This is a genomic window from bacterium, from assembly GCA_030018315.1.
Taxonomy (GTDB): Bacteria; Hydrothermota; UBA3073; order JACQXS01; family JAGMCI01; genus JASEGA01.
Genome location: JASEGA010000012.1, coordinates 1 through 57671 on the forward strand (window position 1 = coordinate 1; position 57671 = coordinate 57671).

The following is a 57671-nucleotide window of genomic DNA, read 5'->3' on the forward strand; positions in this document are numbered from 1 at the left end:
TTCTTGGCTTTATTACCCCATTTATTCCTTTATTTGCTAATATTAAGTGATTAGTCTTACTATCGTATCCTGCATCAAGCAATGCACGTTTTATCTTGCCGTAATTTTCTCCATCCTCGATTATCTTGGGTAGTTCCTTGCCATCACTTATTTCTTCAGGTGTAACAGAACATGCCACTATTTGATGGGTCATAATATTCACCCCTATATGTAGCTTTACAAATTTTCTCCTCTTACCTTTGTATTTGCTTATTCTATATTCTCCCCTATTACTTGTTTTTAGCCCAGATGCATCCAGAGCAATACTCTGCTCTTCTTCCCATCCTTGATAGACATCAAATCTATATTCTGATTGTTTAAAACGTACTTCTGAAGTCGTGTAATCAGGTGCTTGGGTAGCTTGAGGAATAAATACTATTAGTTTTCGCGCTATTCCTTCAAGTGTTCTGTAATCGGTTTTAAAAGCAGTTAAGTTTGCCATTTATTATTCCCTCCTCCTATAAAAGCATAATGCAAATAGGAGAGGTTTTCAATATTTTTGGACTGATAATTTGTGGATATAAAAATATTTATTCAACAAAGCAAAAAAACTTGACAAAGTTTTAACAAAGTAATATCATGTTAGCCTCTTTTTGTAACAAATTATATTATACAATAGAGAGGAGATCAAATGAAAACAGGAGGTGATAGCATTTTTATTGGTGCTTATAGATTCTTGGTAGGTAAGTATCTATAGAATGCTAAACAGCCTCGAACAGGTGAGGAGGTGCAAAATTATAATATAAGAGATTAGCCACAGGCTGTAGCAGAAAGGAGGTGAGAAAGATAAAAGGGCTTATTGGGTGTGTAGCGATTGGGTTGATGATGGTATGGATTGTTGATAGTGAAGGAGCAAGACCTTTTGCGACAGATGATGCCGGAACTGTTGAAAATACTGGTTATGAATTAGAGTTTGGGTGTAACTTTTGGAAAAAAGTTGATGTAGTTGATATTAGTTTTAAACATGGGGCTACAGAAAAGATGGATATTGGGGTAGGATTTGGATATACTTTTGAGTCTAAAGATTTCACAGGAGCAAAGCTTTGCTTAAAATATGCGATTATACCTGATTTATTTTCAGTCTCTATCAATAATGAATTTGGTAATCCAGATTATTCTCTTAATGGTATTTTTGCTCGTTCTTTGGGACCTATTGAGGTAGATGCCAATTTTGGTTATTCCACTGAAGAGGCTTCGGTCACTTATGGTGTAGCATTGATATCTTGTAAGGAAAAGTTTGATTTAGGAAGTGAGATACTGAGCGACAAAAAATGGCTTATTGGGATAAGATGTAGATTGCTTGAAAAAGTTGCCATTGATTTAGGGCTTTCAGGTAATTTTGAGATGAAAGAAAATATTAGCACAGTCGGTTTACATTATGAATTTTAAATGAAAATCAAGACGGTGTTGGCATTGGGGAAGAAGGGGGTAAACTATGTATCATTCTATAATCCTATTGCCTAAAGGAGCAGCATTATTTTTATTTTATGGCGTTGGTTTAATAGGGATATGCTATACTATACCACTTTTTACATCTATAGTTAGCTCTTTAATTTGGCGTAAAAAGAAAACTGTTAAAACTTGGCGACTTAATCTACTACTTTATGGAGGAGCCACATTTGGAGTAATAGACCACCTTTGGAACAGAGAACTATTTCTCATGTCTGAAAACCCATGGAAGGACTTAGCATTAGGAGTTGTAATCACTGTTGCTGTATTTATTCTTTGGGGAATAATTTCTGCTATCAGTAAAAAAATAGCCGTTCTTCAAGAAGAGAAAGTGTAGTAATATTTAAAAGTCTCTCAATGCCAACACGTATTTTATCTGTTGTAAGATTGCTTCGCTAACGCTCGCAATGACTTCCTTACTTAAAAACTTGATTTTATTGACAGATGTATTTTACCTTCCATAAATGGAGCTCCTTTTGCAAGCCCGTAAGCAACCGTTATCAGCCCCAAAGGTGAGTCTATAGGAATCCCTACTCCATAACTATGCTTTATATTTCCGTCTATATATCCAATATCATAAAATAGGAAGACAAAAGACTTTCTGTCAACAAATTTACGGAGTTCAAAATTTATCCACCCTACTTTATTGCCACTAAATTCCTCTTCCCAATAGCCACGAAGTGTACGTGCACCACCAAGTTTAAACTTATCGTAAATTGGGACCTCTTTTTTAAATATTTTTCCATAATTAGCTGATAAAAATAAAAGGATTGATGGATGTATTGATAAGTAATTGTCAAAATTAAACTTAAGTTTTTCTAAACTATTAAAATTATACTCAGTCTTTATCCGATAATGGACACCCGACCTCGTCTGAGTATCAAAATCCATTCCTAATATTCCTCGGTATTCCTCATAGTGGTCAACCCAATTACCACTTATACCGCTGTTGATCGTAAGAGATGAAGTTATTGGGCTCTCAAGCAAAAGTTCAACCCAATCCTTTATATAAGTAGTATCCTCTTTACAATGTGAACCACTTGCATTTAGATTAACTCTGTAGCCAAATAGCCAAGGCTCTTTATACCCAAACTCAATTAATGTTGAAAACTTATGAGGCTGTTCAAATCTTACAAAAATAGCTCTCCCAGTCCCAAGCAAGTTGAGGATTTCAAGGTCAATAACCCCAATAAGTCTTTTTTCTCTGTAACCGACAATTCCATCTACATGGTTTACAGGTCTCTCTTTCACTATGACTTCAAGTTCATCCTTACCAACAAGATTTATCCCTTCTAATTCAATAAATTTAAGTCTTTGAGGTCGCGTCTCAGCTTTATGGATAGCGTCTCCACAAAAAATATCACCCTGCTTAATGTTTAACTCCCTTAAAATTACATAATCCCTTGTCACTTTATTTCCTTTGACTATAATATTATTTATCCTCACAAGCGGCCCCTCATCAATACACAGTTCAAAATTTACAGAGTCAACAATAAGTTCAAAGTTGTATGATTTTATCTTACAGAATGGATAACCTATATCTTCGTACTTTTTAATAATTGTTTCCATATCCTCTGTAAAATTGGATTCACTGAAAATCTCTCCGGGCCTGGTTTTGATTAGTTGCAAAATTTCATAATCTTTAAATACTTTATTTCCACTAAGTTTAATTCGACCTGTTTTAAATTTTGGTCCCTCTTCAATTAAAATTGTATCGCCTTCTATCTTCACAGTTGCCTGAATGAACCCATATGTCTTGTATAGATTAAGTAAGTTTTCAGGTGATTCTTTTAAAGCTTTTAAAATGAGTTTTGAAGAAATGTGTGTATTTCCAATTATGACAGGATTACTTAATATAAAGGTAAAAAATATCCACATTAAAATTTGATTTCTGTATCTTGGATTTCTTTGTTACTCTAAAAACAGATACTGCTTCCACCTACTATCTGGGATTGTAATAAGGTTATGCACAATAAAAAAGAAATGCGGTCTTTTTGGAGATCGTATTAGTTTCATTCTTACCTCTTCTATGGTCATATCTCTTTTTTTATTGTTACATTTAATACAAGCACAGACAAGGTTTTCCCATGAATCTTCACCACCAAGTCTTTTTGGTATAACATGGTCAGTTGTCATAGGTACACCTTTAGCCCCACAATATTGACAAGTATAATTATCACGCTTCAAAATATTACGTTTTGTTAATGGCAAATTAGGTCTTTTTACATGTACGAAATAAAGTAGCCTTAAGACACTTGGGGCAATAAATGAAGTACTTACCGTATGGACCTCAAATGGATATGGCTCAACTATCTCAGCCTTTCCAAGGTAAATAAGACAGACAGCCCTTTTGATGTGTGTTATTGATAATGGTTCGTAATTCTGATTTAAGACAAGGCATATTTTATTTAATGACGCCACCATTTTTCTTCCTTTGCACGTTTTATTTTAGAATTAGCACTTTCAATAGCTTTTTTCGCATCCCCTACTAAACTTTGGTCTTCTCCTTTAGTCGCAAGTTTGTATTCAGCAATTGCCTGACTATAGTTTGATATAGAAGCATCGTATTCTTTACTTTCAAATAATTTATCTCCTTTCTTAACCCAAATAGTACCAGCAAGATAGTGAAGTAGCTGGTATTCAGGATTTATTCGCTTTGCAGTTCCTAATAGTTCGTTTGCTTTATCTAAATTTCCCAATTCTATATAAAGGTTTATTAAATAGCAATATGAAACAATATTCATTGTATCTATTGAAATAGCTTCCTTATACACTTTGATTGCACTTGAATAGTCTTTTAATCCCTCATACGTTAGCCCTAGTTTTAGTCTGTTCGTAATATCTGATGGTGCGCGTTTTGTAATATATTCAAATTCTCCTCTTGCCTCATTGTACATATTCATAGCAAGATATGCACACCCAAGTTGTGTCCTTACATCCAAATCGTCCGGGTGGGCAGCAAGTAAGGCTTTAAGCTCTAATATCGCCTTTTCGCACTCTCCACTCTCTACATATGCTTTTGCAAGGTTATACCTTATACTCTCATTTTTAGGGTCAAACTTTAATGCCTGCTTATAGTTCTCAATTGAGGTTGGGATATTACCCATTTTTTCATAAACATACCCTATCCCATACCAAGCATCTGCATACGATGAATCAATTTTTAACGCTTCCCTATACTCTGATAAGGCATCTTCATATTTTCCATACTCAGTATAACATTTCCCTAATGCGTAGCGACCCTGAAGTGGTGCAATTTCTATCAATTTTTTACAAACACGTTCCACCTCACCATAATCATTTTTACCCTTGTAAGCTAAACTAAGACCCACATAAGCATCAACATAAGAAGTACTTTCCTCAATTGCAAGCTCAAAATTCTTGATTGCATCATCGTACATTTTATTTTTGAGATACTCATATCCAAAACTGTAATGTTTTTTGGGCTCCGAAACCTCCGGTCTCTTAACTCCCGGCTTTTGCTCAATTTCTGGATGTGGAGTACAACTTATTATTAAAAGCCATAAGCTACACACTATACCATTTTTGAACTTTGAACTTTGAACTTTGAACTTTTCCATTATACTCCCTTCTTTGCAATAGGGGGCCGATCTGTAAGCCATGTCTGGCCTGTATCTTTTGCTCTTACTTTTATAAAATAATTACTCGTAGAATCAGAAGTAGTATAAATTGGTTGATAAGAGAATACCTCTGTAATTTTATCCCACTGATTTTGGACAGTTACTTCACACTTTATAGAAGTACGAGCTTTATTATTAACTTTTGCCTCAAGTACAAACTCTTTCTCAGGGTCTCTTGTTTTATACATAATACTATTAGCACCACCTGAGAACCATTCTAATACAGCTGGCCAACGGTCTATACGCTCACCACTCATTGTTGTTTCTATAAAATAAGGGTGAATAAGTGAGTCAATTTGTACACCTTGATTTGGAAATCTTCCATTCTCTTTTCTATAGTCCCTCAATGCATTTGCCATCCGATGCAAAGTTGATTGTGCCTGAACAATCGTAGCTGCTTCACTTATACTCTTCCTTTTCTCCTCAAATAATGAAATAAGAGCCAATACTTTTTCGATATCCTTCTGTACAGTCAAGAGGAAATCACTGTAATTACTTGCAGATTCAAGCTCACGATAAGAATTAACCAATTTTTGTAGGTTAAGTACTAAGGAAGTGTCCTCGCTGGTTTCTTTAAGAGCTGTAATTTCGCCTTCAGGAGAATAAAGTTCTACTACCTTTTTTGGTTTCTTTCCAATAAGCTCTACTTTATACCATTCAAATGTATTTCTTATATTTTGTAAATGTTCTTTCTCATTTTCTTTCACTTTGGGCAGTATTGAGTCTATAGTCCCTATGATTTGGGTTCCTAATAAAAGTAAAGAATCCTGTTTTAGCGATTTTAATTCTTGTAGTCTCAAATCATTAATTAAAGTGTACATTTTTTGTATATCTGGTAATATTGAGGTAGCTTGTTGTGGTTTACCCTTAAGCTCTTTTTCATAAAGGTTGATTACCTCTTGAACATGAGCAAATACTGTTTCAATCTTCTCTTCTTTAATTCTTGCACATCCTGACAATGCACTCCTTATTTGAGCTAAATTGTTTTCAGCACCCATGAGAATGGCAGTTTGCTTTGCTACTTCTCTGCCTTCAGAATAAGACAATTTAGAGAGGTACGGAGCGAGTTTGACTTTCAAATCGCTTCCATTGCAAGGATATGAGTTACGGTCTAATTTATATTCCTCAATTGCATTCCTAATCCTTCTGAGTTCACGAGCTGCCTGTTTGACTTTAGCAATATCTGAAAACCCTCCACCTCCTTGGCATCCAAGTCCAATTAAAACCGGGATTAAAAATTTCAATCTTTGCATTTTACCTCCAATGGAGGTGACGGGATTTGAACCCGTGACCTTCTGGCTGCCAGCCAGACGCTCTCCCAACTGAGCTACACCCCCAAATTAATAGTGGAAACCATACTGTTAAATTTTAAAAGCATAAGTTAGACTTGTCAAGTTTTTTCTTGACAACCCTTAACATGTAGATTAATCTAATAAGAGGAGGAATTATGGAATTGAAAATTGAAAGAGATGTTTTAACCAATCTTTTAAGTAAAGTACACCCAATTATTCCTGGTAAAAGCACAATGCCTGCTTTATCAAATGTTCTTGTAGAAGCAAGAGAGGAAAGGGTTTATATAACTGCTACAGACCTTGAAACTTCTGTCACTGCAATAGGGGGGGCTATCATTTCAAGAGAAGGAGAAATTTCTCTTAATGGTAAAAATTTATATAATCTTGTAAAAGAACTACCATCTGTTACCCTTGAGTTCAGAGTAGATAATCTTATAAGTACCATTCAATATGAAAAAGGCAGGTTTACAATGACTGGTATTCCAAAAGATGAATTCCCCAAATTACTTACTGTTGGTGGTGAGAGAAAAATTCACATCCCTTATGAAGTTCTTCAGAGAGCAATTGATAAAACTTTATTTGCAGCTTCTACAGGTGATATCGGTGGAGTACTTAGTGGTGGATTAATTGATTTATCTCAAGAAGAGGCTAGAGTTGTAGCCACTGATGGGCATAGATTAGGCTTGTTTAAAATTGCAACGAAACTCGGTAAAATTGCACACCTCCTTATTCCGAGCAATGTATTAAAAGAGTTAGCATGGTTTTCATCAGGGATAGATATTGTTTTTGATGAAAACAGGGTTGGCTTTTATTCAGAAGATATGATAGTTGTATCTAGATTAATGGAGGGAGAATATCCACCTTATGAGACAGCTATTCCAAAAGATAACGATAAATTGCTCGTTGTTTCAAAAGACGAATTTATATCTGCTTTAAGAAGAGTTGTTGTTTTTGCTCCTGAGATAAGTCGACTCGTAAAACTTAAGCCTAACCCATCCAGTCTATCTATAGAAACTGCGAGTGAAATTGGTGAAGCAAAAGAAGAAATTCCATGTAAGTATGAAGGGGGTGAACTCGAGATAGGTTATAATGGGAATTATCTCTCCTCCATACTTAGTAAAATAGATGCAGTTGATGTGCACTTCCTTCTCAAAGATCCTATCTCAGCAGCACTTATAACACCAGCGGTCCAAAAAGAGGGTGAAGAAATCGTCTATCTCCTAATGCCTATAAGATTGGAATAACTACCCTATTGAGATTTAAGTTCGTTACCTTGGTATTTCTTATAGACCAAGTCACAAAGTTAGTCTCAATGCTTTTATCTACAAAGTTCCAATTTGATGGATTTGGCTTCTCTTACTGTAAGAGTGAAGGCTATCTTTTTGGCATTTTTATGCTTATCCCGTATCGTAGATGGCTACTTATCTTGCTTATGCTTAGTGCCCTATTTATAATACAACTTTTCTTTAGATTTTACTGGCTCAGATTCAGGAGCAACTCTTTAACTTATCTTTCATTCTCATTTATTGTTGGTGGGTTCATTGGCAATTTTTTTGATTGTATCCTATTTAAATATGTAAGGGACTTCATCATTATTCCATTATTTAAGTCAACAAATTTAGCTGACTGTTTTATCGCTACAGGACTTGTCCTTATTTTAATTGAATTATTGATAAACAAAAAATTTAAGGAACTCTTGTTTAAATTAAAACCGTTAAAATATGAGATTGAGCTACTGTCGCCAATTTTTCGTATTCCTATACAAGATTTCAAAAAACTACTTAGTAAGTTAAGGCACAAATTTAGCTGATTTACACAAGGTATCAAATCCTTTCTTGCCGCAAGTAAACAGTAAGTCAACAACAGACAGGTTTGAGATAAATTCACCCCAAAGCTGAGGATATGGGGGAGGGTTGAAATTGTAATACTTCAAATTAATACCAGCCTTTTTAAACTTCTCGTAGTCTAAATACTTCTTGCCTACTGAGCCAGAAAGGTAAGTATCTGCGGATAGAGTTTTACATATCTCAATTAAAAGTTCTGTCCCTTTTGCAGCGACTCCAAGCTCTGAACTACAAATAACTTTTGTCCCAATCTCAAGCCAATTAGTGAGCTTCTTTATCATTTCTAAATTTAAATCCAACAGGTTTACCCAATTTTTTTCATAAATATGCTTAAAAAAGTCTATATAATTATCAAAATATGGGGCATTAGAATAAAAGTGAATCATACTCAAAATATGCGACCTTTTCCAGTTATGCGTATTATCAATCTTTACATCTCGTATTTTCTGTAATCCAAGTCCTTTCTTTTTAACAGGCACTGTAAGCCATAGTTGGCCACTCGGGCTCTTAATTCTATTTCTATTCACCCATGATGTACCCCTTGGAAATTGGACTGAGTCAAGAAATACAAAGATATCTGAGACTCTCATTTTATAAAAGTATCCATACCATGGTATATAATTTGGCTGATGGCAAGCTACTATCATATAACCCAGATTATGCGTTAATCTGGAAAATTTCAAATTACAAAATCCAAAATCCAAAATAAATCCCAATCTCCAAATCCAAAAAATCTGAAGCTTTGCACCTAAAAAGTGAAAAATTGGTATTTATTGGGATTTGGAATTTTTCTTCACGCATTATTTGGGTATAATATAGGAACGCATATAAAAGATGCAAATTTAGAATTATCTTTCAGGCAATAGTAATACAGGTACCGACAGTTTTACTCCCATACTTTTAATCAAAGAACTACCAAAATCTGCCCCAGTCACAATGAAGGACGGTTTTATCCTTTGTATCCGCTCAATTACACCTTCAGGAATTGTCACATCATCAACTATAAGTCTGGTATAGATTGATTGTGATTTAAATACATCTTCTAAAGAATATAGACTCATCCAAGCCTTACTTGTAATTTCTTCACGCACTTCTCTTCTCTTTCTTCCCTCATTTTGCGAAATTGAGCTCACTAAATTTGGGTCAATAGGTGCAAAAAGGATAACACGTGCATTCCAATTCTTACTAAAATTGACTAAAAATTCTAATGCACTGGTTGGATATTCTTTATCGGAAAGTATAAAAAGAATCCTGTTTATCATTTTTCCCGATTTTATCGGAATATCATGGAAATAGGTTTATCTGGACGATAAGCATAACCATAATGAAAAGTATTGATACTACTATCACAGGTAGCCCGTACTTGAACCATTGAATAAATCTAATATATCTACCTTCCCTCTCTTCGTATATTGATAGGGCAACCATATTAGCACTTGAGCCAATCATTGTAAGATTACCACCAAAACAGCCACCAAATAGGAGTGCCCACCACAATATCCCTGAGTGTAGTAGTCCAATTGCACTCAAATCTTTAACAATTGGCACCATTGCCGCAATTATAGGGAGGTTGTCAACAAACCCTGATGCAATTGCTGAAAACCATAAAAGAAGAGTGAAAGCAACAGCTGTATGTGCAACATCTGGACTTAAGAAAGGAATTTGTATCCGCTGCGATACTCCTGAAAGTAGGAAAGCAAGTTTTTGTGTCACCCCTGTATATTCAAGGCACGCTGCCTTAGCAAATAGAAACATAAAGAAAATAATCGTCCACCAGTCAACTCCTTCAATTAAGAATGTTTTACCCTTTTCTTTCTCCATAAAAATAATAACACCAACAAAAAATAAAGGAACAGCAACAATTAAGGTTGTCTCTCTGAGGCCTAAAATTCTCTCTGATTGTCCATGAAAAGCGATGAATATAATGATGAGTATAAAAATTATAATAGAGAGACGAAATTTTTGTCTATCCATCACTCCTTCCCATTCATTAAGCTTAGTAATCTTTGCTTCTGTTTTGGCTGGAATCTGCTTTCTAAAAATTAAAAGAGTAAAGCAGGCTATAATTAGTGCAGAAATAATAGAAAGTGGAGTAGCCCACCTTAAAAAGTCACCAAATGTAAGTCTACCAGCAAAAGCAATATAGATACCAATTGGATTACCAATAAGGGTGAGGGCTGACCCAATATTTGTAGCAAATACAAGACCAAGAATAAATGGAAATGGGTTAATTCCAAGAATTGAAGTCGCAGTAATTGCAAGCGTCACAGTTACTATTATACCGCTAACCTCGCCAGTGAGACCACCGAGAACTACTGAAAGAAGAAGTAATGTAATATAAAGCTTACGAGGATTAGTACCCACTCTCTTTATTACCCATGTAACTGTAAATTTAAAAACACCATTATGTTCAAGATAAGCGACAATTGTCATCAGTGATATAATAAAAAGAATAGTAGGTATACTCATAAATCTGACCGTTGTCTCAATGTCCATTACTCCGGTAAAGAGTAAAATACCAAGTCCAATTGCTGCAATTGCAACCCGGAATCTCCAAAATAGCAGTGTTCCAATCACTGTAGCAAAGAACACAGTAAATGCAATTATCTGCTTATTCACCCATGTTGGCTCATTAAATTTAATGTAGCCAAGTTCAATTGCTGTCTTTGTTTCTGGAATCTTTATTCTTGGCCAGAAGAACAAAGAAAAAAGTAATATACCTATTACGACACCAAAAAAGTAGAAGTATTGCCGATTTCTGTAGAAAGTGCTTGCCATTCTTGGATGGATGAAGGCATGGATTATATCAGCACCTGACCTTGCTTGTAAAATTTTGTCTCTTGCCAATTTATCACGAAGTACTGTTGCCACCTTAGCAATAACTTTAAGATATTCATCCCGATAATCTTTGCCAGATAACACAAAGACTGCAATCTTAACAGGCTCACCATCAATAGCTTCCCAGTCTATTCCATCTCTTATACGGGCAATCGCAATTATAGGACGGCTAACTTCATCAATGAAAATATGAGGAAGTGCAACTCCATAACCAATCCCAGTAGACCCCTTTTCTTCACGATTTTTCAACTCTATTATCGCTTTATCTATATCCTTTACAATTCCCTTTTTCTTAAGTGCATTGATAACAAAAGAAAAAACTGCCTCACGATTCCTTGCTTGTGGTAAGTCAAAGAAGAGATTACTTGATAAATGTTCCTCAATACGAACCATTAGGATATCAAAAATTAAAAATCACCCTGAATCAAGTTCAGGGTCAAAATTATGCACAGCATCCTGGGGACATATCAAAATGCAAAAATAGTTGGTTAGTTGGACAGTTTGCTACTCGATCAAATTTTAATAGATTAAACACTTTTTTTAATTTTTTGGATTTTAAGTTTTATAGATATATTGAAGAAAACTGGAAAAAAGGTATTAAGACGAAGTGCTTCACATGGCTTCCTTCAGCCTGTCTATTTTCCACGAGTTAAGTAAAAAAATAACAGGACTCTTTTCAAGCTTTGCAGTATGCTGTGCATTTACTTTTTTACCTATATGTAGCACTTCTTCACTACCTACCTCAAATGTTAGTTTTACAGTAAATTCGGGCTCAAATCCCTCTTCTTTTGAAAACCCATCTGCTCTTAGATTTGATAAAAGGGCTAAAATTTGGTCAATCTTTGCTGTTTCAATAGGTTTACCATCTTTTATCCATAATGTGTCAAGACTTTCAATCTTTTGACCGTCCAAATCTATTTCTCTTAACTCATTTTTATTAAATGAAAGTATAGTATGGTCACGCCAGTCATCTGGTCGTTTATTAACTATATACTTTGATAGCCCTTTTGACAAATACACCTCAGATTTAGGAGGTAATCTAATCCACCAATGTTCAAAGTCGCTTGCCATTTTACCAAGGATTATCACAGCTGTGTCTTTTCCATAGCAAACTTTGACTTCAGTTCCACTCTCATCTACTCCAAAGTCTGCATACTTTTCAGTTCGTTTTGAGATTACCTCGCCAATCTCTAAATCTTTCAATCCTTTAATTAGGCGGTTAAATGCAGCTGTATCAACTGCATACTCAACAGGTAATTTAAGTTGCCACTCTCTGCCTGTCTTCTCAAATACACATAAGGTATCTTGTGCTTTAATTTCTATGTACTTAATTTCCTTGTTAGTAAATGGCTTTACTACTTTTGGTCTCTTTTGGATTCCTGTATAAATAAAGGCAATCGCTACAAGGACAATAAGGACAACTAAAAGTATCTTTAGGGACTTAAATTTCATACACTCTCTTTTCTCTTCTCCTCCATCTTATAAGCCCGACAGCAATTAGAACTATAGATGGGACTAAAGTATCAATCCACCTCACAGCCTTTTTACTGCCTTTTGATATATTCCGTAACGGTCGCTCAGATACACCTTTTGACCTTATAGCAATAAGAGCTTCATCTTGTGCAAGCCAATCAATTGTATTCAAAAATAATGCAATATTTGATGGGCTTGCATACATTGGTTCAATACATTTTGAAGTCCCAACAACTATGAATCTCGCTGGCTCATTAGCTGTAACAGCTAAATTAAATGGTCCCTTCTCCTCATTCGGCATAGGTACGTATTGCTGGAGTGGATGTAGAGACCTTATCTCCTTACGGAGCCAGCTTTGCTTTGATGACCACGCAATTGGAGTACCTCCCGAGACTGGCGATACAAATGGAAATACTACACTTTCAAGTTCCCGTACTATTGGGTTGCTCTTGTCAAAGTTTGTCACCTTAGGGAAGAATGGATATGGAACAAAGTTTTGTATTGTAAAGAAGCCACGTTGTTGTGTAATTCCTACGAGTTGATTCTGATAATCTAATACTAATCCATCTTTAACCTCTATACCATATCCTAAAAGTAACGATTCAAGTCCTATCCTCACTTGTCTACCATAGAATCTTTCAAGGTCAACAGCTACATGGTCAATGAAGAATGCACAAGTCCCACCTTTATCAATAAATTCCTTTAATCTTTGTGTAGCAGTATCACCAAATTCCTTCTTTGGTCCCAGAATGACAAGACCTGTAATATCTCCAGGAATAGTCTCCTTCTCAATATCTACCTCAGTTAAGTTGTATTGTTCCATCATCTTTTGTTTTAACCTATCATGTAACTCAATTTCTTCATGTCCTTTTGTAAAGCCAATATTCTTCTTAAAGCCTATAGTCAATTTTCTAATTTTGCTTGAAATATCATACTCAATATTACCAATGTTCTCAATAACAGGCATTATTTCTTTCTTATCTCCATATAAAATGACCAATCCCATATACCCCTCTTTTATACCATACTCACCCTCTTTTACCTCTGTAAACTGCAGTGGATAAATACCTGCACGTTGTGCCTCAATCTTTTTATCACGCTCAGTTGGGTCGATGAACTCAACTCTCACTTTGCCATGAGATTCAGCTTTATACTCAGCTAATAAATCTCTTGTATACTCACTGCGTATATTATAAGGGTAGGGTAACTTTTTTGTCATATATGCACGTACTAAAACAGGATCCTCTAAATTTCTAACCATTTTTACTGATGCTTTTGATAGCGAATAAATGTTACCATGAGTAAGGTCGAGGCGTGTAAAAATGCGATAAGAAATAAAATTGACAACAACTACTATTCCAAGTATTACCCCAACAGCTGCTCCTGATACGACTCTATGTTTCGCTTTCCTATAGAAATAAAAAGTGAAAGATAAAAAGAAACTTACCATTGATAAGAAGTAAATTATATTCCTTGAGTCAATAACTCCACGTGCAATAGAATCAAAGTGGTAATCTATCCCTAAGTATTGAATAATTGAGACAAACGGAGTAGGGACAACTGGTAAAATTTTGCCAAGTATAAAGAACAAGAAGCACAATACAAAACTAATTATAAAAGCTGCTATTTGTGACCTTGTAAGTGATGATGCAAATATACCGATGGCACAAAAACTTGCCACTATAAAGATAAGACCAATGTAAGATGCGATAACAACACCCCAATCAATTGGTCCTACAATAGCGACTGAAATTGGATAAATAAGTGTGCATACAATACCGCAGACAAGTAGTGTTGCAGCAGCCAAATATTTACCAGTTATAATCTCCCAATCTTGTAATGGCATAGTAGATAATATTTCAACTGTACCTAACTTCTCTTCCTCAGCTATGAGACGCATTGAACTTGCCGGAATAATAAACAGTAAAATAAGAGGTGCAATATCAAGGAAACTGTTTATCGTAGCCTGGTTAGATAAAAATAATCCAGCTACAAAGAACCATCCAGATATTGCAAGAAATGCTATAAGTACAATGTAGGCAATAGGAGAATTAAAATAATCCCTGAGCTCTTTAATAAATATAATCCGTGTATTTCTCATTTTATTTTTCAGTATTCTGTAAATTCTCTCCTTTTTAGTCCTGTAAGGTCAAGCCTTCCACTTTTTGGGTCAAGTTTTATTTCCCATCCCTTCATAGTTCTTGCACCTATAATAACATCTATTTCCCTGTCATCAATGTTTCCAAGTTTCTCAACCAAGTATGCTTCTATCAAAAAGAGCGTCTAACTTTTTGCCATCAATCTCAATTTTTGTTATTATCCTTGACATTATTCCTTTGTTAGCTCTCTAAACACATCTTCAAGTGATGTCACTTTACGATGCATGTCAATAATTATCCAATTGTTAGTAGTGCAAAGCTTAAAAATTGCCTCCCTTGGGTCTGTGTCTGGCTTTGTTTCAATTTCATACCTTATTATCTCTCCTTCTTCACCAATTACATCTATTCTCTCAACCCCAGGTGCATTCTTCACACTTTGTAAGATAGCTTCTTTTGGTCCCTTAAGTGCAAGTTCAATAACTTCTCTACCCCTTGCTATTCTATACAGCTCTTCTCTTGGTGAATCAGCTACAATTTTGCCACGATTTATAATTAAGATACGTTTACACGTAGCTTCTACTTCGGTTAGCCTATGAGTGGATATAAAAACTGTCTTCTCTTTACCAAGTTCCTTGATAAGTTCCCTCACCTCTATTATCTGATTTGGGTCAAGTCCCTCAGTTGGCTCGTCCATAATCAAGATTTCAGGGTTATGCAATATAGTTTGCGCAAGTCCTACCCTCTGACGATACCCTTTTGAAAGTCTACCTATTGTTTGACCAATAACTTCATAAATCTTACATACCTCAATTACTTCTTTAATTCTTTTCTTTGTGTTAGTGAGACCTCTCAAGCTACTGATGAATTCGAGGTACTCAATCACTTTCATCTCATGATAAAGTGGATTATTTTCTGGCAGGTATCCTATTTTACTCTTTGCCTCAATAGGCGACTCCTCAATATCAAAGCCTGCAATCCTGCAGCTTCCATTAGTTGGTGGAAAATATCCTGTTATTACTCTAAGTGTAGTAGTCTTACCTGCTCCATTTGGACCGAGAAAGCCTACAATTTCACCACGCTCAATTTTAAAGGATATATTATCAACAGCTACAAAGCTATTGTATTTTTTAGTTAGATTTTTGACCTCTATCATTTTTAGCTATTATACTTGGCTCTACTTCCATTGTCAAGAAAATTTAAATTTAATTTATGTTGACTTTAAATATAGTATTAGGCTATAATATTGAATATAAATAAAATAATGATTAAGGTGGTTCCTAAAAAGTTCTTTTTAACTTCAGGAGTAGGTAGAGACAAGGATTACATTATGAGCTTTGCAATTGCACTTGAAGATGCCGGTATTGGCAAATTCAATCTTGTAAAAGTATCAAGCATTATACCACCCGGCTGTGACCTTATAAGCAAAGATGAGGGCTTAAAGCTTTTATCTCCGGGTCAAATTATTCACTGTGTTTTAGCCGAGAATACTACTCAAAAAGCTGATGAACTAATCACTGCTGCCTTAGGAGCGGCAATTCCAGCCTCTAAAACTGAAGTTGGCTACTTTTTTGAGTTTACTGATTCAGGCAAAACCAAAGAAGAGACTGGTATATATGCAGAAGGATTGGCACGCTCAATGGTTTACAAAACTTCTGGCCTTTCTATAACACAGAGTCTAAATATAGCCTGTGAGGCAAAAGGAGTTAATTCACTCTGGACTACTGTAGTTGCAGTAGCAGTGTATATATTCACATAGTGATATGACATCCAATATCAATAAAATTATTATTTCTATCGCTTCTCTTTATAGCTAAAACAGATGATAAATCGCAATAAATTTCTTTTATGTATTCTTTGTTTTGCACTTTTTCTCTATATTTTAGCACTTAATCCTAAAATAGTAGGTGAATTGCAAGATGATGGTGCATATATTTGGTCTGCATATTGTTTAACCATCGCGAGGAGAATCTGGTCTCACCTACATTTTAGACTCGGTTTTCCTGCCCTCTTAGTGCCTATTTTAAAACTATTTCCCAAATTTCCACAAAACATAATTCCATTAAAAGCAGTTTCTACTGGAATGACAATTCTGTTCCTCATTGTTGTTTACTTTTTTTTAAAAAACTGTAATTATACAAGTAAAAATAATGCTTTGTTAACCACATCTTTAACAGCTATAAACCCTGGTATACTCAACTTTTCTGTCCAAGTGATGACAGAGATGAGTTACTCCTTGTTTGTTGTACTCGCTTTTATGTTTACAGAATTAGAGACAACTTACTCCTCTACTAAAAATAGATTTAATATCCTGTTATTTTTAGTCCCTCTGTTTAGTGTGTTTTCATTCCTAATAAGGAGAATTAGTATGTTTCTGATTCTATCCATTATAATTTATTATCTTATTATAATCTTATTATAAGAGTAAAGCTTAAGAGGAGTATACCCATTTATCTTTTGATAATTATTTTTATGTCACCATGGATTTGGTATACCTTCACACAAAAAATTCCTATTCCTATATCAGAATTTTGGTTTAAAAATCTTGAACATAAGGAACTTGGCACAATTAGTGCTCTTGACTTAATTATACGGGTAGGCAATAACTTATGGTCTGTTGCTACAAGAGGTATAGGTGGAATTATATTTCCATTTTCAATAAGTAGAACTTTTCTGAATATGACTACAATTATGAAAATACCTTTTCTATACCCACTTTTTCAGTTTATTTTCTCATCCATTGCTATTTTTGGATTCTTCTATTCCTTTCAAAATGCAGGACACAGAATGCATGACGCAAAACTCGGTCTCTCTGGCTTTCGTCTTTTACATCTTTACATCATTTTCTATATATGTATTGTCCTTATCTGGCCCTCTCCGCCTCATAGGTCCTTAGTTACACTAACTCCATTTATTTTTTATTATTTTATTTATGGAGTGCAACAACTATGTTGTTGTTCGCAGAATCCTGTGGACATGCAAAATCACAGATTTTGCACTCCAAAGCTATATTTTTACGTGTTCATCGGACTTATTATTACCTCCTCATTAAAGCGTGATATAGGTTATATTTACGATGTCCATAAATATGGACATGAAGGCGGCAAGGAGGCTGGTTTTGTATGGAAAGAGAAGGAGCATCTATATAAATGGATAAGAGAAAATACACCCGCTGATGCAGTGTTTGTGACACTCTACGATATTCAGTTACATTTATATACTGGTAGAAGGACTATACGTAAATTAGATAGCATAGATATAATATTAAAAGCTGACTATGTAGTATTAGTTCCTTATGGTAGTATCTATGTGCCGGGACGAGACCTATCACTACATTATTTTTTACCAATTTTAGAGAAATATCCTCAAAAATTTGAGTTAGTGTATCACACTATTCATACTTTTATATATAAAATTGTAAAATAGAAAAAATAGAAAGCTAATGTATATGGATGTTTTATTAATTAATCCTCCCTGGTATAAGAGAAAGGGTAACATATGGAGAGGAATAAATCCTATCTTACCACCTCTCGGATTAGCCTACATAGGCTCTTTTCTTGAAAGAGAGGGAGTAAAGGTAGAAATTTTAGATGCCCAAGCTGAAGGATGTTCTGTTTCTAAAATATATAATAAATTAAAAACTATGAAAGGAGTTCCCAATTTTATTGGCATAACTGCTACTACCAGCACAATTGGTAATGCCTTAGATGTCGCTCAGATATGTAAAACAATTTACCCAAAATCTAAAGTTATATTAGGAGGAGTGCATCCAACAGCCTTACCGGATGAAGTAATGAAGGATGAGAATATCGATTATGTAGTCCGAGGAGAAGGTGAAGCGACTTTTTGGGAAATAGTAAATGGGAAAAAAGAGGAAGAGATTTTGGGCTTATCTTATAAATCAAAAGGAAGTGTATTTCACAATATTGATAGGCCTGTTTTTAAATGCTTAGATGATTTACCATTCCCAGCTTACCACCTTTTGCCAATAGAGAAATACCGTCCTGCCATAGGAGCATATAAGCGCCTGCCTGCAATGAGTATGCTCACTACACGAGGTTGTCCTGGTCATTGTACGTTTTGCTTTGGCAATTTTCTTGGAGAGAGAACACGCTATCGATCAGCGAGGAATATTGTCAACGAAATTAAACTACTTCAGAGCGGTTATGGGATAAAAGAAATTTCTTTCTATGATGATGTATTCACAACCTTTAAAAGTAATATTCAGGATTTGTGTCGTCTTATAATAGAAGAAAATATTGATATAACATGGTCATGTTTTTCACGAGTAGATTTTGTGGATGAAGCAACTCTCAGGTTAATGAAAAAAGCTGGTTGTCACCAGATATGCTATGGGATTGAGTCGGGAAACGAGCAGATACTGAGAAATATCAAAAAGGAAACATCATTAGATAAGGCTAAAGAGATTATTGCATTAACTAAGTCGATAGGTATAGAGACAAGGACCTCATTTATGTTTGGAAATCCGGGAGAGACAGAAGAAACAATGAGAGAGACTATCAATTTTGCTGTCTCTCTTGAGCCCGATATAGCAATCTTCAATATTACTACCCCTTATCCAGGCACAGAGATGTTTCTCTGGGCTAAAGAAAAAGGCTACCTCAAAACCACAGATTGGTCCAAATACGACCTTTCTCAATCCATACTAGAACTTCCAACAGTGAATAGCAAAATAGTTGAATATTATTACCATACAGCTTACAAAAAGTTCTATAGACGAGTAAACTATTTACTTAAAAGACTGTGCAGAACACAATCAGTTAACGACTTAAAAATGGATTTCCAAGCAGCTTGGACAATGTTTCTCCAATTTTAATAGATGTACTCTGTTGATAACTATGCTTATGAGGTATTGAAGGCTTTTACGTTGACACGTAACTATACTAAATGGATTCTTAATATGATAAAGCCTTATTTAGGGAATAGAATTCTTGAAGTTGGTTGTGGAATTGGAAATCTAACTAAAGAGCTTAAAAATTATGGTCAATTGGTAGGTATAGATATATCTTCATACTTTATTCAGCACATAAAGATAAATTATCCTGACTTAGAATTTCATAAGTTTGATATTACTGATATCAATGTTCTCTCTCTTAAAAACAAAAGTTTTGATACAATTGTCTGCGTTAATGTGCTTGAACATATCAAAGATGACTGTAAAGCTTTAGTAAATATGTTTGAATTACTTCAGCCTAAAGGGCACCTTTTACTTATGGTCCCAGCTATCCAATGGGCTTATGGGACAATGGATATTAGGGTTGGACATTGGCGACGATACAGCAAAGAAGAACTGAACGATAAGCTGAAGCAGTCGGGCTTCTATGTAGAAAGGATATTTTTTTATAATTTAACAGGATTATTTAGCTGGTTTGTGAACAGCAGGATTTTGAAAAGGAAGCAATATCCAATACTTCAGACGATGTTATTTGATAAATTTTTGCCCCTATTGGTAGGAGTAGAAAGAATAGCTAATCTTGCCTGTCGGCAGACAGGTCTTCCAAAATAGGAATGTCTTTAATAGCAATGGGACAAAAAGGTTAAAGTAGAAAAAATGCAACTCTCAATAACAAAGAATATTGTCAGGAATACTGTATTTAATATAATTGGCCATTTTTGGGGAATAATAGTGGGCTTTTTACTTATTCCCTACATCATTCATTACATAGGAGTACAGAAATTTGGCATATGGGCAATTGTAGGAGTGATAACAGGCTATTTTAGTTTACTTGACCTTGGAATCGGTACCCCTATTGTAAAATATATAGCTGAGTTTTACACTAAAAGAGAAGATTTAAAAATAAATAAACTCGTAAATTCAGGACTTGTTTTCTACCTCGGACTATCCCTATTTATTATTGTTATCGGTTTTAGTTTTATACAGTATATACTTGGTTTCTTTAATATCTCTCCTGAACTTGAGGGCGATGCTATATTTGCACTCAAAATAGGGTTGATTAGCTTTGCAATTATAAACATATCCAGTGTTTATAGGGCTATACAGGTAGGGTTACAACGTATGGATGTATCAAATAAAATTGATATTGTGATTTCTGGTTTAAACATCATTGGCACTATTAGTTTTTTGGAACTTGGTTATGGATTTAGGGGACTTATGGTGAACATTGCTTTGGTAACAACAGTCGCTGGAATAGTAAATTTAATTATTGGATATAAGATTTACCCAGCCCTTAATTTCAACCCTTTTGCAATAGATAAAACAATTATTAAAAAACTGATTAGTTTCGGAACTAAACTGCGTGTGATTAATATAGCCTGCCTTATTAATGATTCACTTGATAAACTACTTATCGGTCATTTCTTATTAATGGGACTTGTCACATTTTACGAACTTGGGCAAAGGGTTGTATACAAAGCAAGAACCTTCTTGGCTATGTTTACATCAGCAGTAATCCCTGTAGCCTCTGAGCTTGATGCCTTACAAGACGAAAGGAGGCTGCAAGAGCTTTATATTAGGGGATTAAAGTATTTGAATTTTTTGTTATTTCCTATTATGGGATTTATATTTGTTATAGCACCTGTCTTTATGTTAGCGTGGATGGGACTGGGCTATACTTTATCAACAAGGGTAATACAAATCCTTGCAGTAGTTATGCTCCTGAATATTCAGACTGTAATGGGATACCACATTGGTATAGGAATTGGAAAAGTAGAAATACAAGTAAAGGCGTATCTACTTGCAATGGGTTTGAACTTTTTGTTTTCTATCCCTTTGATAATAAAATACGGATTCTTTGGCACAGTGATTGGTACTGCAATAGCACTATTTATTGGTTCGCTTCTGTTTATTATACGGTTTAATAACTTCTTGAAAATACCATTTAATGGTTTCATTAAGCGAACTACAATAGTGCCACTGATTGCGACTCTGGTATCAGGAATAATAACCTACGCCCTATTATACATTTTGGGTCTCTATAGCTTAAGTCTATCGAGGTTGACAAATTTATGTATATGTGGGGTGAGTGGGCTCATTTTTTTAGGAATTTACACACTTATCGTATTGAAGTCAAATTTTTTAGACGACTATGACAAGGCTATTTTAAAGAACTTATACAAGTTGGCAGCATAGAGTATTTCAGATAAAATGAAGATTTTATATGTTACATCAACTTATGGTAAAGGAATAGGAGGGAAAGAGAACTATGTATACGAAATTTCGCAAAGAATTGCAGAGGAACACCAAGTGCGAGTTATAGCAAGATTTAATGAACCTGTTGATTATTTTCAATCTCTAAAAAGATTTACTGCTTGTTCTAATACTATAACCTATATGGATGGAAATGTTGGGGTAAATACTTTTGGTTTACATTTTTTTGAGAAGCTATTGCTTTTACCCGTATATAAACTGCACTTTAACTCAAACACGCAATCCTTAGCTATATGGATGTATGATAGAGTGTGGAACATAAGACTATTGCCGTTTATAGAGTGGGCAGATATTGTAGAATTCGATGGTGTAGGATTTGAATTATTAGGATTTAGTGTTGCATTAGTTTGTAATAAATTAGCAAAACCATTTATAGTTTTGCCTCATATTCATCACAAAAGATGGGGTGATTCTTTATTAGATATAAAATTATACAAAATGGCAAACGGAATTATAACAAAAACTAATTACGAAAAAAATCTACTCGCTTCGTATGGAATAAATGATAAAAAAATTTATGTTGTACCATCCGCCCCTATACTTAATAAAAATTACGATCCAGATTATTTTAGAAAAAAATACTCTATTAATGGAAATATGATTTTATTTGTTGGAAGGAAAATAAAAAGCAAAGGATATAATGCAATGCACTCTTCTACTGAAATTGTGTGGAAGGAATACCCCAATACTTATTTTGTATTTGTAGGTCCTGGTAAACCAATAATTAAAAATGACAAAAGAATCATTGAATTGCTTCCTATTAATGGATTCGAAAAATCCAGTTCCTATGCCTGTTGCGACGTTTTTTGTATGCCCTCCTATGAGGAAGCATTTGGTATTGTGTATACTGAAGCGTGGGCAATGGGTAAGCCTGTTATTGGTGGAGATATTCCAGTATTGAGGGAAATAATATGTGATGGAGTTGATGGTTTACTCGTAAGACAGGAGCCCAAATCTATTGCTGATGCAATAATAAAGTTATTGAAAGATAAAAATTTAAGGGAAAAGATGGGCAAGTTAGGTAAAGAGAAGGTGGATAGATATTTTACATGGGATAAAATTATCACTGAAACAGAGAACCTTTATAAACAGTTACTTATTAATAAGACAAAAAATAGTGTATAAATATATGCAAAGAAGTCTTGAATATTGCGATTATAAGAGTCCTTATATATGATTACTGAAAAGATTATATGTATCTGTGGATGTAGTGAATACAGTGAAATCCTTAAAGGATACTATAATAGACGTGGCATTTCTGACTATCCGTTTACACTATTGAGGTGTAAAAGTTGCAGGTTAGTACGCACTTTCCCTATCCCTGAGGTAAACTATGAATCTATCTCACGAGATACGCAAGCCCATTTAGAAGATGAGAAAACTTGGAGAGAGATTTCGAAGGGTGAAATTCGTCGAGTGAAACAATATGTGAAAGTAGGTAAATTATTGGATATAGGGTGTAATATCGGATTAATGGTTAAGGAGACAGAAAAAAGAGGTTTTGACGCTATTGGTATAGATATAGATGAGAAGGCTGTTGAAATAGCAAGACGAGAAAGCTGTAATGTAAATATTGGTGTGCCAGAAAGCATGAACTTTCTTAATAATGAATTTGATGTTGTTTTGATGAATCATGTGTTAGAACATATTCTCGATGTCAATTGCACACTTAGAGAGGTGTATAGAGTTCTAAAACCCGGTGGCTTACTTTTTCTAAATGTCCCAAATTATGCAGGCTTAATAGCAAGAATGATGAAAGAAAGATGGTTAAGCCTCTGTCCTGATGAGCATGTCTGGCAGTTTGAGCCTAATACATTATTACCACTTCTCGCTTACAGATTTGAGATTGTAAATATCCGGACCAGTTGCCTTGAACCACCTTCATCTCCCAATTTATTCAGGGGCTGGATTAAGAAGTTGATAATTTACTTCCAACTTCTTATAAATAAATGCGATGAGTTAAGAATAATTGCAAAAAAGCCACACCATGGCCAAAAAAGATGAAAAATAGACTTCTTTTATACATTCTTGCTTTTGCACTTATTATTTATATTTTTGCACTTAATCCTAAAGTAGTAGGTGAGATATACGATGATGGAGTGTATATCTGGCTTGCAAAGTGTCTCATCAATGGAAAAGGCTTTCCATCTCCCCGCTATCCAATAGGTTTTCCTGCTATCCTGTCTCCTATTCTAAAGCTATTTCCTCAATTTCCACAAAACATAATTCCATTAAAGTCTGTCTCTATAATTATGACACTTTTATTTCTTGTAAGTGTTTACTTTTTTTTAACCAACTGTGATTATACAACTAAAAATACTGCTTTGTTAATTACTCTTTTAACAGCTATAAATCCTGGCATACTTAGCCTTTCTGTTCAAGTAATGTCTGAGATGAGTTATTCCCTATTTGTTATACTTGCTCTTATGTTTACAGAATTAGAAACCACTTACTACTCTACTAAAAATAGGTTTAATATCTTGTTATTTTTAGTTCCTTTGTTTGGTGTGTTTTCGTTTCTAACAAGGAGAATTGGTATATCTCTAATTTTATCTGTTGTAATTTATTATTTTATAAAAGTGAAGCTCAAGAGGAGTATACCTATCTATTTTTTGCTAATTATTTTTATGTCGCCATGGATTTGGTATACACAGACACACAAAACTATCGGTTATATACCGGAATTCTGGTATAAGAATCTCGAACATCTAAGTTTAGGAACAATAGGCATTTTTGACTTAATTATAAGGGTAGGCAATAATTTATGGTCTGTTATTACAAGAGGTATAGGTGGAATTATATTTCCGTTTTCAATAAGTTGGACATTTCTAAATATGACTACAATTATGAAAATGCCTTTTCTATATCCACTTTTACAACTCATATTTTCATTAGTTGCCATTGTAGGATTCTTATATTCTTTTAAGAACTTAAGACTCAAAACTCAAAGCTCAAAACCTATTCTCGGTGGTTTTCGTCTTTTACACTTTTACATGATCTTTTATACAGGGATTGTCCTTCTCTGGCCATTTCCACCTGATAGGTTCTTAATTCCGCTAACTCCATTTATCTTTTATTACTTTATTTATGGAGTGCAACAACTATGTTATTGTTCGCAGAATTCTGTGGACATGCAAAATCGCAGATTTTACACTCCAAAGTTATATTTTTACGTGCTCATTGGACTCATTATAATTTCTTGCTTAAAAAGGGATATTGGTTATATTTATAATGTTCATAGATATGGACATGAGGGAGGTAAAGAGGCTGGTTTGTTATGGAACGAGAAAATGATAGCTTACAAATGGATAAAAGATAATGTGTCTCCTGATGCAGTATTGGCATCGCTTAATAATTATCAGGTCAATTTATACACTGGACGGCAAACTATACGAGTATTGGATAATATAAATGATGTATTAAAAGCGGACTATGGAGTTTTAATTCCTTATGGGAGTGTAATTACACCAGGCAAAGATTTATCACTGTCTTATTTTTTACCAGTCCTCAAAAAGTATCCAAATAGATTTGAGCTTGTGTATAAAACGACTGATATTCAGATATACAAGGTTAAATAATGAGAATTGCATTAGTGTATAACATTCCGACAGGTGGTGCTGTGGTTACTACCTATGAGTTAGCACATGAACTATCTTTTATTATCAATTTGCAGTCAGTTTTTATGTTTGAACTTTCTTGTCAAAAGCCGTCATGGTTTATGGTAGAATTTTTGATAAAGAAGTTTTTGGTAAAGTGAGTATAAAATGTTTTGACCTTTTATCTTTGTATTGGATTTTGAGTTTGGTATGCGTATTGGGATAGATGCACGTGTTTTACAAACTCCACTCTTGTATAGAGGAATAGGTGTCTATACTTACAATATAATTAAGAATTTGCTTCACTTATATCCTGACGAAGATTTTGTTTTCTATATTTTTAAAGGTAAACCATATCCAGGTATTATTAAAGATTATGAAAAGGTAGGTCTTAAGAGATACTCTCGTTACAACTGGTTCTGGCAGCAATTTATAGAGTTCAAAACCAATGTGGACGTCTTTCATTTTACTCTCGGTCTTGGACCAAGTTTAGAACTTGTAGTTCCTATCTTTCAACCATGTAGGACTGTGGCAACTGTATACGATTTGATTCCACTTCATCTCACTGATTCTTGGTCGCTTTACTTATCGCATTCAAAAGAATTCAAGTTACAACGCTATTCTATAAGGAAAGTCAAGCAGATAATTACAATATCTTATTGGTCGAAGTCTGATATTATTAACAAATTAAGAATTTCACCAGATAAAATCAAAGTGATTTATCCCGGGGTTGACCGTGAGATATTCAAGCCTCAACCTTTTAATCATTCTATAATTCGTGAGAAATATAAAATTGACAGCAAATTTATTCTAACAGTAGGCGAATTTACTAATAAGAATTTGAAAACATCTCTCTGTGCATACATAAAAATAAGAGAAAAGGGGTTAAAATTTGTAATCGTTGGCAGTGAAGCGAATTGCTCAAGCGATGTAAAACAACTATTGAAAAATTCAACTCTAAAAGGTGAGGTTATATTCACAGGTGTAATATCTGATACTGACCTTGCCAATCTTTATAGGGCTGCTTTATTGTTTCTATTTCCTTCGTTGGTGGAAGGTTTTGGGTTACCTCCACTTGAAGCTATGAGTTGCGGTTGTCCTGTAATCGCTTCCAATAGCACAGGTATCCCTGAGGTAGTGGATAGGGCTTGTATTCTTGTGAATCCAGAGGATGAGGAATCTATAATAAAAGCGATGACCAGTCTTATTTATGACAATAAACTAAGAGAAAATTTTATAAAAATGGGGCTTGATAGGGGATCTCAATTCTCATGGAAGCGTGCAGCTGAGGCAACATTTAGGACATATATGGAAGTTTACAATAGTTAGCATATTTAAAGATTTAGTTAGCCTCATGGTCTTTTATTAAGCGTAATGGCTCTAATGAAGCTTGACAAGATTTAAAAATAGAGTATAATAAAAAATTATGAGTAGTATTTCTGTTGTAGTTGCTACATATAATGAAGAAGAAAATATTGAAGATTGTTTAAAGAGTGTAAAGTGGGCTGATGAAATTATTGTAATAGATGACTGCAGTACAGATAAGACTGCAGACATTGCTAAAAGATACACAGATAAGGTTATTGTAAGGAAACATGAAGGACCTGAAGATGCATGGGAGGAGAATAAAAACTATGGCTTTAGTATTGCTACTGGGGACTGGATATTGATTCTTGATGCAGATGAGAGAGTGCCTCCCGAGCTTGCGTCCGAAATAAAGAGTATAACTGCATCAAATCCTGAATATAATGGATATTGGGTAAGGAAAAATGAATTTTATTTTGGTATACAATTAAAACATATAGCAGGAGATACTGTTGGGCTACGTCTTTTTAAGAAAGGCAAAGGTAAATTTACTTGTAAGCGTGTACACGAACAATTATTAGTTGAAGGTAAAGTTGGCATTTTAAATAATCCAATGCTTCACTTTGCACATCACGACATTTCCAGCTTTATTTCTTCTACTAATAAATACACTACATATGAAGCTGGATATTTATTTAACGCCGGAGTAAAAACTAACTGTCTTAAGATGGTAGTGACGTCGCTACGGTATTTTTACTTCCTCTTCTTTAAGAAACGCGGCTTCTTAGATGGACAGGGTGGCTTTATAGCGGCTGTCTTGAAATCATTCTATCAGTTTGTAAAACACGCAAAATTGTGGGAGCTGTATAAAGATGCTAAAAATATGAACCACAGATGAACACTGATGAGCACGGATACTTTTAATTTTACCCGTGTTTATCCGTGGTTGCCAAGATAAAATGAACAGCCATCTCCTTTACGAAGATATTACAGGTGATATTCTTGATTCTGCCTTTGAAGTACATAATGAATTGGGCTGTGGATTACTTGAGAAGGTTTACGAGAACTCACTTGCTTGGGATTTAGAGTTAAAAGGGAAGAAAATTGAGAGACAAAAAGGATTTAGAGTTTTCTATAAGAAGAAAGAAGTCGGTACATACATGGCCGATCTTGTAGCGGATGAAAAAGTGATAGTTGAGGTTAAATCTGTGGATAGGATTACAAATGTCCACCAAGCACAATTATTGAACTATCTGCGAATTTCTAAATGTAGAGTTGGATTGATACTAAATTTCTCTAAGCCTAAGTTGGAGTATAAAAGATTAGTTGTTTAAAAAACGATGAACACAGATACTTTAAATCTGTGTTTACCCGTGTTTATCTGTGGTTTCAAAAGAGATTCAGGTAAAATCTGTAGTTATGGGGGCTGATATTAAGATAAGTGTAGTTGTTCCTACATTTAATATGAAAGATAGCTTAAAACTACTCATTGAGTCATTGGAAAACCAAACATATCCAAGAGATAACTTTGAGATAATTGTGTGTGATGATGGCTCTACTGATGGGACAGCTGAATTAATGATTGAATTATGTAATAAATATCATAACCTGAGGTATTTAAAGCAGGAACATAGGGGCGTTTCCGCAGTGAGGAACCTTGGAATTAAGCATTCCAAATCCAACATTATTGCCTTTACTGACGCTGATTGTGTAGCTGACCCAAACTGGCTTGATGAGATATCAAAATTTAGCAATTCAGCCGACTTTATTGGTGTGTATGGGCCTGTAAAAAGTCCAATATCAAGGTATGAGCCATTTATTCACATAATAAATACAGGAGAAGGTACAATAGCTGGTTGTAATTTAGCACTCACTAAAACAGTGCTTGATAGAGTTGGCTATTTTGACCCTATTCTTATATTTCCATGGGCTGATGATTGGGATATAAGGTTTCGAGTAGAATCAGTGTGTGGCAAAATAGTATATAATCACAGAATGAAAATATATCACTCTGTAAGATATAACTCTTTTCCAAAGATTGTTAAGGGCGCTTCTTTTTTCCGCTACTTTGCATATTTAAATAGAAAACATCCCGGATTACTTGCTACCGTTGCGTATACTGACCGTATCTTATTCCGTGCACTTGTAAAAACTTATCACATAGTAGTTTTTTACTTACTCCCAATCCCATTTAATTTCCTCATAAGACTCCTGATTGGAATAGGCATATTCTGGATATTTGACTTCTGTCGTTTACAGAGAATAAGATTGAGGCTTAAAAAATATAATATAAAAGTAAGAGCAATTGACCAAATATGCCATGTAATTTTTAACTGGGCGCTGGACTACCTAATAGGATTTCATATTCTTATTGGCTTTGTCCAATTCAATCTAACAAGACGGACGCGAGGGTAATAATTTACTAAAATTTAGGATGAGAATCCTTGGAATTCATTTCGGGCATGATGCAACAGCATCTCTAATTGACAATGGACACATCTTAGCAGTAGTTGCTGAAGAGCGCATTACAAGGAAGAAACACCAGTCAGGCTTTCCTATATTCGCTATTAATGAAGTATTACGATTAAGTGGTTTGTCTTCTACTGATATAGATGCTATTGCTATAGCAGGCTTAAATCCTGTAACAGCTTCATTGAAGGCTGCTCTATTAAGCCTTTATAAAAAGGAATTTTTAAAATCTTTTATTCTTCTAAAAAGTGCATTAGGATTTGCAACAATAAGAAGAAAATTTATCTCTCATAGGTTGTTTATGAAGCCAATTTATTTTATTGAGCATCATATTTGCCATGCCTCTTCAGCTTACAGAACTTCTGGTATAGATAAAGCACTCATCTTAACAGTGGATGGCTTTGGAGACAGTATATCCTCTACAGTAAATATTGGTGAAAATGGTAACATATGTAGAATAGCTCATACTGGTGAAAATGATAGTATCGGTTTATTCTATCAAGCTGTGACTGAGTCTTTAGGTTTTATTCCTTTAGAAGGAGAGAATAAAACTATGGGATTAGCTGCTTATGGAGACCCTAATCCCCTATATAGTTTTATGTCTTCAATAATAGATTATGATAAATTATCCTTTAGGTCCAAAATAAAGTGGACTTTCAGGTCAAACACTGATATAGAATGGCCTTCTATTAATGAAAAGTATATATTTGTTGATAAACTTGCTACCAATAGGAGAGAGGATCTTGCATCAGCTTGTCAAAAAAGGCTTGAAGATGTAGTAGTAGAGTTTGTTAAAAATGCTATTAAGAAGACAGGAATTAAAAACATCTGTGCTGCTGGTGGTGTATTTTTGAATGTAAAGGTAAACAAAAGGATTATGGAAGAGACTGGGGTTGATGATTTTTATATCTTTCCTGACGCTGGTGATGGTGGCACTGCATTAGGGGCAGCACTGGAATTGCACCATCGGCTTTCCGGCAAAACCTTCACAGGTAGACTTAGCCATGTTTACTATGGAACAGAATACACAGAGAACGAAATAGAAGATGAGCTAAAGTTCGCAAATGTAAATTATACCAAAGTAGAGGATATTGCAAAAACCGTTGCAATAGAACTTATAAATGATAAGGTAGTGGGGTGGTTTCAAGGAAAAATGGAGATGGGGCCACGAGCACTCGGAAACAGGTCTGTCTTATCAGACCCAAGGAATTGCGAGGTTAAAAATAGAATTAATCTATATTTGAAGAAACGCGAATGGTTTGTCCCATTTGCTCCATCTATATTAGCAGAATATGTAGATGAATTCTTTATTAATTATAGAGAAGCTCCATTTATGGTAATGGCTTTTGATGTGAAAGAAGACAAGAAAAAATTAATTCCTGCAGTAGTTCATGTGGATGGGACTACAAGACCACAAGTAGTTAGAAAAGAAGTTAATCAATTGTATTGGAAATTAATAACCGAATTTTACAAACTTACAGGTATTCCTATGGTGTTGAACACCTCTTTTAACAAACATGGTCTACCAATAGTCAGATCACCAAGAGATGCTATTGAGCATTTTAAAGCAGGCTGCGTAGACATATTAGCTATTGGTAATTACATTGTTAGTAAGTAGAGATAATAAGTTATTTAGTCTCCTGTAAATAATGCAAAAAGTTAATTGTACTTGTAAGAGAGAAATAAGAAAGGTTTGCATAATTTCACCAGTATTTCGTCCTATGGTTGGTGGTGTAGAGGACTATTCTTACTTTTATACTAAAACTCTCTCAAAATACTTTGACACTTATATAATTACATCAAAGTGTATTTCTCGTGGTAAAAATATATACCCTTTATTTGATAAATTTACCGTAACAGAATATGTAAAACTTATAAGACTAATCCAAAATATAGCTCCAGATATTGTGCATATTCAATACACTGCATATATGTACAAATGGTGGCGATTCAATTTTTTACTCTTCTTATTAGGGTGCAAGTTTTTAACAACTGCTCAAATTGTAATCACTCTCCATGAGCTTTACGACCCTTTATTCTTTTCGTCTACGAACTTCTTTATAAGCATTATTCAGCGATTAAAGATGCCTTTCATAATAGCTATTGCAGATAAAGTAATTGTTACAGCAAACTCAAGATATAGAGCAATAAGTAAACTGTTTTCTTATAAAAGACGACGCATATTTCAAGTATTTATTGGGTCAAATATACCACTTGCGAAATCTACCCTTCCAATTTCTGTAAAAGATACAATCCGAAGTAAGTATGGGATAAGTCAAAATGAAGCTATACTCTCAATTTTTGGCACAGTCAACTGGGATAAAGATTACGAAACTTTATTTAAAGCAATTAAGAATGTAAATTATCCGCTAAAGCTTCTTATTATTGGTAAAATTTCTAATGACAGTAGATACTATAACCTTAAATTATTAGCTAAAAAATTGGATATAGAGAAAAACATAGTATGGACCAATTTTGTAAATTGTAATGAAGTCTCATTATTGTTAAACTTAAGCACTATTTATGTAATTCCGTTAAAAACTGGTCTCTCTGGCAGGCATACTACTTTTCCTGTAGCATTAGAGCATAGCTTACCAGTGATAACTACAAAAGGTAAGGATACACCACCATTTTTAATAGACCACAAGAATGTGCTATTCACCAATATTGGTGATAGTGATGCATTAAGAGATACAATAGAAGAGCTTATAAAAGATGAGAATATAAGAAATGAAATTGGTATGGCGGGCAGAAATCTATTTGAAAAATACTATTCTTGGGATAGAATAGTGGAAGAGATGGTAAAAGTTTATACAGCAAATTAATCGGGTAAAAAGATAATGCAATTCTTGAAGTCATATCCTATTATTGGGGCAAAGAGTTTTAAGAAGGTTATCGTTGTTCTTCTAATAGGATTACTCATTTATTTATTTAGTAGAGGGATAATTGAGAATGATGTCAGATTACTATTTATAACAACTTTAATTTTTATACTTGGTGCTTCTTGTCTTAGGCTATATACAGGTGTGATTTCAATCCTTTTATACTTACCGTTTATGGCATTTATCCGCAGATACATTTATCAGTTTAATCCCTACATTGGGTTAGATCCAATCTTAATTGTCTATGATGCCTTTGTTTTATTTATGCTTTCATATTTTTTAATTTTTGAGAATACCAAACTTTACAGCTATTTTAAGAAAAGTAAACTTGTCCGTTGTGTTACGCTACTTCTTTTCCTTTTCATTTTTCAAATATTTAATCCAATTCAGGGTAATATATTTGTTGGATTAGGTGGTATTAAATTTCATATTATTCCTTTGCTATTTTTTTATTTTGGCTTATTTTTTCAAAATGGTAGGGAAGAAACTATCTGGCGAATTATTCTCATTGTTGGGACTCTTGTTGCAATATATGGAATATATCAGGTTTACTTTGGATTTACTGGTTTTGAAGAATACTGGATACAACATGGTGGTTACGTAGCACTTAAAATAGGTGAGCACATGAGGCCATTTTCAACATTTTCAAACAATCAGGAATATTCATTATACTTGTTGATTTCTGGCATATTTGCTATTGGTTATATGTTTATTAAAAAGCCTTTTAATTTATTTATGTTAGCTCCTTTTGGTACAATGTTCTTTGCGTTGTTGGTTATAGCTGCAAGGGGCAGTGTTTTTGCTATCCTCTTTGGAATAGCATTGTTTTTTGCACTTGGGACTAAGAATTTTCAAAAGACTGTAGTACTGAGTTTGATATGCATTGTTATTTATGTAGTAATAGCATGGGCTACAAGTGTTCCATGTATTATAGAGGGACCTGTTCCTGTGGGTAAAATTAAAACATTACTTGCCCATCTATTTGCTGGAATTTTTGATCCATTTGGTAAAGGCTCAACTCTTCTTGCACATCTAATCCAATATGTGTATGCTTTACAATTTGCATTTTTCTCCAATCCTTTTGGGACTGGGTTGGGTGCTGCAACGCTGGCTACAATGAAGTTTGGCGGTACTGTAGATATAGAGGGCTATATTCCAGCACTCATTATGAGTAGTGGACTTTTAAGTATAACCTTGTTTATTTTAATAATTTACTATACAATAAAAATAGCATTCTATTTGTATAGGAAGAAGGGCGACCCTGTATATAGAGCCATAGTTTCTATTATGGTAATCACTTTTATTGCAGGTGACTTGACACTATATAGTGTAGGACCAATTATCTGGTTCATAATAGGGTGGGTAGCAAAGGAGAGCTTGTCTCAACAGGAGGATAAAAATAAAAAAATGATGAATGGCGAATGACGAAAAGAATAAAGAAATAACTAATGACGAATAAAAACAAAGAATGATGAATCTGAAGAGACGGCTGAAAGTGTTAATTATTCAAGGGTATGCAAACCAGAAAGGAGGTCCCCGGACTGTTCTAACTCATCTGCTTAATCATTTAGATACTACAAGATTTGAGCCTCTCCTCCTATTTCTATCACCGGGTGAGCTTGTGGATAAATATAGAAATAAAGGGATTGAAGTAAGAGTCATCTACTCAGGTAGATTAAGAAACATTTTGAAAGTGTTTATAACTATACTTAAAATAACTGTTTTAATCAGGCTTAAGCAAATTGATGTAGTGTTTAGCAACTGTGAGCGAACACATATCTACGGTGGAATTGCTGCCTATCTTACTATGAGGCCATCTATTTTCTACTGGCATTCTTTTGTGACACTGGATCTAATGAATAGATTAATTTTTTGTATCCCTACAAGTGTGATACTTGCAAATAGCAAGTATACGAAAATTGCACTTGAAACTTGTTTGAGTAAAAAGTTATCAAAAAAAGTAAAACTACTCTATTACGGTATAGAAATCCCGAGCTTGATTAATTCTACAAATGAATTGAGAAAAGCTATTAACCTACCATTAAAAGTGCCTATTGTAACAATGGTTGGTTTGTTTATGGAATGGAAAGGTCAAAAATACTTTATCAAAGCTATACCTAAAATACTGAATGCATTTCCTACTACTAAATTTCTACTTGTAGGTGATGCCAGGGCTGAATCTGATTCTGATAAAGTATATGCTAATAAGGTAAGAAAGTTAGTAACTGATTTCAAATTAACTGATAGTGTAATATTTATGAGTTACAGGGAAGATGTACTTGATATTATGGCAGCATCAGATATAATAGTGCATGCCTCCATTGGACCCGAGCCATTTGGGCTTGTAATTATAGAAGCTATATCTGTAGGTAAGCCTGTGATTGCAAGTAGAATAGGAGCGCCAAAAGAGATTATAGAAGATGGAGTGGATGGAATTTTGGTTCCACCAAAAGATTCTGAAGCAATAGCGAATGCTTGCATTAAGCTTTTAAAAGACCCTATGCTTTGCAAAAACATGGGCAAATATGGAAGAGAAAAAGTAGAAAAATATTTTGGAGTAAATGGAATGATAAAAGAGGTTGAGGAAGTATGGCTGAGTTTATCAAGACACAGTAGAAATTTATAAATTATGAAGATAGCTATAGTGACGCATAATGTAATAAAAAATGACGGTCAGGGTAGGTCAATTTATGAGCTTGTAAAATACCTATCCAATAAAGGGCATGATATTCATCTTTATATTAATAGAATAGATAGAAACTTATTAGACAAGAGTAATATAATAGTTCATCACATCCCTACATTCTTTGATAAACCCACTTTATTAAGGTGTCTCGTATTTTATGTCATAGCAACACTAAAGCTTCTTTATAAAAAGTATGATATCATTCACTTAAATGGTGGTGTCTGCTATACCCCTTATCATGTAAATACTTGCCACTTCTGTCACACTGCATGGAGAAAAATTAGACTTGAGAAATGCGTCTATCACCGCTTTTACACTCTATTTAACAGTTGGCTTGAAAAGTTGAGCTACAAATATAATAGAAGGGCAAAAATCATAGCAGTCTCAAACAAAATAAAAAGTGAGCTTATCAATCTGGTAAACATTGAACCTCAAAAGATTAATGTAATATATTATGGTGTTGATTTAGAAGAGTTCAATCCTGATGGACGTGAAGATACCAGAAGAAAGCTTCTAAAGCTGTTTAACTTGGACGAAACTGATTTCATTTTACTATTTGTAGGAGATTTAGGTAGAAGAAAAGGATTAGATTGGCTACTTGCAGCTATTCCAAAATTAGAACCTAATGTTAAGCTTTTAATAGCTGGTCGTAGAAAGAAATTTTATACAAAAATGGTAAAAGAATACAATATTGAGCATAAGGTAATATTTCTTGGTTTCAAGCAAGATATTAATAAAATTTATAAAGTAGCGGATACTTTTGTATTCCCCAGTCTTTACGACCCATTTCCAAATGTAGTTCTTGAGGCAATGGCTTGCAGTTTACCAGTGATAGTATCAAGATTTGCCGGCTCATCCGAGATTATAACTGATAGAAAAGATGGTATGATCTTGGAAAATCCAACAAATCTATCTGAAATAATTAACAAAGTAAATTTTTTGTCTCATAACGAAGCTGTGTGTGTTAGTATAGGTAGTGAGGCGAGTAAAACTGTAAGTAAATACTCATGGAATAAGATGGCAGAAGCAATAGAGGAGGTTTATTATAAGATTAAAGAATAGTGAAATGCAATTACTTCTGTGTTAAAAATTGGTGAGTGTAACCAATCTGTGAGCTGCAAAAATAATGAGTAAGAGGCAAGAATTAGAAGAGGAATTTTTTGATAATCTTTCAATAAAGTTAGAAGAAAAAAAATATAGTCAAGACTATAATCTTGATGATGCATTTACTTATTGTGCTCTCAGTGCTTTATGTGATGTAAGTATTGAAAAGATTCTCGATTTAGGGTGTGGTGATGGCAAGTTTTCTTGTCTTTTTTCAAAAATGGGTAGTAAAGTAGTTAGTATTGACATTTCTCTTGGGATACTTAGTTTAGCCTTAATAAGAGCGAAAAAGAACAATCTTGATAATATCAGTTTTTTAAAAATGTCTGCTGAAGCTCTTGGTTTTAAAGATAACAGATTTGATGCTGTATTCGGTGGCTATCTTCTTCATCATACTTGTGTTGAATTTGCAATAAGTGAGGCCTATCGTATTTTAAAAGATGGCGGCAAAGCTGTTTTTATTGAGAATTTTGCAATTAATAAACTACTTGCCTTCTTCCGTAAATATGTAGCAGGTAAATTTGGTATCCCAAGATATGGGACTCTAACTGAGCATCCTCTTACATACGAAGATATAAAAATAATGAAAAAATCATTTAAAATAGTAGAAATAAGAACTCTATTATAAATTTTATGTTCCTCTTTGATAGGCAAATATTCAAATATCGTTATAGCTTAATATCAGCATTTTGTAGATGTTTTGATAGCTGGCTATATCGTGCTTTTACTGGGTTAAGAAGGTTCTCATATACTCAAGTAGTTGTTTTAATAAAATAGCATAGAATGAGAGTTTGTGTTTTAGTAAACGGGACCTATGACAGTACCATGGGCCAAAGGGCGAGAGGATTACTGAGTCGTCTATCCGATACTTTTGAGATTAATATTATCTATCGGGATGTCAAAAATATACAGAGTATTACAAAGTTTCTACGTTTTATCCTAAAAATGAAGCCGCATTTGATATATGTGTTGAATATTGGTTATGCAGGTTCTATGGCGACTATTTTAGGAAAGGTTTTGTGTGGATATAAATTTATTATTGACACCGGTGACCTTGTTTATGAACTTGATAAACTTCTTGGATTTAGAGGTTACTTTGGGTTACAAATTTTGCGGCTCACAGAGAAATTAATGCTCAGGTTAGCAAGTGGTATAGTAGTAAGAGGCACATTTCACAAGCAATTTCTTGAAACCCGAGGTTATAAAAGAATATTTTACATTCCTGATGGTGTGGATACATCACTTTTTATGCCATATGATGTATTTGATTTACGTAACCAACTAAGGTTAACAGATAAATTAGTAGTGGGTACAATTGGAGCTACCACATGGTCAGAAAAGTATAAAATGTGCTACGGTTGGGATCTTATAGAGGTTATCAATTTATTAAAAAATTTACCCGTAATTGGTATATTTATTGGGGATGGTAGCGGACTCCCTTATCTAAAACAGAAGGCAAGAGAATATAATATAGAAGACAAAATCCTATTTTTAGGCAGAATTCCTTATGAAGAAGTTCCCAAATATCTCAATGTGTTTGATATATGTCTCTTAACTCAGTCAAACCATCCTATAAGTATGGTCAGGACCACAAGAAAATTACCCTGCTTTTTAGCATGTGGTAAATATATTCTTGCAAGTGAGGTTGGGGAGGCGAGTCTTATATTACCAAAGGAGATGCTCATCCCATATAAAGGCGTTAAGGATATTGATTATCCTTATCGGCTTATGGAGATGATAGAAAAGATTTATAAGGATAGGAGCATTTTAAAAAAAGGTGAGTTGGGTGTAAAAATTGCAAAAGATAGGTTTGAGTACACTATACTTGCTAAAAGAGTGTCGGAAATAGTTTTGAAATGTGTTAGTTCTAAGACACTCATAGGATTAGTATCAGGTAAAAATATACAGAAAATACGAGTTTTAGTAGTAAGCCATTCCTGTATTGTAGATGTAAATCAGGCTCCATTTGTAGAGTTAAGCACATATCTAGGTATAGAGCTTGCTCTTGTAACTCCTCGTTATTTTAAAGACATTACATTTCCATTCCAGTTGAAGTTTCAAAAGCATCCTAACCTAAATGCGAAAGTATATCCTTTAAGAAGTTTTTTAAGCAACCTCCCTGATAAGAATATAAATCTCCACTTCTATCCTGATTGGCTAAAAGTTATGCATCAATTTAAGCCAGATATTATACATATAGATGAAGAGCCGTATAGTGTTTCTACTTTCCAGTTTGCATTAGCTAAGGGAAAAGCTAATCTATTATTTTTTGCAGCCCAAAATATCTTCAAGCAATATCTACCACCCTTTAATGAGTTTGAAAAGTATGTATATAGAAAATCAAGTTGTGCTATAGCAGCGAGTGAAATGGCAAAGAGTGTTTTAGTTAGAAAAGGGTATCATAAAAGAATATTTGTAATACCGTATAGTATTGATTTTGACAGATTTTACAAAAAGGATTCGCAACTGTTAAAGAGTAAGTTAAACCTGACCGGCTTTGTAATAGGCTATGTAGGACGTCTTACTAAATGGAAAGGTGTTGATACACTTATAAAGGCAGTGAAGAAATTGACTAATATTTCAGCTCCTATTTCTTTACTTATTGTGGGTGGTGGACCTGTTGAGCATAAAGTTCGTGAATTAGTAACTAATCTAAACATGCAAAAAATAACTCGCATAATAGGTGGTGTACTGCATAGTGAGGTTCCAAATTATTTGAATTGTATGAATGTACTTGTGCTACCATCAACTACTATAGGTTATTGGAGGGAACAATTTGGTAGAGTTCTAATTGAGGCGATGGCCTGTGAGGTTCCAGTAGTAGGCTCTGACTCGGGTGAGATTCCTAATATTATCAAAAAGACAGGTGGTGGTCTTATTTTCGCTGAAGGCGATGTAGACGATTTAGCTCAAAAGCTTACTTTACTTATTCAATCTCCAGAGTTAGCCGATAAATTAGCAAAAGAAGGCAGCGAAATGGCTTTTAAAAATTATTCTTCTAAGCTGAATGCAGAAAGATTCTATTCTGTATATAAATACATATTTAATAAAAGATAATAATGTTTAGGATAGGTAATACTTACATTCCTGTTTTGGTATACCATAATATAGGTCAGTATAGAGACTTATACACAATAACTCCGGTATTATTTGAGCAACAGATGTCATTTCTATATAACTATGGTTTTTCTCCATTAATCCCTGCAGATTTAATTCACTATTATATTGGAACAAAACCCCTTCCACGCAAACCTATCTTACTCACATTTGATGATGGTTACCGTAGTTTTTTAACCCATGCACTCCCAATCCTATCCAAATATGGGTTTTACTGTCTTGTTTTTGTTGTTACACAGCTGATAGGTAAACTGGATTATTTTAACAATCCTTCTGGTAAATATCAGCTTTTGAGTAAAGTCGAGCTTATCGAACCTTCCCGTCTTGGCATCCATTTTGGTAGCCACTCTGCTACCCATCGTCCTTTAACTCTATTAGAAAAAGACGAACTACTAACTGAAATAGCTTATTCTAAGCACTCATTAGAGGATATAATAGGCAAGCCTATCTGTTTCTTTGCATATCCTTATGGAGCTTCCAACGAGTGTATCCGCAAAATGGTAAAGGCGGCTGGCTACCGGTTTGCATTTACTAATCGTTTTACATTAAATGAGCCTTTTGAAGTAGGTCGAATTCTAATTGGTGCTTCAGATAATAGCTGTCGCTCTAGGCTGAAAATTTCACCCCTATATCCATTTATTAAGAATATTCTATCTGTAGTCAAGTGAATATTATAAATTTAGGTAAGCTAATAGGTGGTCGTGAAGGTTATGCATATAACTGGATACCTTATGGTTCTGTTAAAGTATTGGATATTGGCTGTGGCTATGGGGGGCTAGTTTCTGTATTAGTTAAAAATGGCAAATTTGCTTGTGGTGTAGATATAGAGCTTGAATTCTTAAAAGAAGCCAAAAAAGTAAATCCTAAATTACCTCTAATTTTGTCAACTTCCAGCTCATTGCCATTTAGGGATAGCATTTTTGATGTAGTTACAGCATTAGATGTGATAGAACTACTATCTAAAGACAACCTAGCTCATACGATAGCTGAGATTGTGCGTGTTTTAAAGCCACATAGTTTATTAATAGTTTCTATTCCTCACAAAGGTCTTTTTTACTGGCTTGACCCTATAAATCTTAAATATTTTACTGTTAAACTCTTGGGCAAGATTCTTCGCTACGCTCAGAATGACGGAAAGCGTACTATTTACAACAGACATTTCACATTGCGAGAAGCTGTTCAAATTATAGGGAGCAAATTTTCGATAGAAAGTATTCATTGTGGTGGTTTATTAATTTATCCATTAAGTTATTTTGTTATTAGACTGCTTGATAGACTACCGTTTCATTTTTCATCATTACATAGTTTGCTATTTAGACTTCTAAAGGTTGACTTTTCTCTTAAATATGGTAATTTAGGGTATAATCTTATTCTCTTAGCACGAAAAGATGCATAAAATTTTACTTGTAACACTCGATTTTCCACCTATAGTGGGTGGTATATCCACATACCTTTATAGTGTTATTAAAGCATTATCACATTATGAGGTAATTGTAGTTACTCCTATGACACAAGGTGCCTTTAAATTTGATAGGGAACAGGACTTCAAAATCTATCGTACAAAAAAATTCTATTTTAGAAAATTAACTCTTCTTTTCCTATATTGGAAAATAATACTAATTGCTATTAAAGAACGAATAAGAGTCATCTATTGTGGCCATATCCTTACTGGTGTACCAGCTCTTTTACTTAAGCTGTTTACAAATAGGGCTTACATAGTAGTAATTTATGGCATAGAGGTAACGGACCGTAAAATTGGTAAGTTATTAAATTTAGTTTTCAATAATGCCACTTGTATCATTACTGTAAGTAATTTTATAGAGAACTATCTTGTAGGTATAGGAGTAGATTCCTCTAAAATTATCGTTATCCATCCATGTGTAGATACTGAGCGGTTTAATCCATACATTAACCCAGTTAATTTACGAAGGAGACACTGCCTTGAAAATGAAAAAGTTATCCTCACTGTCTCCCGCTTAGCTACAAGTGAGAGATACAAAGGTCATGATACAGTTCTAAAGGCATTACCACATATTTTGAAAGAAGTCCCGAATTTGGTATATATAATAGTAGGTGATGGTGATGACAGGAAAAGACTACAAGATTTGGCTACAAATTTAGGTCTTTCAAATAATATATTATTTACAGGATTTGTCTCAGAAGAGGAACTTCCAATGTACTATGCACTTTGCAATGTATTTGTAATGCCGTCCCAAGAGATAAAGAATAAAACTGGTCTAAAGGCAGAAGGCTTTGGCATCGTCTACCTTGAAGCCAGTGTTTGTGGCAAGCCTGTAATTGGGGGTAGATCTGGTGGTGTCTCTGATGCGCTAATTGATGGGGTTACGGGGCTGCTCGTCAATCCATTTGATGAGCAAGAAATAGCGGCTGCTATAATTAAATTACTTACTGATAAAGAGCTTGCAGATAGGATAGGTGAGGCTGGCTGTGAAAGAGTACTACGTGAGTTTAACATTCAAGTATTGGCAAATAAATTAGTAGATGTTCTTTCTTCATGATGGGCTCAATTCTACCATCAATTTTTAGGTCTGTCTTTGCCCATCCTGATAACATAAGACTTGTTACGCAAGGTCCTATTATAAAGGACTATTTAACCTGTGTAGGCGAGGTAACCCCGCCCCTACATTGGGTCATAGATGTTGGGTGTGGGACTGGCCGGTATACTGAGTGGCTTACAAAAAAGTCAGATTTTGTTGTTGGTATGGATATAAACTGGAGTGGACTTGAGAGAGTGAAAGCAAAGAATATTCCTGTTAGCCTTGTTCAATCTGTAGCAGAAGCCCTTCCTTTTAAAAATTTGTCATTTGATTTTGTGCTGTGTACAGAGGTCCTTGAGCATATAGAAAATGATAAGTTAGCACTAAAGGAGATGTTTAGAATTCTAATGCCAGGTACAAGCTTACTTCTCAGTGTTCCCTGTCCTCCTCCTCCTTATCCTGATTCCGCTCATAAAAGGGCTGGCTATACAAAAGTTGATATTATCTCACTCCTAAGAGAATTGGGGTTTGAGCCACTTACTACTCATTTTTGTATGTTTACTATTTCAAGATTATTACTTAAGTTTTCAACTCAATTTATGCGAATTTTCAAATTTCCGCCCCCAGTCCTGCCTTTGGTAAGATTAGAAAAATTTCTGCGAGAAGATAAAGGTTATAAGCCTTTTAACTTGGTAATATTGGCAAAGAAAAATACTTTAGATTGTAAAACATAGTAAGAAATGAATAAAATAGGTAGCATTCTGTGTAGGAAACAAAATATTAGTCTACTCTTAGTGGGAGTGGCGACTCTTTCAGTGTATCTCTTAACTGCACAGGGAAGACTTGGATGTATAGACCCCGGTGTTAGATATGCAGTTACAAAAAGCATTGTTGAACGTAGAACTTTTAGTATAGACCCAACTCATCTGCTTGGAGCTCTTCTGGGTAAAGATGGACGTACATACTCGTTTTATTTCATTGGTCAATCGCTTGTTTTTATACCTCCATATCTTTTAGCAAGGACTTTTTCAGATAAAATTCCTGTCCCATTACGTGAACAATTTAAGCAATCTGTATGCAGTTTTGTTAATGTATTTTTTATGGCAGCGAGTTGTATTCTTTTACTACTTTTATTAGTTGAGCTCGGATACGAATGGAAAGCAGCAACACCGACTACTCTTATCTACGCCTTTGCTACAATATGTTTTCCTCATGCACAGAGTGTTATGGATCCTGCCCAAGTTATATTTTTTACTATATTGATGTTGCATTCTCTTGTACTCTACTCAAAGTATAGGCAAAGGAAATGGGGCTTCATTTCTGGGATAGCATTTGGCATTGCATTATTGACACGATTAGAAGTATTGTTGATAATACCAGGTATTCTGATTTGGTCAACATTGGAGTTGCAAAAGTTAGAAAAGCACGAAGGAATAAAATGGTTTAGAAATGGTATAGTCACTTTTATTATGGGCGTGGTTCCTTTTATAGTAATTATTCTATGGTATAACTTTGTAAGATTTGGTTCAGTATTTGAAACTGGTTACCAGAAAGTACTTGCACAACAATGTGGAATTAGTATCAATTTATTTTCTTCTCATTTAGTATTTAATCTATATCGTATGCTTTTAAATCCCAGAGAAAGCTTCTTCCTATTCTCTCCAATACTTATTTTATTTCCTTTTTTAATAAGGTCATTTATACAAAGAAAAAAATCAATAGGAGTATTGTGCTTGGTAGTTATTGGGTGCTGGTTATACTTTTATTCGGTACAACAGGGCTATAGAACTTCTGCTGAAATTGAGTGGGGCCAGAGATATTTAGTAGCTATAACACCGTTTATGGTATTACCTTTGGTAGAGTTGTTTTCAATATGGGAACGATTAAGGAGAGTTTTCAAAGTATTCATCTCTTTACTGATTGCTCTCTCTGTTTCTATTCAACTCATAGGTGTCTCAGTATCTCCTATGAGGTTTCATCTACAATATGTGATTGCAGAAGAAACAAATGAACTTCAGAATTTGGTCTCTCCTATAAGAAGGCAATGGCAAAATTTATGGACAGTATCAAGGTCAATGAAGATAGGTAAGCCATGGTCGCTTGTGCTTGACTCTGATGTTGTTGCTATCGAAGAAGGCTGGACAAATGCTGAGACAATTCAGAAGGCACGCTCATTAAATGTCGTTAATTTTTGGTGGATTCACCTCTACTATACAAGATTGTTTCCTTTAAAAATAATAGTTACAATTGTAGTCTTCCTTGTTCTAATTGGGCTAATCTCATGTAGTCTGCTCGTTAAAATATTATTTTCTAAGGAAAAATTAAAGAAAAGTTAAAAATTTGGTGCCAAGAAAAACTGCGTGATACATAATTTAATTTTGTATTCTCTACGAATTCTGTGGTTAATGTAGATACTATTTTTGGTAAAAGTGGACTAATCTCATCTGTCATTACTGATTACGAGTATAGACCTGAGCAGATTGAGATGGCAACCAAAATAAAATATGTTTTAGAAAATGGTAGAAACCTCATCTGTGAAGCTGGTACAGGTGTAGGCAAGTCGTTAGCTTACTTAGTACCAAGTGTCCTATGGATTACTCATCCTGATAATGAAAATGTCCCCAAAAGGGTAATAGTCTCAACTTACACAAAGACGCTCCAGAATCAACTATTGACTCACGATATCCCAATTGTTCAATCCGCCTTATCCGGATTGGGAATTAAATTTAGTGCAGCTCCCGCTTTTGGGTCTGATAATTACCTTTGCCTAAGGAGATGGCGTAAACTTGCGGATAAGGGGTCATTATTTGAAAATAAAGAGATTGAGCGCATTGCTGCTTGGGAGGCAATTACAAAAACTGGGTTACGCTCAGAGCTTGATAAGGATGGAATAGTCTCAATATTTAGTGATGTAGCACGTGACCCTGATTTATGTGCAGGTAAGAAATGCAAGTTTAGGTCTCGTTGTTATTATGAACGAGCGAGGCGTAATCTTTTTAAGAGTGATGTTATTGTCACAAACCACTGGCTATTTTTTGCTAATATTGCGGCAGGCAAGAGAGTCTTACCTCCTTATCAAGCTGTAATATTTGATGAAGCACAGAATCTTGAAGAAGTGGCAGTCCAATATTTTGGGCTACATCTGTCTAATTACAGCATTAGATTCTTCCTTAACTCACTGAAGAGAGGGATAGGAAATAAAGATTTGAATAAGATGATAGATGAAATACAAGATATAAATGACGATTTCTTTAGGAAAATATTAAATATTATTGGAGCTGAAAATGTAGTCCGTGTAAATGAAAAATTGCCAGTCCGTAATTCACTCTCACCTTATTTTAATAGTCTTTCTCTTTTACTCAAAGACTTAAGAAAAAATGCCAAAGATGAAGCTGATGCAGAAGAGCTTGTTGGCTACCTTTCAAAATGTAAATCCATTGATACTGGGCTTTCATTTTTCCTTAACCATGCTGATACTAATTCAGTTTACTGGTTGGAGCGTAGCAGTACTCCTGAGCCCTCGGTAACAGAAATAAGGAGGCATCGTCGTTTTCCATTTGTTTCCCTCAACACAGCCCCAATAGTTGTTGCACCATGGCTTGAGAAGTATGTATTTTCCTCTCAATTATCAGGGGAGCCTAAAATCCCAATAATTCTGACCTCAGCAACCTTGTCTGTTGATAATAGATTTGAATTTATTAAGGATAGGCTTGGCTTTCAAGGTGATGAATTATTATTAGCTTCATCCTTTAACTACATGGAGAATGCAATTCTATATATTCCCAAAAAAGGGCCTGACCCAAGAGATGAGAATAAATATAAGGAATTCATCGTCTCTGAGCTCTCAAAGATTCTACCCATAACTCATGGTAGGGCATTAGTTCTGTTCACAAGCTTTAAGCTGATGGATACGGTATACGAACGGCTACAATATGATAAAGAAATTATAGGGCAAGGCTTTCCCGATCCGTTCCATGTCGGGACGGGTAGCCTTGCAAACCTAAAGGTTTGCCCTACCCTTCGGGCCCTAAAGGAATCGGCTACAATCAAGGAGGGACATGGACAAGCCCTGTCCCTCCTGAAACAAGGTGATGCTTCACGTGACGAGTTACTTGATAGATTAAGGCATAAGCCTTCTGTATTATTAGGAGTATCAAGCTTTTGGCAGGGCATAGATGTTCCTGGTGAAGCTCTATCGTCTGTCATAATAACAAGACTTCCATTTGAGGTCCCTGATTCCCCAATAACAGAAGCTCGTATAGAGTGGATAAAAGAGAATGGTGGCAATCCATTTCTTGATTATCAGCTACCCTCTGCTGTGATGACCTTAAAGCAAGGTTTTGGCAGATTGGTAAGGAAACGCACAGATTATGGAGTTGTTGTCATATTAGACACAAGAATAATAAAGATGCCTTACGGTAAGAAATTCCTAAACTCACTCCCCAAGTGTAAGCTAACACACAAGCTTAGTGAGGTTAAGGAATTCTTTAATAATCGTAGATAAAATTTTTAACTACTTATTAAGTGGGATTGCTTCGCTAACCCTCGCAATGACAGTGAGGGGGACTTGCAATGACCTTTTTCATAACGGTGAAAACTACTACTATTATTTATATTTGACAAGGGAGTTCGTTAGCTGTATATTTTATAAAGATGATTTTATTTATTTTGTTTTTTGTATGTATTGAGTATTCTTTATCTCAAGTGGAGCTAAAATTTTCTGGTTCCAATTCCTGTGGTCCGTATAAATTGGTATCTCACATAATCTCTGGCTCAGAAGAGGTATGGATAGGACAGTCCCGACGGGTCGTGATGTCCCTACAAAATGATTACTCGATTGATTACGATGCCGGCATTATTTATTTTAATACTCCATTGTCACCTTCTGATACTGTGTATTTTCTATGTAAGCGTATACCATTTAATTTAGCTCCAGAATATTACCATAGAGAACTTATCGATACAATCCTATCTCTGAAAATTACAGATTACAGATTACAGATTACAGATTGCCCTACATCTGTTGATACTGCCCAAAATGTTTGTCCTCCATCCAATGTTTCCAACTTTCATCTTCATGGCACGAAAACTTTTGGTATCTCTGTGAGTTCTAATCGTAATTTTTCTTTTAATCACTCTATGCAGATAAATATGGATGGTGAGCTCTCTGATGGTATAAAAGTAGACGGTGTCTTAAGAGATGACAGTGTTCCAATTCAGTCTGCTGGTACTACCCAAGAACTTAAAGAAATGGATGAGCTATATGTAAATGTGAGGCGTGAAAGTAGTGAAATAAGGTTTGGCGACTTTGACTTAAATCTTTCACAAAGCAAATTTGGTAAAGTGAATAGGAAGCTTGAAGGTGTAACCTGCAATATCAACGATTGTCTATCCCTAAGTGGGGCACTCTCAAAAGGTAGATGGATGCGTAAAAAGTTTGAAGGAGTGTTAGGTAAGCAAGGTCCTTATGAACTATCATCATCTGGTATAGCAGTGTTAGGGTCAGAAAAAATCTGTTTAAATGGCATCATTATGCAGAGGGGTGAGGACTACACTATTGACTACTCAACTTCAATTTTAACATTTACAACCAAAAGACTTATAAAAAATGGTGATTGTATAACTGCAGAGTTCCAACAAAATGATGATAGTTACAGGAGAGACTTATTTGTAGGTGAGTATAAATTAAGTGATTTTCGTATTCTTTTATTTAAGGAAGAAGATATAAAAACCTCACCTCATTCTTTTTCACTAACCCCTGATAAAATAAAGACATTAATGGAAGTAGAATCTGACTCCTCTAATAGTTGGCTCTCAGGTGCTACCTATGTAGGCAAAGGCAATGGCAGTTACATAAAATTTGCAGAATCCTGTGGAGAGGATAGTATATACAAGTATGTTGGTTATCCAAATGGTGATTATAATGTAAGTTTTACAAATGTAGGTCTAAATAATGGGGATTACAAATTTGACCCCTTAATTGGAGGCTATTCCTATGTAGGTGACTCTAATGGTAGTTATGTTCCGAAACTAAGAGTTCCACTTCCTTATAGAAATATTTTGTTTAATCTCGATTATAATAAGGAATTAAATAAGTTAAAAATTGGTCTTGAGTGTGCATTCACAAAATTCACTCCCAACACTTTTACTTCAACTGGCCGCTCTGGCAAAGCTTTTATAGGCGGATTTGAAACCAATATGGAAAAATGGGGTTTAGGAGGTAGCTTCCGAAACATTGACGCCTCTTTTTGTTTCCCTGGCACTGTAGACACTTTATCCTCAAATATTGGTGAGCTTTTTAGTTTCATCTCTCCATTTCCTTTCTTAACTACTTCTGTCAGACTTATAGGGACACGAGTTGATTTGCTTAAGAATCTTGAGTTTTGTCTCACTCCATTAAAATTACCACATTTTTCTTATAAATATTTAATTGGTAAAACTGATAGAACTTCTGAATTTTTCCTCTCTTATCGCATTAGTTTATTTGAGCCATTTGTAAGGTATAAAGTTATAAATGAACTCTCAAATAGTGGTGACTTAAAAGAAATAGGAGTGAGTTCAGGCTGGCTTAAGCTTGTGTTAGAGGAAGATGAGCTCTCCAACTCCCGTACAAGCAGTGTGTGTATCTTTAAAAGTCCATTAAATCTTTCTTATACTAAACGCCAAGCATTTGGTAGTACTCACAAATCCGCCATAGACTTAGGCACTCTAAACTTTTCATTTTCTGGTTTAACTATAGCATATAACTTAACATCCCTTGAGCGCAATCTTTTAAAAGAGGAATATTATGAAGTAGACACAGGAAAAGGCAGCTTTAGTGAGGACTCTTTAACTCAAAGATATTATCCTGACCCTCATGGCAACTACGAAAAGCGGCTTGTTCCAAGTGGCACTTCATCAATTTGTAAAAATTTCTCTTTTTCTAACACACTCATTTTACATCCATTTTCTACTGTTTCTTTTAAGTTAGGTAGTTTAAAGAGTGGTGAAGGTGATAAGATATTATTTTGGGGCAGGTCAGCCTCTGTTTTTGATGACAGGAATCGTATAAATTGGGGGCTTGAAGCCTCTAACTTTAACATCAGTTATACAAAAGATGACTTTAGAGAAAACAAGATTTATGGTTCTCCTCGTTCTGGTGGTCAAGATATCTTATGCATCGATTTCTATTACAGTGACATAGACTTTAAGTATAGTACAGGACATACAAAAAGATGGATTCATGATAATCTGGACTTGGATGAGAAATCAGTCATCAAATCTATTGGACTTTCCCACAAAATAAAGTCTTGTGTTTCGTTGTATTCACAGTTCCAATTTGAGCAAAGGCTTTTCAAAAATCCTACACATTTTTCAGCAGAACCTGATCTCCATTTATCTGGCTACAGTTATGAGCCACTTTTAACTTATGAATTTGATAATAAAGAGTTGACAGGCAGAGTTAAATTAACCCTGTGGTGTGGTCCAAGCGATGCTCCACCTGATATAATGGTTATTTATCCACCTGGTCTCAGTATGGAATGTAGTTTAGATTTAACTCTTTTATCTATTAAAAACACTGATTATATTTTAAGTTATCAATGTAATAAGAGACCTGTCTATCCCTTAGAGCATATGTTAAATGCAGAAGCAAGGATAAACTTTTGAAAATGACTAATGACGAACGACGAAAATGGCTGAGCGTCTTTTTCTAATAGGAACTTTAACTCGTAACGACGACCGTATTGAGAAACTTGATTCTTTAGAAGAGCTTGCCTCTTTAAGTAAGACTGCCGGTGGTGAAGTTGTAGAAAAGCTTCTTCATCGTCTTGATAGGATTAATCCTCGTTTCTTTATAGGTAAAGGTAAAGCTTTTGAGCTTGCTCATATAGGGAGAGAACTTAAAATTGACACATTTGTATTTGATGAAGAGTTGACTGGTATTCAGGTAAGAAACCTTGAGGATATCACAGGCAGAAAGGTAATAGATAGGACTGAGCTTATCCTTGATATATTTGCTAAACATGCAAATACAAAAGCAGCTAATATTGAGGTAACACTCACCCAGCTTCAATATAGGCTTTCAAGGCTAACTGGCAAAGGCATAGCATTATCTAGGCTTGGTGGTGGTATCGGTACAAGGGGACCCGGTGAGACAAAACTTGAAGTTGACAGGCGTAGAATTCGTGCCCGTATAGATTCACTAAAGAAAAAATTAAAGTCTATTGAAATAAGTAAACAAATTCAATCCAAGCGTAGGCGTAATTTTTTAAGGGTAGCAATAATTGGCTATACAAATGCTGGCAAATCAACATTGATGAACAAACTGACCCACTCAACCCTTGTTGTAGATGACAAGTTATTTTCAACTCTTGATGCTACCACACGTATTTTTGCAACTTCTGCTGGTAATAAAATTCTCGTAACTGATACTGTAGGTTTTTTACGCAAGTTACCACACGGTCTCATTTCATCTTTCAAATCTACCCTCCAAGAGGCGATAGAGGCTGACCTTCGTCTTCATATAGTAGACATCTCCCATCCTCATTGTGAACTTCAGCTTTTGGCTGGTAACGAAATTCTTGAATTTTTAGGTGTACTTGATCGTCCAACTCTTTATGTATTTAACAAAATTGATAAAGATATTTCACTTATTTCCATTTTACAGAGAAAATATAACGATGCAGTATTTATTTCAGCGCTAAAAGGTGACGGCTTATCAGAACTAAAATCTAAAATCTTTTCCCTTTTATCCAAAAATGAAATTGATATTGAAAAAAATTCGTTCTCTCGCCGTCTCTAATCGTATCAAAGCCTACGCAGTAGGTGGGACAGTCCGCGATATTTTATTAGGTAAAAATGAGTTTGACATAGATATAGCAGTAGAAGGTGATGGCATAGCATTTGGTAGGCAACTTCAAACTGCTTTAGGTGGCACTTTTCGTTCTCATCCCAAATTTGGCACTTCTTCTTTAATTCTTGATGACTTAGTAATTGATATAGCAACCTGTAGGGAAGAAGAGTATTTAGCACCTGCAAAACTTCCCTGTGTGAAATCAACTACTTTAATTGACGACCTAAGACGTCGTGATTTCACAATAAATTCAATAGCGATGAGGTTATTTGATAGCAAGTTGATAGACCCATTTGAGGGTGTAAAAGATTTAGAGGCTGGTATAATAAGAATACTTCATCCAAATAGTTTTGTAGATGACCCGACAAGGCTATTTCGTGCACTCCGCTTTGTTGGTAGGTTTGGCTTTAAACTTGAGCCTAAAACTGCTCTTTTAGCTAAAGAGGCTGTGAATGCAGGGCTTATTAATAAATTAAGCCCTAAAAGGATAACTCGTGAACTTGTTTTAATTCTGAGCGAGCCTGCAAGATTAAAAATACTAAGCCTTTTGCATAAATTTGGCATTTCGAAAATTTTGCATCTCAATCTTCCTCGTCCTACATTATTTAAAGATATTGAATCAAATCTCAAAATTTGCATTTCACTTAACGAGCCTGTAACTGTCTGGTTTGTATATTTGTTAGGAATTATAGATATTAAAAATCCATCTCCTTTTCTTTGTTTAACAAAAAAAGAGCTGAACAAAATCAGGCGTGTTTGTACAATTTTAGGAAACTTACAAAAGCTAAAATCTGCTCGTCTTCCAAGCGAGATATACACTTTCCTTTACGGTTCCTCTGCTGATGAACTTTTGTTTGTGATGTCAGCTGTTCCATTACTGAAACCGAAGCTTATTAAATTCTTACAAATTTATAAAAAAGTAAAGCTCCAAATCACAGGTCGCGACTTAAATTGGCTTGGCTTAAAAGCCGGTCCTTTGTATAAAGAGTTACTTTCTGCTGCTCTTCTTGCAAAATTAGACGGCAAAATTAAGACTAAAAACGATGAACTTAAATTTGTAAAAGCATATAGCTATACAAAAATGACAAAAATCCGAATGGCGAATGACGAAAAAAGTGTAAAATAATATGAAGTTTTCCATCGCTTTAGTTTTTTGTTTTCTTATTTTCTTACATATTGTCTCAGGTTGCACTTACAATTTTTCTGGTTTTACGACTCGTGACATAAAGTCAATTGCTATTCCAACTTTTGAGAACCATACTGTCAAATATAGTATAGACGAAATTTTGACAAAGTCGGTTATCTCTGCTTTTATCCAAGATAACAGGCTAAAATTACTTGACCGGAAAGTAGCTGACTCTATCCTTTTAGGTGAAATTCTAAATTATAATAGAACCCCATTCTCTTACGATGAGCACAGTAATGTCAAAGACTACAAAATTGAGCTCACTGTAAAGCTTACTTATAAAGATAAATCAGGCAAAACTATATTAGAGAAAGAACTAATCAACTGGTTTTTATATTCTTATGATATAAGTGAAGAAACAGGCATAGAAAAGTTATGCTCTATAGTAGCAGATGATATAATAAAGGGAATCCTTGAAGGCTGGCAATAAAAATGCAAAAATCAAAATTCAAAAATCCAAATTTACAAAAATTTGTAAACTATTTATTAGTAGAGAAGGGAAGCTCAAAGAATACAATAGATTCCTATACAAGAGATATAAGAGGATTACTGACTTTTTTAAATCAACACAAAATAAAGATTACCGAAACGAAAGATGCTAACATAGAGTCTTTTTTAAAATATTTAATAGAAGAACGCAAGCTATCTAAAGCCTCTATTGCTCGTATGGTTTCGTCAATAAGAGTATTCTACAGATTTCTAATCTCTGACGGCTTACTAACCCATTCGCCATTCACAACCATCCGTACTCCCAAGGTTTCAAAGCGTCTCCCTAATGTATTAGAGCCTGACGAGCTTAAGTTAATAATAGAAAAGCCAGACTCTACTTCCCACTTAGGCATAAGAGACCGTGCCCTCCTTGAGCTACTCTATGCGACCGGTTTACGTGTTTCTGAGCTTATAAATCTTCGTACCTCAGACTTATTTTTAGACTCCGATTTCCTAAGATGTTTTGGTAAAGGTAACAGGGAGCGTATAGTTCCTATAGGTTCTTATGCAAAATCTTCTATAACCCAATATCTAAAGGACTCTCGTCCTTTCCTCAAAAAGAACAAAGAGACCGAACTCTTATTCCTTAATGCTCATGGTACTAGACTATCAAGGATGGGTATTTGGAAGATTTTAAATCTGTATGTTAAGAAGGTTGGTATAAAAAAGCGTGTAACTCCTCACACTTTTCGTCACTCTTTTGCTACCCATTTACTTGAGGGGGGTGCCGATTTAAGAGCAGTTCAGGAAATGCTTGGTCATGTCTCAATAACAACGACAGAAGTTTACACTCACATTGAGCGTGAAAAGCTGAAGGAAGCGATAAGAGTTTATCATCCGCGGGGATAAATAAAATTAAATATCTAAAATTACAGATTTCAAATTATATAATTACATCTCTCGTTTTGTTTGCCATTTAAGTCTTTCTTGTATATTTTTTGGAAATATTCCCTTAATTCGTAAAATTTCTTCGGTAACAGCTGGTGCAATCTTTGACTTCTCAACTACTTTCTTTCCAGTTTCAAATGTTGTAATAAATACGCATATAAGACCTGCAATTAATGTTCCTATAATAAATCCTAATAACCCACCCAAAATTCTATCTATAAAGCCTGCCCTTAATAGAGTTATCAACTTACTAACGAAATAACCTATTAAGTTGATAATAACAACTACTCCAATAAATATAATGATAAAAGCAACCGGGTTTGCAATTCTTGAACTAATATGTGTGGATAAAATATCAGCTAATTGCCTATAAAATTTTGTTCCCACCGCTATTCCTGCAACAATTCCGGCCATACCGAATATTTCTCTAATTGCTCCTTTTATAAGACCGTATATAATACATCCAACAATTACAATTCCCAATATAATATCAAGAATCATTTTTTTCTCCTTTCGCTTTCATAAGAATGACTGCTATAATGAAAAACACTCCAAGTAGTAGCCAGCCACCCAAAAATTCTGCCTTTCTTGAGTATCCTTCGTATGGTGTTTTAATCCTTTCTACAATAGTGAGTCCTAAAATCCAAATTAAAATAACTGGTGTAATAAATTTTATGCATATATCCCACCACTTCCCGAGTTTAACCTCTGATAAGTTATTACAATGTTCTCTTAATATTCTTAATTTAAACATATATCCCAATGCGATACACTCAATTATCCCAACAGCTATCAATCCAAAGTTTGACATAAAATAGTCCACTATATCAATCCAAAATAGGCCAGCTCTTGTAGTATAGATGGTACCAGCCATAACTGCTATTATTCCGAACACAATATTTATCGCATACCTTTTTTTAAATTTCCATTTCTCCATAATTCCGTCCGCACCAGCCTCTACAAGTGAGAATGCTGAATCAATTCCCAAAAAGAATAGCATTCCAAAGAACAGGGCGCCAAAAACTTTACTTGCAAATGGTAACAGATTGATAATTGTAGGATATGTGATGAACGCCAAAGGGATAGATGCTTTTACGACCTCAGGCACAGGTATATTTTGCACATATGAGTAATAGCCAAGTGTAGCAAACACTACAAATCCTGCAAGAAAAGAATAGCCTGCGTCAGCCAGTGCTACTATAAATGCATTGTTGACAATATCCGATTTTTCCGGCAAGTAACTAGCGTAAGTAATCATAACTCCAAATCCGACGCTTAATGAGAAGAACACCTGTGCATATCCATTACGCCAAACTTCAACATTCTGCAGTGCGCTGAAATTAGGGGTCAAGTAATACTTTAATCCTTCTATCGCACCCGGCAGTGTCAATCCTCTAATAATAAAGATTATTAAAAGTATCCATGGCAGTGTACAAGTGACATATATGACTTTACCAACTGTTTTTACCCCTTTCCATATGCATCCAATAATACTAATCCATGTAACAAGTAACCCAATCACAATAACTAGCTTAATTTTACCAATCTTAAATGGACTATTTGATATAGATAGGAATTTATTCATAAAAAAGTCCTCTGTAGCTTTACCCCATGATAGTTTAAATGAGTACGCAAAGTAGTTACAACACCATCCCATAATAACAGCATAGTAAGATACAATTCCAAATGCTATAAGTAGAGTAAACCATCCAATCCATTCCTTATTTTTACCACTCTTTGCAAAAGCCAAAGGTGCACCAGCTTTCATTTTATGTCCAATTGCAAACTCAAGTATCATCAATGGAATACCAGCTGTAAATAGAGCAACAATGTATGGAATTAAAAACGCCCCTCCTCCATATTTATAGCATATGTATGGGAATCTCCATATATTACCTAACCCAATTGCCGACCCAATAGATGCGAGTATAAAGGCAAGTCTAGAATCCCATTCTGTCCGCATAAAAATAAACTTTAGTGTAGACTAATCTAAAAGTCAATCTTTTATTCTTATCTTCATTAAAACTAATGAAATGACCAAAAACATAACAAGTAATAGCCAACCACCCAATAATTCAGCTATCCGAGGATATCCACCGTATGCTGACCTCAATCTCTCCCATATCTCCCAGCCCAAAAGTAAAATTAAAGCAATTGGAGTAATAAATCTTATACATAAATACCACCACTTACCTACTTTAATTTCAGAGATACTATTACTATGGTCTCTTAAAACACTCAATTTAAACAAATATCCTAAGACAATGCATTCAATAAATGCAACAATAATTAATCCAAAATTAGACACAAAATAATCCACTATATCAACCCAAAATAGTCCGGCTTGTGTTGTATAAATAATACCACTAGTAAGTCCTATTATACTTAATAAAACATTTATTTTATACCGCTTCTTCATTTTCCATTTATCCATAAGCCCATCAGCACATGCCTCCACCATAGAAAATGCAGAGTCAATCCCTAAAGTTAACAACATCAAAAAGAACAGTGCACCAAAAATTTTATTTACAAAAGGCAAAAGGTTAATAATTGTAGGATATACAATAAAAGCTAATGGAATAGGTGATTTCACAACTTCCTGGACAGGCAAATTTTGCATCCCTGAGTAATACCCGAGTGTAGCGAACACTGCAAACCCTGCAAAAAATGCCGTCCCCGCATCTGCAAGTGATACTATAAATGCATTGTTAATAATATCAGCTTTTTTTGGTAGATGGCTAGCATAAGCAATCATTATACCAAACCCTATACTTAATGAGAAGAACACCTGTGCATACGCATTACGCCAGACTTCAATGTTACGAAGGGCACTAAAATCTGGTGTCAAGTAGTAGCGTAACCCTTCAATAGCACCTGGAAGAGTTAATCCCCTAATAACAAAAACAAATAAAATTAGCCAGGGAAGGACAACAGTCACATATACAACTTTACCAACTGTCTTCACTCCTCTCCATATACTTCCAATAGTCCATATCCAAGTCATGAGTACTCCAAGCATGATATATGGCTTAACACTACCAAGATTAAGTGGGCCGTTTGAAGCAGATAAGAATTTATTCATAAAGAAGTCTTCTGTAGCTTTACCCCATGATAGTTTAAATGAGTAAACAAAGTAATTCCAGCACCATCCCATTATCACAGCATAATAAGAGACAACTCCAAATCCAACAGTAATAGCAAGCCATCCCACCCATTCCTTGTTTTTACCTATCTTTGCAAAAGATAGCGGAGCACTAGCCTCCATTTTATGTCCAATTGCAAACTCAAGTATCATCAATGGAATACCAGCTGTAAGCAGTGCTACCAAATAAGGAATAAGAAATGCCCCTCCGCCGTACTTGAAACATATATATGGAAACCGCCATACATTACCTAACCCGACTGCTGACCCAATAGCCGCAAGAACGAATGCCTGTCTTGAATCCCATTTACTCCTCATAAGCCCATATCTTACATAAATTAGCTCAAAAGTCAATTAAAAAGTATTCTGTGCAAAAACTATGTTTTTGCATGTCCACAGGATTCTGCGAACAACGACGATGTCGTTGCACTCCATATTTAGAGAAAAACCAAAAAATGGGGAAACCCCAGAAAAGTATATACCCAAAACTCACATTATAAAGCTCAACTCTCTATAAAAGTATTTGACTTTCACTTAAATTGATGCTAAATTTATGATATGAAATTTATTTTTTCTTCTAAATGTCTTGAATATGGAGCTACTGGGCATCCTGAGTCCCCCCATAGGGTAGCGCGAATTTACAATTTTTTGCACTCTAAAGGTTTTGATTTCATTGAGCCATCTTCTTGCACTAAAGCCGATATTTTACTCGCTCATACTCAGGATTTATTAAGTAAAGTAATATTGGGCAATTTTTTTGACCCTGATACTCCGTCACTTCCTAACATCTACGAGTATGCAAAACTTTCAGTTGGCGGTGCCCTAAAGGCAATGCAACTTTCACTTACAGGTGACATCGGTTTCTCCATTATGCGACCTCCTGGTCATCATGCGGGCAAGAATTTCTTATGTGGTTTTTGCTATTTTAATAATATTGCTATTGCAATAAATCATGCCGGGATGAGGGCTGCAATCCTTGATATTGATTGTCATCATGGTAATGGGACGCAAGATATATTTTTAGGTAATCCAGATATTTTATATGTTTCACTTCATCGCTTTGGTCACTTTTATCCTGGTACGGGTGCTACCTCAATTGAAAATGCTAAAAACTATCCTTTGAGTCTTGGAATAGGTGAGAAAGAATACCTTTCTACACTAAAGCATGCATTAAATGAGATTACTAAGTTTAAGCCCTCGCTAATAGGAGTCTCAGCTGGTTTTGACACATATAAACTTGACCCAATTGCAGGCTTAGGGCTTGATATAGAGTCATATAGAAAGGTTGGCAATCTTATCCATGAACTTAATTTACCTACATTTTATGTCCTTGAAGGTGGTTATAGTGAAGACCTGCCCAGATGTGTATATGAGTTTATCCTTGGTATAATTGGACAGGAATAGAATAGAATGACGAATGATGTGTGAAAATGCCTAAAAGTCCAAAATACCTAAATGACGAAAAGAATGATTAATGAATCCTATATAAAGAGTATATTTCCAGAACTCTCTTGGATAAAATCTAAGCCTTTACGAAAGAAGGTTATATCATTGTGGCTAATTGCAATCAAAAGGAGTGGTTGGCAAAAAATAAATGATATCCCATTTACACTCC

The 57671-nt window shown here is 34.7% G+C and carries 52 protein-coding genes and 1 tRNA gene (1 of these 53 running past the window's edge); 37 read left to right on the forward strand and 16 right to left on the reverse strand.

Going from position 1 to position 57671, the window contains the following annotated elements; translation table 11 throughout:
* Positions 1–481, reverse strand: a 481-nt coding sequence (locus QMD71_05100) for a transposase (protein MDI6840208.1), incomplete at its 3' end; no start/stop codon positions are given.
* Positions 482–816: 335 nt separating this feature from the next.
* On the opposite strand from QMD71_05100, the gene QMD71_05105 reads away from it, so the two are divergent.
* A complete protein-coding gene (locus QMD71_05105; protein MDI6840209.1) occupies positions 817–1428 on the forward strand; it encodes a hypothetical protein in 612 nt (203 codons plus the stop codon).
* A 46-nt stretch (positions 1429–1474) separates the two neighbouring features.
* A complete protein-coding gene (locus tag QMD71_05110) occupies positions 1475–1825 on the forward strand; it encodes a hypothetical protein (GenBank protein ID MDI6840210.1) in 351 nt (116 codons plus the stop codon).
* 83 nt (positions 1826–1908) lie between these two features.
* On the opposite strand, the gene QMD71_05115 is transcribed toward QMD71_05110, so the two are convergent.
* From QMD71_05115 to QMD71_05135, 5 genes are all read right to left on the reverse strand, one after another.
* The gene (locus QMD71_05115; protein ID MDI6840211.1) at positions 1909–3366 is read right to left on the reverse strand and encodes a POTRA domain-containing protein; all 1458 of its coding nucleotides are present in this window, start codon (positions 3364–3366) and stop codon (positions 1909–1911) included.
* Between the two features lie 33 nt (positions 3367–3399).
* Positions 3400–3912, reverse strand: coding sequence for an HNH endonuclease (locus QMD71_05120; GenBank protein ID MDI6840212.1), 513 nt, complete (start codon positions 3910–3912; stop codon positions 3400–3402).
* Complete coding sequence (locus QMD71_05125) at positions 3897–5069, reverse strand: tetratricopeptide repeat protein (GenBank protein ID MDI6840213.1); 1173 nt, start codon at positions 5067–5069, stop codon at positions 3897–3899. The genes QMD71_05120 and QMD71_05125 overlap by 16 nt, the downstream gene beginning before the upstream one ends.
* Entirely contained in the window at positions 5069–6382 is a 1314-nt protein-coding gene (locus QMD71_05130) for a hypothetical protein (protein ID MDI6840214.1), read from the reverse strand. The genes QMD71_05125 and QMD71_05130 overlap by 1 nt, the downstream gene beginning before the upstream one ends.
* An 11-nt stretch (positions 6383–6393) precedes the next feature.
* A tRNA-Ala gene (locus tag QMD71_05135) sits at positions 6394–6466 on the reverse strand.
* A gap of 110 nt (positions 6467–6576) precedes the next feature.
* Between QMD71_05135 and dnaN the strand changes: the two genes are divergently transcribed.
* A complete protein-coding gene (gene dnaN, locus QMD71_05140; GenBank protein MDI6840215.1) occupies positions 6577–7665 on the forward strand; it encodes a DNA polymerase III subunit beta in 1089 nt (362 codons plus the stop codon).
* A gap of 8 nt (positions 7666–7673) precedes the next feature.
* Positions 7674–8231: a signal peptidase II gene (locus QMD71_05145; protein ID MDI6840216.1), complete on the forward strand. Its 558-nt coding sequence runs from the start codon at positions 7674–7676 to the stop codon at positions 8229–8231.
* Here QMD71_05145 and QMD71_05150 read toward each other — a convergent pair.
* From QMD71_05150 to QMD71_05180, 7 genes are all read right to left on the reverse strand, one after another.
* Entirely contained in the window at positions 8211–8912 is a 702-nt protein-coding gene (locus QMD71_05150; GenBank protein MDI6840217.1) for a WbqC family protein, read from the reverse strand. The genes QMD71_05145 and QMD71_05150 overlap by 21 nt on opposite strands.
* 201 nt (positions 8913–9113) lie before the next feature.
* Positions 9114–9527: a hypothetical protein gene (locus QMD71_05155; protein MDI6840218.1), complete on the reverse strand. Its 414-nt coding sequence runs from the start codon at positions 9525–9527 to the stop codon at positions 9114–9116.
* Between the two features lie 22 nt (positions 9528–9549).
* Positions 9550–11496, reverse strand: coding sequence for an SLC13 family permease (locus tag QMD71_05160; GenBank protein MDI6840219.1), 1947 nt, complete (start codon positions 11494–11496; stop codon positions 9550–9552).
* Between the two features lie 219 nt (positions 11497–11715).
* Positions 11716–12555, reverse strand: a complete 840-nt coding sequence (locus tag QMD71_05165) for a DUF4340 domain-containing protein (protein ID MDI6840220.1) — start codon at positions 12553–12555, stop codon at positions 11716–11718.
* Positions 12545–14677, reverse strand: coding sequence for a Gldg family protein (locus QMD71_05170; GenBank protein MDI6840221.1), 2133 nt, complete (start codon positions 14675–14677; stop codon positions 12545–12547). Before QMD71_05170 ends, QMD71_05165 begins: the two co-directional genes overlap by 11 nt.
* 8 nt (positions 14678–14685) lie before the next feature.
* Positions 14686–14850: a hypothetical protein gene (locus QMD71_05175; GenBank protein MDI6840222.1), complete on the reverse strand. Its 165-nt coding sequence runs from the start codon at positions 14848–14850 to the stop codon at positions 14686–14688.
* Between the two features lie 54 nt (positions 14851–14904).
* Positions 14905–15828: an ATP-binding cassette domain-containing protein gene (locus tag QMD71_05180; GenBank protein MDI6840223.1), complete on the reverse strand. Its 924-nt coding sequence runs from the start codon at positions 15826–15828 to the stop codon at positions 14905–14907.
* 111 nt (positions 15829–15939) lie between these two features.
* Here QMD71_05180 and QMD71_05185 point away from each other — a divergent pair, with 111 nt between their 5' ends.
* The 31 genes from QMD71_05185 to xerD all read left to right on the forward strand — a co-directional run bounded on the left by QMD71_05185 (position 15940) and on the right by xerD (position 52875).
* Positions 15940–16431: an arginine decarboxylase, pyruvoyl-dependent gene (locus QMD71_05185; protein MDI6840224.1), complete on the forward strand. Its 492-nt coding sequence runs from the start codon at positions 15940–15942 to the stop codon at positions 16429–16431.
* A 713-nt stretch (positions 16432–17144) separates the two neighbouring features.
* Complete coding sequence (locus tag QMD71_05190) at positions 17145–18098, forward strand: hypothetical protein (GenBank protein ID MDI6840225.1); 954 nt, start codon at positions 17145–17147, stop codon at positions 18096–18098.
* A 22-nt stretch (positions 18099–18120) separates the two neighbouring features.
* Positions 18121–19509, forward strand: a complete 1389-nt coding sequence (locus QMD71_05195) for a radical SAM protein (protein ID MDI6840226.1) — start codon at positions 18121–18123, stop codon at positions 19507–19509.
* Positions 19510–19512: 3 nt separating this feature from the next.
* Positions 19513–20199, forward strand: coding sequence for a class I SAM-dependent methyltransferase (locus QMD71_05200; GenBank protein MDI6840227.1), 687 nt, complete (start codon positions 19513–19515; stop codon positions 20197–20199).
* Positions 20200–20244: 45 nt separating this feature from the next.
* Positions 20245–21783 (forward strand): oligosaccharide flippase family protein, encoded by a 1539-nt coding sequence (locus tag QMD71_05205; GenBank protein ID MDI6840228.1) that lies wholly within the window; start codon positions 20245–20247, stop codon positions 21781–21783.
* Between the two features lie 15 nt (positions 21784–21798).
* Entirely contained in the window at positions 21799–22986 is a 1188-nt protein-coding gene (locus tag QMD71_05210) for a glycosyltransferase family 4 protein (GenBank protein ID MDI6840229.1), read from the forward strand.
* Between the two features lie 48 nt (positions 22987–23034).
* A complete protein-coding gene (locus QMD71_05215; protein ID MDI6840230.1) occupies positions 23035–23865 on the forward strand; it encodes a class I SAM-dependent methyltransferase in 831 nt (276 codons plus the stop codon).
* Positions 23862–25439, forward strand: coding sequence for a hypothetical protein (locus tag QMD71_05220; GenBank protein MDI6840231.1), 1578 nt, complete (start codon positions 23862–23864; stop codon positions 25437–25439). The genes QMD71_05215 and QMD71_05220 overlap by 4 nt, the downstream gene beginning before the upstream one ends.
* Positions 25439–25618: a hypothetical protein gene (locus QMD71_05225; protein ID MDI6840232.1), complete on the forward strand. Its 180-nt coding sequence runs from the start codon at positions 25439–25441 to the stop codon at positions 25616–25618. Before QMD71_05220 ends, QMD71_05225 begins: the two co-directional genes overlap by 1 nt.
* Before the next feature lie 49 nt (positions 25619–25667).
* Positions 25668–26786: a glycosyltransferase family 1 protein gene (locus QMD71_05230; protein ID MDI6840233.1), complete on the forward strand. Its 1119-nt coding sequence runs from the start codon at positions 25668–25670 to the stop codon at positions 26784–26786.
* 97 nt (positions 26787–26883) lie between these two features.
* Positions 26884–27660, forward strand: coding sequence for a glycosyltransferase family 2 protein (locus QMD71_05235; GenBank protein ID MDI6840234.1), 777 nt, complete (start codon positions 26884–26886; stop codon positions 27658–27660).
* 34 nt (positions 27661–27694) lie between these two features.
* The gene (locus tag QMD71_05240) at positions 27695–28096 is read left to right on the forward strand and encodes a GxxExxY protein (protein MDI6840235.1); all 402 of its coding nucleotides are present in this window, start codon (positions 27695–27697) and stop codon (positions 28094–28096) included.
* Positions 28097–28145: 49 nt separating this feature from the next.
* The gene (locus QMD71_05245) at positions 28146–29177 is read left to right on the forward strand and encodes a glycosyltransferase (GenBank protein ID MDI6840236.1); all 1032 of its coding nucleotides are present in this window, start codon (positions 28146–28148) and stop codon (positions 29175–29177) included.
* A 19-nt stretch (positions 29178–29196) separates the two neighbouring features.
* Positions 29197–30849, forward strand: coding sequence for a carbamoyltransferase C-terminal domain-containing protein (locus QMD71_05250; GenBank protein MDI6840237.1), 1653 nt, complete (start codon positions 29197–29199; stop codon positions 30847–30849).
* Positions 30850–30880: 31 nt separating this feature from the next.
* Positions 30881–32056 (forward strand): glycosyltransferase family 4 protein, encoded by a 1176-nt coding sequence (locus tag QMD71_05255; protein ID MDI6840238.1) that lies wholly within the window; start codon positions 30881–30883, stop codon positions 32054–32056.
* Positions 32057–32071: 15 nt separating this feature from the next.
* Complete coding sequence (locus QMD71_05260) at positions 32072–33538, forward strand: hypothetical protein (protein ID MDI6840239.1); 1467 nt, start codon at positions 32072–32074, stop codon at positions 33536–33538.
* 43 nt (positions 33539–33581) lie between these two features.
* Positions 33582–34739 carry a glycosyltransferase family 4 protein gene (locus QMD71_05265; protein MDI6840240.1) on the forward strand — a complete coding sequence of 386 codons (1158 nt, stop codon included), beginning with the start codon at positions 33582–33584 and terminating at the stop codon, positions 34737–34739.
* Between the two features lie 3 nt (positions 34740–34742).
* Positions 34743–35861 (forward strand): glycosyltransferase family 4 protein, encoded by a 1119-nt coding sequence (locus QMD71_05270; protein MDI6840241.1) that lies wholly within the window; start codon positions 34743–34745, stop codon positions 35859–35861.
* Between the two features lie 64 nt (positions 35862–35925).
* Positions 35926–36531: a class I SAM-dependent methyltransferase gene (locus QMD71_05275; protein ID MDI6840242.1), complete on the forward strand. Its 606-nt coding sequence runs from the start codon at positions 35926–35928 to the stop codon at positions 36529–36531.
* A gap of 365 nt (positions 36532–36896) precedes the next feature.
* On the forward strand, positions 36897–38960 hold the full coding sequence (locus QMD71_05280) for a glycosyltransferase (GenBank protein ID MDI6840243.1): 2064 nt from the start codon (positions 36897–36899) through the stop codon (positions 38958–38960).
* A 2-nt stretch (positions 38961–38962) separates the two neighbouring features.
* Entirely contained in the window at positions 38963–39688 is a 726-nt protein-coding gene (locus QMD71_05285) for a polysaccharide deacetylase family protein (GenBank protein ID MDI6840244.1), read from the forward strand.
* A complete protein-coding gene (locus tag QMD71_05290) occupies positions 39685–40416 on the forward strand; it encodes a class I SAM-dependent methyltransferase (protein ID MDI6840245.1) in 732 nt (243 codons plus the stop codon). Before QMD71_05285 ends, QMD71_05290 begins: the two co-directional genes overlap by 4 nt.
* A complete protein-coding gene (locus tag QMD71_05295) occupies positions 40409–41539 on the forward strand; it encodes a glycosyltransferase family 4 protein (protein MDI6840246.1) in 1131 nt (376 codons plus the stop codon). The genes QMD71_05290 and QMD71_05295 overlap by 8 nt, the downstream gene beginning before the upstream one ends.
* Positions 41536–42252 (forward strand): class I SAM-dependent methyltransferase, encoded by a 717-nt coding sequence (locus QMD71_05300; GenBank protein MDI6840247.1) that lies wholly within the window; start codon positions 41536–41538, stop codon positions 42250–42252. Before QMD71_05295 ends, QMD71_05300 begins: the two co-directional genes overlap by 4 nt.
* Positions 42253–42333: 81 nt before the next feature.
* Positions 42334–43854 carry a phospholipid carrier-dependent glycosyltransferase gene (locus QMD71_05305; GenBank protein MDI6840248.1) on the forward strand — a complete coding sequence of 507 codons (1521 nt, stop codon included), beginning with the start codon at positions 42334–42336 and terminating at the stop codon, positions 43852–43854.
* A gap of 62 nt (positions 43855–43916) precedes the next feature.
* On the forward strand, positions 43917–46022 hold the full coding sequence (locus tag QMD71_05310; protein ID MDI6840249.1) for a helicase C-terminal domain-containing protein: 2106 nt from the start codon (positions 43917–43919) through the stop codon (positions 46020–46022).
* Positions 46023–46171: 149 nt separating this feature from the next.
* Positions 46172–49165, forward strand: coding sequence for a hypothetical protein (locus tag QMD71_05315; protein MDI6840250.1), 2994 nt, complete (start codon positions 46172–46174; stop codon positions 49163–49165).
* Between the two features lie 25 nt (positions 49166–49190).
* The gene (gene hflX / locus QMD71_05320) at positions 49191–50300 is read left to right on the forward strand and encodes a GTPase HflX (protein MDI6840251.1); all 1110 of its coding nucleotides are present in this window, start codon (positions 49191–49193) and stop codon (positions 50298–50300) included.
* Positions 50257–51477 (forward strand): CCA tRNA nucleotidyltransferase, encoded by a 1221-nt coding sequence (locus tag QMD71_05325; protein MDI6840252.1) that lies wholly within the window; start codon positions 50257–50259, stop codon positions 51475–51477. Before hflX ends, QMD71_05325 begins: the two co-directional genes overlap by 44 nt.
* Position 51478: 1 nt before the next feature.
* On the forward strand, positions 51479–51967 hold the full coding sequence (locus tag QMD71_05330) for an LptE family protein (protein ID MDI6840253.1): 489 nt from the start codon (positions 51479–51481) through the stop codon (positions 51965–51967).
* 2 nt (positions 51968–51969) lie between these two features.
* Complete coding sequence (gene xerD / locus QMD71_05335; protein MDI6840254.1) at positions 51970–52875, forward strand: site-specific tyrosine recombinase XerD; 906 nt, start codon at positions 51970–51972, stop codon at positions 52873–52875.
* Positions 52876–52917: 42 nt separating this feature from the next.
* Here the strand turns inward: xerD and QMD71_05340 are convergent, their stop codons facing one another.
* Genes QMD71_05340 through QMD71_05350 form a run of 3 tightly spaced genes read right to left on the reverse strand, consistent with a single transcriptional unit; the run spans position 52918 to position 56374 of the window.
* Positions 52918–53415, reverse strand: coding sequence for a CvpA family protein (locus QMD71_05340; protein MDI6840255.1), 498 nt, complete (start codon positions 53413–53415; stop codon positions 52918–52920).
* Positions 53405–54877: a sodium-dependent transporter gene (locus QMD71_05345; protein ID MDI6840256.1), complete on the reverse strand. Its 1473-nt coding sequence runs from the start codon at positions 54875–54877 to the stop codon at positions 53405–53407. Before QMD71_05345 ends, QMD71_05340 begins: the two co-directional genes overlap by 11 nt.
* 33 nt (positions 54878–54910) lie before the next feature.
* Positions 54911–56374 (reverse strand): sodium-dependent transporter, encoded by a 1464-nt coding sequence (locus QMD71_05350; GenBank protein MDI6840257.1) that lies wholly within the window; start codon positions 56372–56374, stop codon positions 54911–54913.
* A 240-nt stretch (positions 56375–56614) separates the two neighbouring features.
* Here QMD71_05350 and QMD71_05355 point away from each other — a divergent pair, with 240 nt between their 5' ends.
* Together QMD71_05355 and QMD71_05360 are read left to right on the forward strand one after the other, a co-directional pair.
* Complete coding sequence (locus QMD71_05355) at positions 56615–57460, forward strand: histone deacetylase (protein MDI6840258.1); 846 nt, start codon at positions 56615–56617, stop codon at positions 57458–57460.
* Positions 57461–57523: 63 nt separating this feature from the next.
* Positions 57524–57671 carry the beginning of an HD domain-containing protein gene (locus tag QMD71_05360; protein ID MDI6840259.1) on the forward strand. The gene runs 368 nt beyond the window's last position, so the window shows 148 of its 516 coding nt (coding positions 1–148); the start codon lies at positions 57524–57526; the stop codon falls past the right edge of the window.

Coding starts and splice junctions, on each gene's coding strand:
- QMD71_05110 (MDI6840210.1), top strand. CDS start 1,475: ATGTATCATTCTATAATCCTATTGCCTAAAGGAGCAGCATTATTTTTA.
- QMD71_05115 (MDI6840211.1), bottom strand. CDS start 3,366: ATGTGGATATTTTTTACCTTTATATTAAGTAATCCTGTCATAATTGGA.
- QMD71_05120 (MDI6840212.1), bottom strand. CDS start 3,912: ATGGTGGCGTCATTAAATAAAATATGCCTTGTCTTAAATCAGAATTAC.
- QMD71_05125 (MDI6840213.1), bottom strand. CDS start 5,069: ATGGAAAAGTTCAAAGTTCAAAGTTCAAAGTTCAAAAATGGTATAGTG.
- QMD71_05130 (MDI6840214.1), bottom strand. CDS start 6,382: ATGCAAAGATTGAAATTTTTAATCCCGGTTTTAATTGGACTTGGATGC.
- dnaN (MDI6840215.1), top strand. CDS start 6,577: ATGGAATTGAAAATTGAAAGAGATGTTTTAACCAATCTTTTAAGTAAA.
- QMD71_05150 (MDI6840217.1), bottom strand. CDS start 8,912: ATGATAGTAGCTTGCCATCAGCCAAATTATATACCATGGTATGGATAC.
- QMD71_05155 (MDI6840218.1), bottom strand. CDS start 9,527: ATGATAAACAGGATTCTTTTTATACTTTCCGATAAAGAATATCCAACC.
- QMD71_05160 (MDI6840219.1), bottom strand. CDS start 11,496: ATGGTTCGTATTGAGGAACATTTATCAAGTAATCTCTTCTTTGACTTA.
- QMD71_05165 (MDI6840220.1), bottom strand. CDS start 12,555: ATGAAATTTAAGTCCCTAAAGATACTTTTAGTTGTCCTTATTGTCCTT.
- QMD71_05170 (MDI6840221.1), bottom strand. CDS start 14,677: ATGAGAAATACACGGATTATATTTATTAAAGAGCTCAGGGATTATTTT.
- QMD71_05180 (MDI6840223.1), bottom strand. CDS start 15,828: ATGATAGAGGTCAAAAATCTAACTAAAAAATACAATAGCTTTGTAGCT.
- QMD71_05190 (MDI6840225.1), top strand. CDS start 17,145: ATGTCACCATGGATTTGGTATACCTTCACACAAAAAATTCCTATTCCT.
- QMD71_05195 (MDI6840226.1), top strand. CDS start 18,121: ATGGATGTTTTATTAATTAATCCTCCCTGGTATAAGAGAAAGGGTAAC.
- QMD71_05200 (MDI6840227.1), top strand. CDS start 19,513: ATGTACTCTGTTGATAACTATGCTTATGAGGTATTGAAGGCTTTTACG.
- QMD71_05205 (MDI6840228.1), top strand. CDS start 20,245: ATGCAACTCTCAATAACAAAGAATATTGTCAGGAATACTGTATTTAAT.
- QMD71_05210 (MDI6840229.1), top strand. CDS start 21,799: ATGAAGATTTTATATGTTACATCAACTTATGGTAAAGGAATAGGAGGG.
- QMD71_05215 (MDI6840230.1), top strand. CDS start 23,035: ATGATTACTGAAAAGATTATATGTATCTGTGGATGTAGTGAATACAGT.
- QMD71_05220 (MDI6840231.1), top strand. CDS start 23,862: ATGAAAAATAGACTTCTTTTATACATTCTTGCTTTTGCACTTATTATT.
- QMD71_05225 (MDI6840232.1), top strand. CDS start 25,439: ATGAGAATTGCATTAGTGTATAACATTCCGACAGGTGGTGCTGTGGTT.
- QMD71_05230 (MDI6840233.1), top strand. CDS start 25,668: ATGCGTATTGGGATAGATGCACGTGTTTTACAAACTCCACTCTTGTAT.
- QMD71_05235 (MDI6840234.1), top strand. CDS start 26,884: ATGAGTAGTATTTCTGTTGTAGTTGCTACATATAATGAAGAAGAAAAT.
- QMD71_05250 (MDI6840237.1), top strand. CDS start 29,197: ATGAGAATCCTTGGAATTCATTTCGGGCATGATGCAACAGCATCTCTA.
- QMD71_05255 (MDI6840238.1), top strand. CDS start 30,881: ATGCAAAAAGTTAATTGTACTTGTAAGAGAGAAATAAGAAAGGTTTGC.
- QMD71_05260 (MDI6840239.1), top strand. CDS start 32,072: ATGCAATTCTTGAAGTCATATCCTATTATTGGGGCAAAGAGTTTTAAG.
- QMD71_05265 (MDI6840240.1), top strand. CDS start 33,582: ATGATGAATCTGAAGAGACGGCTGAAAGTGTTAATTATTCAAGGGTAT.
- QMD71_05270 (MDI6840241.1), top strand. CDS start 34,743: ATGAAGATAGCTATAGTGACGCATAATGTAATAAAAAATGACGGTCAG.
- QMD71_05275 (MDI6840242.1), top strand. CDS start 35,926: ATGAGTAAGAGGCAAGAATTAGAAGAGGAATTTTTTGATAATCTTTCA.
- QMD71_05280 (MDI6840243.1), top strand. CDS start 36,897: ATGGCGACTATTTTAGGAAAGGTTTTGTGTGGATATAAATTTATTATT.
- QMD71_05285 (MDI6840244.1), top strand. CDS start 38,963: ATGTTTAGGATAGGTAATACTTACATTCCTGTTTTGGTATACCATAAT.
- QMD71_05295 (MDI6840246.1), top strand. CDS start 40,409: ATGCATAAAATTTTACTTGTAACACTCGATTTTCCACCTATAGTGGGT.
- QMD71_05300 (MDI6840247.1), top strand. CDS start 41,536: ATGATGGGCTCAATTCTACCATCAATTTTTAGGTCTGTCTTTGCCCAT.
- QMD71_05315 (MDI6840250.1), top strand. CDS start 46,172: ATGATTTTATTTATTTTGTTTTTTGTATGTATTGAGTATTCTTTATCT.
- hflX (MDI6840251.1), top strand. CDS start 49,191: ATGGCTGAGCGTCTTTTTCTAATAGGAACTTTAACTCGTAACGACGAC.
- QMD71_05325 (MDI6840252.1), top strand. CDS start 50,257: ATGAAATTGATATTGAAAAAAATTCGTTCTCTCGCCGTCTCTAATCGT.
- QMD71_05330 (MDI6840253.1), top strand. CDS start 51,479: ATGAAGTTTTCCATCGCTTTAGTTTTTTGTTTTCTTATTTTCTTACAT.
- xerD (MDI6840254.1), top strand. CDS start 51,970: ATGCAAAAATCAAAATTCAAAAATCCAAATTTACAAAAATTTGTAAAC.
- QMD71_05340 (MDI6840255.1), bottom strand. CDS start 53,415: ATGATTCTTGATATTATATTGGGAATTGTAATTGTTGGATGTATTATA.
- QMD71_05345 (MDI6840256.1), bottom strand. CDS start 54,877: ATGCGGACAGAATGGGATTCTAGACTTGCCTTTATACTCGCATCTATT.
- QMD71_05350 (MDI6840257.1), bottom strand. CDS start 56,374: ATGAGGAGTAAATGGGATTCAAGACAGGCATTCGTTCTTGCGGCTATT.
- QMD71_05355 (MDI6840258.1), top strand. CDS start 56,615: ATGAAATTTATTTTTTCTTCTAAATGTCTTGAATATGGAGCTACTGGG.